Origin of the sequence: Aestuariivirga sp. (assembly GCF_037139295.1) — a bacterium.
Taxonomy (GTDB): Bacteria; Pseudomonadota; Alphaproteobacteria; order Rhizobiales; family Aestuariivirgaceae; genus Aestuariivirga.
The window spans coordinates 1-54,438 of record NZ_JBAXGR010000016.1 but is presented as its reverse complement, the minus strand read 5'-3'; the positions used below and the strand labels follow the sequence as shown (position 1 = coordinate 54,438).

The 54,438-nt window shown below is 63.9% G+C and carries 53 protein-coding genes and 1 other RNA gene; 12 read left to right on the top strand and 42 right to left on the bottom strand.

What is annotated here, in order from left to right; genetic code table 11:
* A partial coding sequence (locus WCJ41_RS06985; protein ID WP_336905123.1) for an MFS transporter occupies positions 1–783 on the bottom strand: 783 nt, incomplete at its 3' end.
* A gap of 246 nt (positions 784–1,029) precedes the next feature.
* Between WCJ41_RS06985 and WCJ41_RS06980 the strand changes: the two genes are divergently transcribed.
* The 3 genes from WCJ41_RS06980 (at position 1,030) to WCJ41_RS06970 (ending at position 4,607) form a co-directional block, all read left to right on the top strand.
* Positions 1,030–2,841, top strand: a complete 1,812-nt coding sequence (locus WCJ41_RS06980; RefSeq protein ID WP_336905125.1) for an ABC transporter ATP-binding protein — start codon at positions 1,030–1,032, stop codon at positions 2,839–2,841.
* A gap of 67 nt (positions 2,842–2,908) precedes the next feature.
* Positions 2,909–3,568 (top strand): OmpA family protein, encoded by a 660-nt coding sequence (locus WCJ41_RS06975; protein ID WP_336905122.1) that lies wholly within the window; start codon positions 2,909–2,911, stop codon positions 3,566–3,568.
* Positions 3,569–3,656: 88 nt separating this feature from the next.
* Entirely contained in the window at positions 3,657–4,607 is a 951-nt protein-coding gene (locus tag WCJ41_RS06970) for a 50S ribosomal protein L11 methyltransferase (RefSeq protein ID WP_336905121.1), read from the top strand.
* Positions 4,608–4,612: 5 nt separating this feature from the next.
* Here WCJ41_RS06970 and WCJ41_RS06965 read toward each other — a convergent pair whose 3' ends face one another.
* Complete coding sequence (locus tag WCJ41_RS06965) at positions 4,613–4,756, bottom strand: DUF1127 domain-containing protein (protein WP_336905124.1); 144 nt, start codon at positions 4,754–4,756, stop codon at positions 4,613–4,615.
* Between the two features lie 497 nt (positions 4,757–5,253).
* Entirely contained in the window at positions 5,254–5,463 is a 210-nt protein-coding gene (locus WCJ41_RS06960) for a cold-shock protein (protein WP_336905120.1), read from the bottom strand.
* A 272-nt stretch (positions 5,464–5,735) separates the two neighbouring features.
* Here WCJ41_RS06960 and WCJ41_RS06955 point away from each other — a divergent pair, with 272 nt between their 5' ends.
* Both WCJ41_RS06955 and WCJ41_RS06950 read left to right on the top strand, forming a co-directional pair.
* Positions 5,736–7,244: a bifunctional UDP-sugar hydrolase/5'-nucleotidase gene (locus WCJ41_RS06955; RefSeq protein ID WP_336905119.1), complete on the top strand. Its 1,509-nt coding sequence runs from the start codon at positions 5,736–5,738 to the stop codon at positions 7,242–7,244.
* 39 nt (positions 7,245–7,283) lie between these two features.
* Positions 7,284–9,065: an aminopeptidase P family protein gene (locus WCJ41_RS06950; protein ID WP_336905118.1), complete on the top strand. Its 1,782-nt coding sequence runs from the start codon at positions 7,284–7,286 to the stop codon at positions 9,063–9,065.
* A 3-nt stretch (positions 9,066–9,068) separates the two neighbouring features.
* Here the strand turns inward: WCJ41_RS06950 and WCJ41_RS06945 are convergent, their stop codons facing one another.
* The 24 genes from WCJ41_RS06945 to WCJ41_RS06830 form a co-directional block, all read right to left on the bottom strand.
* On the bottom strand, positions 9,069–9,368 hold the full coding sequence (locus tag WCJ41_RS06945) for an AzlD domain-containing protein (protein WP_336905117.1): 300 nt from the start codon (positions 9,366–9,368) through the stop codon (positions 9,069–9,071).
* A complete protein-coding gene (locus WCJ41_RS06940; RefSeq protein ID WP_336905116.1) occupies positions 9,365–10,057 on the bottom strand; it encodes an AzlC family ABC transporter permease in 693 nt (230 codons plus the stop codon). Before WCJ41_RS06940 ends, WCJ41_RS06945 begins: the two co-directional genes overlap by 4 nt.
* On the bottom strand, positions 10,054–12,162 hold the full coding sequence (gene ligA / locus WCJ41_RS06935) for an NAD-dependent DNA ligase LigA (protein WP_336905115.1): 2,109 nt from the start codon (positions 12,160–12,162) through the stop codon (positions 10,054–10,056). Before ligA ends, WCJ41_RS06940 begins: the two co-directional genes overlap by 4 nt.
* Positions 12,163–12,165: 3 nt before the next feature.
* Positions 12,166–13,836 carry a DNA repair protein RecN gene (recN, locus tag WCJ41_RS06930; protein WP_336905114.1) on the bottom strand — a complete coding sequence of 557 codons (1,671 nt, stop codon included), beginning with the start codon at positions 13,834–13,836 and terminating at the stop codon, positions 12,166–12,168.
* 44 nt (positions 13,837–13,880) lie between these two features.
* Positions 13,881–14,780 carry an outer membrane protein assembly factor BamD gene (locus tag WCJ41_RS06925; protein ID WP_336905113.1) on the bottom strand — a complete coding sequence of 300 codons (900 nt, stop codon included), beginning with the start codon at positions 14,778–14,780 and terminating at the stop codon, positions 13,881–13,883.
* A 135-nt stretch (positions 14,781–14,915) separates the two neighbouring features.
* Positions 14,916–16,505 carry a cell division protein FtsZ gene (gene ftsZ / locus WCJ41_RS06920; protein ID WP_336905112.1) on the bottom strand — a complete coding sequence of 530 codons (1,590 nt, stop codon included), beginning with the start codon at positions 16,503–16,505 and terminating at the stop codon, positions 14,916–14,918.
* Between the two features lie 138 nt (positions 16,506–16,643).
* Positions 16,644–17,960: a hemolysin family protein gene (locus WCJ41_RS06915; protein WP_336905111.1), complete on the bottom strand. Its 1,317-nt coding sequence runs from the start codon at positions 17,958–17,960 to the stop codon at positions 16,644–16,646.
* Between the two features lie 330 nt (positions 17,961–18,290).
* Positions 18,291–19,616, bottom strand: a complete 1,326-nt coding sequence (gene ftsA, locus WCJ41_RS06910; RefSeq protein WP_336905110.1) for a cell division protein FtsA — start codon at positions 19,614–19,616, stop codon at positions 18,291–18,293.
* 40 nt (positions 19,617–19,656) lie between these two features.
* Positions 19,657–20,511: a cell division protein FtsQ/DivIB gene (locus WCJ41_RS06905; protein ID WP_336905109.1), complete on the bottom strand. Its 855-nt coding sequence runs from the start codon at positions 20,509–20,511 to the stop codon at positions 19,657–19,659.
* Positions 20,508–21,440, bottom strand: coding sequence for a D-alanine--D-alanine ligase (locus WCJ41_RS06900; protein ID WP_336905108.1), 933 nt, complete (start codon positions 21,438–21,440; stop codon positions 20,508–20,510). Before WCJ41_RS06900 ends, WCJ41_RS06905 begins: the two co-directional genes overlap by 4 nt.
* Entirely contained in the window at positions 21,437–22,366 is a 930-nt protein-coding gene (murB, locus tag WCJ41_RS06895) for a UDP-N-acetylmuramate dehydrogenase (RefSeq protein WP_336905107.1), read from the bottom strand. Before murB ends, WCJ41_RS06900 begins: the two co-directional genes overlap by 4 nt.
* Positions 22,363–23,778, bottom strand: coding sequence for a UDP-N-acetylmuramate--L-alanine ligase (gene murC / locus WCJ41_RS06890; protein ID WP_336905106.1), 1,416 nt, complete (start codon positions 23,776–23,778; stop codon positions 22,363–22,365). The genes murB and murC overlap by 4 nt, the downstream gene beginning before the upstream one ends.
* Before the next feature lie 3 nt (positions 23,779–23,781).
* Positions 23,782–24,870, bottom strand: coding sequence for an undecaprenyldiphospho-muramoylpentapeptide beta-N-acetylglucosaminyltransferase (gene murG / locus WCJ41_RS06885; RefSeq protein WP_336905105.1), 1,089 nt, complete (start codon positions 24,868–24,870; stop codon positions 23,782–23,784).
* Positions 24,870–26,015, bottom strand: coding sequence for a putative lipid II flippase FtsW (gene ftsW, locus WCJ41_RS06880; RefSeq protein WP_336905104.1), 1,146 nt, complete (start codon positions 26,013–26,015; stop codon positions 24,870–24,872). The genes murG and ftsW overlap by 1 nt, the downstream gene beginning before the upstream one ends.
* Positions 25,999–27,420, bottom strand: a complete 1,422-nt coding sequence (murD, locus tag WCJ41_RS06875) for a UDP-N-acetylmuramoyl-L-alanine--D-glutamate ligase (RefSeq protein ID WP_336905103.1) — start codon at positions 27,418–27,420, stop codon at positions 25,999–26,001. Before murD ends, ftsW begins: the two co-directional genes overlap by 17 nt.
* A gap of 3 nt (positions 27,421–27,423) precedes the next feature.
* Positions 27,424–28,512 carry a phospho-N-acetylmuramoyl-pentapeptide-transferase gene (gene mraY, locus WCJ41_RS06870; RefSeq protein ID WP_336905102.1) on the bottom strand — a complete coding sequence of 363 codons (1,089 nt, stop codon included), beginning with the start codon at positions 28,510–28,512 and terminating at the stop codon, positions 27,424–27,426.
* Positions 28,512–29,936, bottom strand: a complete 1,425-nt coding sequence (locus WCJ41_RS06865; protein WP_336905101.1) for a UDP-N-acetylmuramoylalanyl-D-glutamyl-2,6-diaminopimelate--D-alanyl-D-alanine ligase — start codon at positions 29,934–29,936, stop codon at positions 28,512–28,514. The genes mraY and WCJ41_RS06865 overlap by 1 nt, the downstream gene beginning before the upstream one ends.
* Positions 29,929–31,389 carry a UDP-N-acetylmuramoyl-L-alanyl-D-glutamate--2,6-diaminopimelate ligase gene (locus WCJ41_RS06860; protein ID WP_336905100.1) on the bottom strand — a complete coding sequence of 487 codons (1,461 nt, stop codon included), beginning with the start codon at positions 31,387–31,389 and terminating at the stop codon, positions 29,929–29,931. Before WCJ41_RS06860 ends, WCJ41_RS06865 begins: the two co-directional genes overlap by 8 nt.
* Positions 31,389–33,098 (bottom strand): penicillin-binding protein 2, encoded by a 1,710-nt coding sequence (locus WCJ41_RS06855; RefSeq protein ID WP_336905099.1) that lies wholly within the window; start codon positions 33,096–33,098, stop codon positions 31,389–31,391. The genes WCJ41_RS06860 and WCJ41_RS06855 overlap by 1 nt, the downstream gene beginning before the upstream one ends.
* Positions 33,095–33,451, bottom strand: a complete 357-nt coding sequence (gene ftsL, locus WCJ41_RS06850; RefSeq protein WP_336905098.1) for a cell division protein FtsL — start codon at positions 33,449–33,451, stop codon at positions 33,095–33,097. The genes WCJ41_RS06855 and ftsL overlap by 4 nt, the downstream gene beginning before the upstream one ends.
* Positions 33,452–34,450, bottom strand: a complete 999-nt coding sequence (rsmH, locus tag WCJ41_RS06845; RefSeq protein WP_336905097.1) for a 16S rRNA (cytosine(1402)-N(4))-methyltransferase RsmH — start codon at positions 34,448–34,450, stop codon at positions 33,452–33,454.
* A 110-nt stretch (positions 34,451–34,560) separates the two neighbouring features.
* Positions 34,561–34,961, bottom strand: an RNA gene (gene rnpB, locus WCJ41_RS06840) — RNase P RNA component class A.
* A 48-nt stretch (positions 34,962–35,009) separates the two neighbouring features.
* Complete coding sequence (locus WCJ41_RS06835; RefSeq protein WP_336905096.1) at positions 35,010–36,674, bottom strand: amidohydrolase; 1,665 nt, start codon at positions 36,672–36,674, stop codon at positions 35,010–35,012.
* The gene (locus WCJ41_RS06830; RefSeq protein ID WP_336905095.1) at positions 36,671–37,351 is read right to left on the bottom strand and encodes a glutathione S-transferase family protein; all 681 of its coding nucleotides are present in this window, start codon (positions 37,349–37,351) and stop codon (positions 36,671–36,673) included. Before WCJ41_RS06830 ends, WCJ41_RS06835 begins: the two co-directional genes overlap by 4 nt.
* Here WCJ41_RS06830 and WCJ41_RS06825 point away from each other — a divergent pair.
* Positions 37,350–37,823: a hypothetical protein gene (locus WCJ41_RS06825; RefSeq protein WP_336905094.1), complete on the top strand. Its 474-nt coding sequence runs from the start codon at positions 37,350–37,352 to the stop codon at positions 37,821–37,823. The two genes, WCJ41_RS06830 and WCJ41_RS06825, sit on opposite strands and share 2 nt — an antisense overlap.
* Here WCJ41_RS06825 and WCJ41_RS06820 read toward each other — a convergent pair.
* Genes WCJ41_RS06820 through WCJ41_RS06805 form a run of 4 tightly spaced genes read right to left on the bottom strand, consistent with a single transcriptional unit; the run spans position 37,775 to position 40,275 of the window.
* Entirely contained in the window at positions 37,775–38,542 is a 768-nt protein-coding gene (locus WCJ41_RS06820) for an N-acetylmuramoyl-L-alanine amidase (protein ID WP_336905093.1), read from the bottom strand. The two genes, WCJ41_RS06825 and WCJ41_RS06820, sit on opposite strands and share 49 nt — an antisense overlap.
* Positions 38,539–39,222 (bottom strand): DnaJ family molecular chaperone, encoded by a 684-nt coding sequence (locus tag WCJ41_RS06815; protein WP_336905092.1) that lies wholly within the window; start codon positions 39,220–39,222, stop codon positions 38,539–38,541. Before WCJ41_RS06815 ends, WCJ41_RS06820 begins: the two co-directional genes overlap by 4 nt.
* A 16-nt stretch (positions 39,223–39,238) precedes the next feature.
* Entirely contained in the window at positions 39,239–39,571 is a 333-nt protein-coding gene (locus WCJ41_RS06810) for a hypothetical protein (protein WP_336905091.1), read from the bottom strand.
* Positions 39,572–39,618: 47 nt separating this feature from the next.
* Entirely contained in the window at positions 39,619–40,275 is a 657-nt protein-coding gene (locus WCJ41_RS06805; protein ID WP_336905090.1) for an extensin family protein, read from the bottom strand.
* A gap of 128 nt (positions 40,276–40,403) precedes the next feature.
* Here WCJ41_RS06805 and WCJ41_RS06800 point away from each other — a divergent pair, with 128 nt between their 5' ends.
* Complete coding sequence (locus WCJ41_RS06800) at positions 40,404–40,868, top strand: cytochrome c (RefSeq protein WP_336905089.1); 465 nt, start codon at positions 40,404–40,406, stop codon at positions 40,866–40,868.
* A gap of 10 nt (positions 40,869–40,878) precedes the next feature.
* Here WCJ41_RS06800 and WCJ41_RS06795 read toward each other — a convergent pair whose 3' ends face one another.
* Positions 40,879–41,469, bottom strand: coding sequence for an ABC transporter substrate-binding protein (locus tag WCJ41_RS06795; RefSeq protein ID WP_336905088.1), 591 nt, complete (start codon positions 41,467–41,469; stop codon positions 40,879–40,881).
* Between the two features lie 87 nt (positions 41,470–41,556).
* Positions 41,557–42,165: an ABC transporter substrate-binding protein gene (locus WCJ41_RS06790; protein WP_336905087.1), complete on the bottom strand. Its 609-nt coding sequence runs from the start codon at positions 42,163–42,165 to the stop codon at positions 41,557–41,559.
* Positions 42,166–42,356: 191 nt separating this feature from the next.
* Here WCJ41_RS06790 and WCJ41_RS06785 point away from each other — a divergent pair, with 191 nt between their 5' ends.
* Positions 42,357–43,343, top strand: a complete 987-nt coding sequence (locus WCJ41_RS06785; RefSeq protein WP_336905086.1) for a metalloregulator ArsR/SmtB family transcription factor — start codon at positions 42,357–42,359, stop codon at positions 43,341–43,343.
* Positions 43,340–44,221, top strand: a complete 882-nt coding sequence (gene metF, locus WCJ41_RS06780; RefSeq protein WP_336905085.1) for a methylenetetrahydrofolate reductase [NAD(P)H] — start codon at positions 43,340–43,342, stop codon at positions 44,219–44,221. The genes WCJ41_RS06785 and metF overlap by 4 nt, the downstream gene beginning before the upstream one ends.
* A 1-nt stretch (position 44,222) precedes the next feature.
* On the opposite strand, the gene WCJ41_RS06775 is transcribed toward metF, so the two are convergent.
* The gene (locus WCJ41_RS06775; RefSeq protein ID WP_336905084.1) at positions 44,223–44,843 is read right to left on the bottom strand and encodes a glutathione S-transferase family protein; all 621 of its coding nucleotides are present in this window, start codon (positions 44,841–44,843) and stop codon (positions 44,223–44,225) included.
* Positions 44,844–45,070: 227 nt separating this feature from the next.
* Between WCJ41_RS06775 and WCJ41_RS06770 the strand changes: the two genes are divergently transcribed.
* Positions 45,071–45,988, top strand: a complete 918-nt coding sequence (locus WCJ41_RS06770) for a lysophospholipid acyltransferase family protein (RefSeq protein ID WP_336905083.1) — start codon at positions 45,071–45,073, stop codon at positions 45,986–45,988.
* Between the two features lie 139 nt (positions 45,989–46,127).
* A complete protein-coding gene (locus tag WCJ41_RS06765) occupies positions 46,128–46,637 on the top strand; it encodes an ABC transporter substrate-binding protein (protein WP_336905082.1) in 510 nt (169 codons plus the stop codon).
* Positions 46,638–46,643: 6 nt separating this feature from the next.
* Here WCJ41_RS06765 and tam read toward each other — a convergent pair whose 3' ends face one another.
* Complete coding sequence (tam, locus tag WCJ41_RS06760) at positions 46,644–47,414, bottom strand: trans-aconitate 2-methyltransferase (protein WP_336905081.1); 771 nt, start codon at positions 47,412–47,414, stop codon at positions 46,644–46,646.
* A gap of 81 nt (positions 47,415–47,495) precedes the next feature.
* Between tam and WCJ41_RS06755 the strand changes: the two genes are divergently transcribed.
* Positions 47,496–48,380 (top strand): LysR substrate-binding domain-containing protein, encoded by an 885-nt coding sequence (locus WCJ41_RS06755; protein WP_336905080.1) that lies wholly within the window; start codon positions 47,496–47,498, stop codon positions 48,378–48,380.
* Here the strand turns inward: WCJ41_RS06755 and WCJ41_RS06750 are convergent.
* The 7 genes from WCJ41_RS06750 to WCJ41_RS06720 form a co-directional block, all read right to left on the bottom strand.
* Positions 48,377–49,003: a L,D-transpeptidase gene (locus WCJ41_RS06750; RefSeq protein WP_336905079.1), complete on the bottom strand. Its 627-nt coding sequence runs from the start codon at positions 49,001–49,003 to the stop codon at positions 48,377–48,379. The two genes, WCJ41_RS06755 and WCJ41_RS06750, sit on opposite strands and share 4 nt — an antisense overlap.
* 252 nt (positions 49,004–49,255) lie before the next feature.
* Entirely contained in the window at positions 49,256–50,911 is a 1,656-nt protein-coding gene (gene ettA / locus WCJ41_RS06745) for an energy-dependent translational throttle protein EttA (protein ID WP_336905078.1), read from the bottom strand.
* Positions 50,912–51,052: 141 nt separating this feature from the next.
* On the bottom strand, positions 51,053–51,811 hold the full coding sequence (locus tag WCJ41_RS06740) for a TerC family protein (RefSeq protein WP_336905077.1): 759 nt from the start codon (positions 51,809–51,811) through the stop codon (positions 51,053–51,055).
* Between the two features lie 62 nt (positions 51,812–51,873).
* Positions 51,874–52,248 carry a hypothetical protein gene (locus tag WCJ41_RS06735; protein WP_336905076.1) on the bottom strand — a complete coding sequence of 125 codons (375 nt, stop codon included), beginning with the start codon at positions 52,246–52,248 and terminating at the stop codon, positions 51,874–51,876.
* On the bottom strand, positions 52,245–53,657 hold the full coding sequence (locus tag WCJ41_RS06730; RefSeq protein WP_336905075.1) for a radical SAM protein: 1,413 nt from the start codon (positions 53,655–53,657) through the stop codon (positions 52,245–52,247). Before WCJ41_RS06730 ends, WCJ41_RS06735 begins: the two co-directional genes overlap by 4 nt.
* A complete protein-coding gene (locus WCJ41_RS06725) occupies positions 53,654–54,094 on the bottom strand; it encodes a hypothetical protein (RefSeq protein ID WP_336905074.1) in 441 nt (146 codons plus the stop codon). Before WCJ41_RS06725 ends, WCJ41_RS06730 begins: the two co-directional genes overlap by 4 nt.
* Positions 54,091–54,438, bottom strand: a 348-nt coding sequence (locus tag WCJ41_RS06720; RefSeq protein ID WP_336905073.1) for a prolipoprotein diacylglyceryl transferase family protein, incomplete at its 5' end; no start/stop codon positions are given. The genes WCJ41_RS06725 and WCJ41_RS06720, both read right to left, overlap by 4 nt.

The window sequence follows — 54,438 nt, the reverse complement described above, 5'->3', positions numbered from 1 at the left end:
CCGGAAGGTTTCGATCCTGAGCAGCGACAGATCGAGGATGGGATGCTCGGTACGCCGCGCATGGCGGACGTAGAGGCCCGTCATCACCGCGCCGAACAGCACCAGCAGCGTGGGCGTCCAGCCGGGCAGCAGGTCACGCCCCATGACGGTGAGGCCAAAGATGAAGGAGGACAGGCCGAGGCCGGAGAGCAGGAAGCCCACCGTGTCGAGCTTGGGCACCTTGTCGACATGGGTGTCCGGCATCAGCACGGTGGCCAGCACGAAGGCGAGGATGCCGAAGGGCAGGTTCATCCAGAACACCCAGCGCCAGCCCACCGTGTCGGTGATGAAGCCGCCGACCGGTGGCCCGACCAGCGGGCCGATGAGGGCGGGAATGGTGAGCCAGGCCAAGGCATCGACCAGTTCCGCCTTGGGCACGGTGCGCAGCAGGATGATGCGGCCCACCGGCACCATCATGGCCCCGCCCACGCCCTGCAGCGCCCGGGCTGCCACGAGGCCGCCTAGCGAATTGGCCATGCCGCAGGCCAGCGAGCCGAGCGTGAACACCGCAATCGCCACCCGGAACACGTTACGCGAGCCGAAACGGTCCGCCAGCCAGCCGCTGACCGGGATGAAGACGGTGAGGCTGAGCAGATAGGTGGTGAAGGCCAACTTCAGGACGATCGGGTCGGTTCCCAGCGACTTGGCGATAGCCGGCAGCGAAGTGGCGATCACCGTCGAATCCATGTTCTCCATGAACAGCGCGGAGGCGATGATGAGGGGGATCAGCCGGGAGGACGACATGGCGCCTCAATAACACGAGAGCCGACCGGGCTTTCATGCCGATATCGCAAAGGTGGCAAGGGGCTGGCAGGGCTCCCCGCCCCTTTCCGGCCCGAATTCCCGGGTTTATAAGGGACTTCACATTGAATCAGGCAGTCTTGGCGCGCTTCCTGCCGTCCGCGCGCGCCCCGGAGTATTTCGTTGATCGACCGTTTCTTCACCTGGCTCGAGTCGCTGGTTGACCCCTTCCCGTCCGAGCAGCCGGAAATGCCGCCGGAGGGTTTCCTCGCGTTCTGCTGGCATTACACCAAGCCGTTCTGGCCGCTGCTGCTGGTCTCCACCCTGCTCTCCGCCATCATCGCCCTCATCGAGGTCTATCTTTTCGCGTTCCTCGGCAAGCTCGTTGACGTGCTGACGGCCGCCAACCGCGCAACTTTCTGGCAGGACCACGGCATGCAGCTGCTGGGCATGGGCGCCCTTGCCCTGATCCTGCTGCCCATCCTCAACTTCTTCTCCGAGGCCGTGGCGCACCAGGGCCTGCGCGGCAACTATGCCATGCGCATCCGCTGGGTGGCGCACCGCTACGTGCTGCGCCAGTCGATGGACTTCTTCACCAACGATTTCGCGGGGCGCGTGGCCACCAAGGTGATGCAGACCGCACTCGGCGTGCGCGACGCGGTCATGAAGTTCACCGAGGTGCTGGTCTATGTGATCGTCTACTTCCTCGGCGCGCTGATCCTTGTCGCCACCGCCGACCGCTGGCTGATGATTCCGCTGCTGATCTGGCTGGCGGGCTATGCCGTTGCCTGCTGGTACTTCGTGCCGAAGCTCGGCAAGCTTTCCCAAGTGCAAGCCGAAATGCGCTCGCTGGTGACCGGCCGCGTGGTGGACAGCTACACCAACATCCCCACCGTCAAGCTCTTCGCCCACACCGACCGCGAGGACGGCTATGCCCGCGAAGGCATGGACTGGATGCTGAAGTCGGTGAACGACTCGATGCGCATGTCGACGCTGATGACGACGGCGCTGCAGGTGCTGTCGGGCGTGCTGATCTTCACCATGTCGGCAATGGCGATCTGGCTGTGGCACGCTGGCTCGATTTCAACGGGCGCCATCGCCTTCGCGGTGGGCCTCACGCTGCGCCTGAAGGCCATGTCGCAGTGGATCATCTGGGAAGTGGCCGGGCTGTTCGAGAGCGTCGGCGTCATCCAGGACGGCATCGAGACCATCGCCCGCGACCGCTCCATCAAGGACGTGCCGGACGCCAAGCCGCTCGTCGTGAAGGACGGCGCGATCCTGTTCGATCACGTGACCTTCAACTATGGCAAGCCGCTGAGCGGGCGTGACAGGCCGGTGCTCGATCAGCTGACGTTGTCCATCGCGCCGGGCGAGAAGGTGGGCCTCGTCGGGCGCTCGGGTGCGGGAAAGTCGACGCTGACCAACCTGCTGCTGCGCTTCTACGACATCGAGAAGGGCCGCATCCTGATCGACGGGCAGGACATTTCGCAAGTGGCGCAGGATTCGCTGCGCGCGTCAATCGGCGTCGTGACACAGGACACGTCCCTGCTGCACCGTTCGGTGATCGACAACATCCGCTACGGCATGCCCGATGCAAGCATGGCGGAGGTGGAGGCGGCGGCGCGCAAGGCCCATGCCGACGAGTTCATCGCCTCGCTGATGGACCCCAAGGGCCGGCGCGGCTACGAGGCGCATGTGGGCGAGCGCGGCGTCAAGCTTTCAGGCGGCCAGCGCCAGCGCATTGCCGTTGCCCGGGTGCTCTTGAAGAACGCCCCGATCCTGGTGCTCGACGAGGCGACGAGTGCCCTCGACTCCGAGGTCGAGCAGGCGATCCAGGAAAATCTCTACGCGCTCATGGAGGGAAAGACCGTGATCGCCGTCGCGCATCGCCTGTCCACCATCGCGGCGATGGACCGCCTCGTCATCATGGACAAGGGCGTCATCGTCGAGGACGGCACGCATCGCCAGCTCCTCGAGAAGGGCGGGCTCTATGCCTCGCTGTGGCAGCGCCAGTCGGGCGGCTTCCTCGTGGAGGACGAGGACCTCGAGGCGGCCGAATAAAATCTTTCTTTTGACTCATTGCCGCCATACCGACAGGCGATTGGCGATGTGTTGCAGTGGGGAAAACATGCTTCGCAAATTCGGGCTCGTGGCAATCGCGGCCACATTTCTCGCCGGCTGTTCCACCGATCCTTACACGGGTGAGCAGAAGATCTCGAACACCGCCGTGGGCGCCACGGCAGGCGCCCTGCTGGGCACCGCCACGGGCCTCGTCATCGGCAAGACGACATCGGCCTCAACCCGCAAGTCGATGCTGATTGGCGCGGGGCTCGGCGCACTCGCCGGTGGCGGCGTCGGCCTCTACATGGACAATCAGGAATCGAAGCTGCGGGCCAGGCTGCAGGGCACCGGCGTCTCCATCACCCGCGTGGGCGACGACATCATCCTCAACATGCCCTCCAACATCACCTTCGACACCGACCAGTCGGCGGTGAAACCGCAGTTCTACGACACGCTGAATTCGGTAGCGATCGTACTGCGCGAATTCAACCAGACGCTCATCGACGTGACCGGCCATACCGACTCGACGGGCTCGCCGCAGCACAACCAGCGCCTCTCCGAGGCGCGTGCCGGATCGGTGGCGGACTATCTCGTGGCGCAAGGCAATAACCCACAGCGCTTCCAGGTGATCGGCATGGGCCAGAACGATCCCATCGCCAGCAACACCACGCCCGAGGGCCGCGCCCAGAACCGGCGCGTGGAGATCAAGATCGTTCCACTGACCTGACGTTGATGGCCAGGTCGCGCCCGGTCATGATGAGGCATCATCATGCGCGGGCTTGACCCGCGCATCCTTTTCGGCCCAAACGGCCTCCATGACCGAAGCCCGTTTCACGCTCACCCTGCCCGCGCTTTCCCACGATGCCGCGAACGTCCTCGCTTCTTCCCTAGAGGAGAATTTCCGCATCGACCCGATGGCCATCACCATCAACGAGACAGACGAGGTGAAAAGGCTATGGGAAGTGGCACTCTATTTCGCCAGCGCGGACGAGGCGGAGGACGCCAAGACCCTGGATGAGCTGAAGGACGGCCTCATTGCCCCCATGCCGCAGCAGGACTGGGTGCGGCAGTCGCTGGAAGGACTTGCCCCCGTCACCGCCGGGCGCTTCTTCCTGCACGGCTCGCATGACAGGCACCGCCGTCGGCCGGGCGGCATTGCACTTGAGATTGATGCCGGCACCGCTTTCGGCACCGGCCACCACGGCACCACGGAAGGCTGTCTGCTGGCCCTCGACCGCATCCTGAAGCGGCGAATGCCTTCAAACATCCTCGACGTGGGCTGCGGCACCGGCGTGCTGGCCATTGCCGCCGCCAAGGCCACCGGGCGCCCCGCCTTGGCCAGCGACATCGACCCGGAAGCCGTGAAGGTGACGGTCGCCAATGCCGCGCTGAACGGGGTGAAGCCGCTGATCGGCAGCTTCGTTGCCGCCGGCCTCAGCCACCCGCGCATCGCAGGTGGCGGCCGCTATGACCTGATCTTCGCAAACATCCTGGCGCGGCCGCTTGTGGCACTCTCGACGGGCCTCGCGCGGGCGCTGGCTCCCGGGGGCGACCTCATTCTCTCCGGCCTGACGCTGGAGCAGATGCGCTGGATCGAGGCGACTTATGAGTCACGCGACCTGGTCCTTGCCGGGCGCATCACGCGCGGCAACTGGGCCACCCTCGTGTTCACCCGCGCGCAAAAGCAAAAGTGCCCGGGCGGGAGGACACCCGGGCGCTTGCTTGTAGCTGGCTCCAGAGGAGCCGGCTGGGAGTTCGATTGCTGAGGCGCTTAGGCGCCCCAGACCATCTTGGAAATTTCCGAACGCTTCATTCCGATGTCGGCCAGAAGCCGGTCATCGAGCTGGGCCAGCTGGCGCTCAGCGCGCCTGCGGGCCAGGTAGGTCTTGACCCGGCCGAACAGACCGGAACCCATGTTGTAGCCTTCGTTGCGGACCGTCTCGCGGCCGTAGGTGATCGTGGTCATCGTCATTCTCCTGCTCATCTCTCAAAATCCGGGCCATTTGGGCCGTCGGCGATTTTTCGAGGGTTGATTGTGCATTGCACTGTTGGTTGCTCATATAGAGAGCAGTTGCAGCACAAACCAGATGCAGCTTTGCGGTTCAGTCATGCGTAAAACATATGACGTGAATGTCGCTCAAGCTTCCCCGAATGCATCCGTCTACGCCGCTGTTCTAGAGTTGGATTACGTCGGTTTTATTGCAGTAAGTGACTTATTTCGGCTCAAGAACTTAATGTCCGTTAACCAGTCTCGTTTGCGCTAAAGAGTGTCGTTTTTAGGCAATTTACATGCTTTCAACGCATGAACCGAGAACACTTCATGCTGCATTGCAATATCACTCGCTGGGCGCGACGGAAACGAAAATGCCCGGCCTCTCGGCCGGGCATGAAGCTTGAAATCTGGAAACCGGTTCAGGCGGCGACGAGATTGCCGGCTGAAGCGCGACCCGTGCGCTTGTCCGTCACCACCTCGAATGAGACCTTCTGGCCTTCATTGAGGGTGCGAAGACCGGCGCGCTCAACGGCGGAGATGTGCACGAAAATGTCCTTCTGGCCGTTGTCGGGCTGAATGAAGCCATAGCCCTTCTGCTCGTTGAACCACTTCACAGTACCCGTATCCATGGGCGTCTTCCTTACATTGGGTTGTCCTCAGCCCTGACGTGATCCGATGAGGCGCGCCAGGACACTGGTCGAGAATTGGAGGAGTCTTGCGTGCGCGGCCCAGCGGGGAAGCGAAGCGGCCAATCTTCCGGCCCAGTTTTCGATAAAGGAATTTATGTCGTAGTTCATTCTCAGGTGCAAGATCAATTGCAGGTGTTTGTTTGCACGATCTGCCAGGCTGGATCGAAGCCAATTTTCGGGTAAGTTCTGAACCCGGATTTAGGGAGAGCTCCATGCACCTTCGCCGCACCATTCTGCTGGCCACCCTGCTCGCAACGGCAACCTTCCTCACACCGGCCAGCGCCGAGACGGTGAACCTCACCTTTCTGCTGACCAACGATATCTACAATATGGAGAATGACACGGGCCGCGGCGGATTCGCCCGCTTGAACGCCGTTGTGAAGGCCGAGCGCGCCAAGGGTGGCAACGTGATCTACGCCCATGCCGGCGACTTGATCTCGCCCGCCCTGCTCTCGGGCCTCGACCAGGGCGAACACACGATCGCCCTCACCAACTTGGCGCCCCCCGACATCTTTACCCCCGGCAATCATGAATTCGACTTCGGCGAGCAGGTGTTCCGCAAACGGATGAGCGAGGCGAAGTTCCCGCTCTTCGCCGCCAACATGCGTGACCGGAACGACCAACCGCTGCAAGGCTTCAAGGATTCCGAGATCCGTGACTTCGCTGGACTGAAGGTTGGCATCGTAGGCCTCACGGCGGACGATAGTCCGGTAAAGTCGGGGCCCGGCGACAACCTCGTCTTCGCCCCCACCTTCGAGACCGCGCTGGCCAAGGCAAAGGAGCTGAAGGCTGCAGGTGCGGACCTGATCGTCGCCGTCGCCCATGCCAAGCGGGAGCTTGATCTCAGGCTCTACGAAAGCGGTGTCTTCGACATCATCCTGTCGGGTGACGACCATGACCTCGCCCTGCTCTACGACGGCCACACCGTGCTGGCGGAATCAATGACCGAGGCCAACTACGTCACCGCCATCGACGTGAGAGCGGATGTCACCGAGAAGGATGGAAAGCGCAGCGTCACCTGGTGGCCAGACTTCCGGGTGATCGACACGGCGGAGGTGACACCCGATCCCGAGACCCAGGCCCGCATCGACGCCTACAAGAAGGAACTGGATGAAGACCTCAGTGTCGTCATCGGCACCAGCTCGGAGCCACTCGACAGCCGCAAGGCCATCCTGCGAACGCAGGAGGCGGCCATTGGCAACCTCGTTGCCGACGCGCTCCGCGCCCAGACGCAGGCCGACATCGCCATCGTCAACGGTGGTGGAATCCGCGGCAACAAGCAATATCCGGCAGGCACGCAGCTCACGCGGCGTGACATCCTGTCCGAGCTTCCCTTCGGCAACCGCACCGTCAAGCTCACCGTGACCGGCGACATGATCAAGGCTGCCCTGGAGAACGGCGTCAGCGACGTTGCCAATGCCGCCGGCCGCTTCCCGCAGGTTTCCGGCCTCAGCTTCACCGCAGACCTCATGCGGCCCGTGGGTCAGCGCGTCGACAACGTGATGATCGCCGGCAAACCCCTTGACCCCGCGGCCACCTACACGCTCGCCACCAACGACTACATGGCCGGCGGCGGTGACGGCTACACGGCGCTTGAAGCCGGAACTTCCCTGCTCGGCGCCCGCGACGGCAGGCTTATGGCAAACGATGTGATGGCTTACATCACCGCGCAGAAGACGGTGGCCCCGAAGGTCGAAGGCCGTATTGGCCTCAGGATGTAGGCGTTGCACGACGCGAGGAACGCAGGCTAAGTTTTGGTCATGACTGACACCCACAAGACTCGCGTCGCCCTGCTACGCGCCGAACTGAAGCGGCAGAAGCTCACAGGTTTCTTCGTCCCCCGTGCCGATGAATTCCAGGGCGAATATGTGCCCGCCTATGCCGAGCGGTTGCTCTGGCTCACCAATTTCCGCGGCAGTGCCGGCATTGCCATCGTGACGCTGAAGAAGGCGGCGATCTTCGTAGACGGGCGCTACGTGATCCAGGTACGTCAGCAAGTGGACGAGAAGATATTTGCGCCCTTCCACCTGATGGAGGAGCCGCCTGCCCAATGGATAGCCAAGAACCTGAAGAAGGGTGATCGCCTGGGCTTTGACCCGTGGCTCGTGACCGCCGACCAGGCGAAGCGCTTCCACGAGGCCTGCGCAAGCGTTGGCGCGAGCTTCGTGGCCGTCGACAGCAATCCCATTGACGCGGTATGGAAGGACCAGCCGCCGCGTCCTTCCGCTGAACTCGCTACCCAGCCCACGCAGTTTGCGGGCAAGACGGCGGCGGAGAAGATCAAGGACCTGCGCGCGGGTCTCGCGAATGTCGACGCGGTGGTGCTGACACAGCCGGACTCGGTGTCGTGGCTGTTCAACCTGCGCGGCTTCGACGTGCCGCACACGCCGGTGGTGGCGGCCTATGCGATCCTGCCCGCCAAGGGCAAGGCGCAGGTCTTTATTGCGCGGCAGAAGCTTACCGAGGAGGTGAAGCAGCATCTCAGGGCCATCGCCACCACGCATGAGCCCAAGGACATCGGCGCGGCGCTGAAGGCGCTCGGCAAGGCCCGGACCCGCGTGCTGATCGACCCCGCCTGGACGCCGGAGCGCATCCGCGAGCTGCTGGTGAAGGCCAAGGCCACTGTGGTGACGGGCGCCGACCCGGTGTCGCTGCCCAAGGCGCGCAAGAACGCGACGGAACAGGAGGGCGCGCGGGCCGCGCAGAAGCGCGACGGCGTAGCCGTGAGCCGCTTCCTCCACTGGCTGGAGGGTGAGGCGCCGAGGGGTGACCTCACCGAACTCGACGTGGCGGCGAAGCTCGAGGCCTTCCGCGCCGAAACCGACGAATTGAAGGACTTGTCATTCGAGACCATCCCTGCCTCTGGCCCGCATGCGGCGATCCCGCACTACCACGCGACGGAGGAGTCAAACCGCAAGCTCGGCCGCAACGAGATTTTCCTCATCGATTCAGGCGCGCAATATATCGACGGCACGACGGACATCACCCGCACGGTCATCGTCGGCACGCCCAGCCCCGAGATGAAGGACCGCTTCACCCGCGTGCTGAAGGGCATGATCGGCCTCAGCATGGCGCGCTTCCCGAAGGGCACCACAGGTTCGCAGCTCGACATACTCGCGCGCCAGCACCTGTGGAATGCCGGCCTCGACTTCGACCACGGAACCGGTCATGGCGTGGGCGCCTATCTCTCGGTGCATGAAGGCCCGGCGCGCATCAACAAGTCGGACCGCACGCCTTTGGAACCCGGCATGATCCTCTCCAACGAGCCGGGCTTTTACAAGCAGGGCGACTATGGCATCCGCATCGAGAACCTCGTGATGGTGCATGAGGCGAAACCCGTCACCGGCGGCGAGCGTCCCATGCTCGGCTTCGAAACACTGACGCTGGCGCCGATCGACCGGCGGCTGATCAATGTGGCGTTGCTCTCAAAGGAAGAATGCCAGTGGCTCGACGCCTATCACGCGCGGGTGCTGAAGGAGGTGGGTGACCATCTGGAGGGCGACAAGCTGGTGTGGCTGACGAAGGCCTGCGCGCCGCTTTAGCGGTCAGTTAAGTGCCGCTCGCAGGACCACCACGCTGACGATCCCGACGATGATGGTCACCGTCAGTGGCAGGCGGAAGAACGCGACGGCGGCCGTGATGGCGGCGGCGATCGACTCCGCCAAGCCCGTGGTCAGGATCACCGGTGCGATCACGGCCATCAGCACTGCCGGTGGCAGCGCATCGAGTGCGGCCTTCATCGGGCCGGAGAGGTTGAGGTCGCGCAGCAGGTAGAAGCCCGAGAGACGGGTGAGATAAGTCGCAACACCCATCCCGACAATGGCGAGGAGCGCGGTGCTGCTCATGGCTCTTCCCCCGCGCGCCACGTGACATAGGCATAGAGCGCGCCCGCGAGGCCACCTGCCACGATGTACCATGGACCATCGAATGCGAGGTGCGTGCCGGCCGCCACTGCACCACTCGCCGCCAGAACGCCCGCCGTGCCCGGCCCTTTCCAGAAGCCCATGAGTATGGCGATGAACATCGCCGAGAATGCGAAGTCGAGGCCGATTGCAGAAGGATCGCCCAGCGCACGGCCCAGCATGGCGCCGGTGCCGGTGGCAATCCACCATGTCGCTGCCAGCGGCAGGGAGACGCCGAGGTAGAAGGCGAGCGTCAGCGGCTCCTGCAGCGCGCGGCGCTCGGCCAGTGCCCAGCTTTCATCCGTCAGGAAATAGGCGACGATCGGGTGCAATGCGCGCGGGATGGCGTCGATGTGGCGCGACAGCGAGGCCGACATCAGCACGTGACGCACATTGACGATCAGCACGGTGAAGGTGAGCAACAGCACAGGAATGGGATCGCGCCACATGTCCACCGCCACGAACTGGGCAGAGCCGGCGAAGACGATGACGCTCATCATCAACGCCTCAAGTGGCGAGAGTCCCTTGGCGGCAGCAAGCGTGCCCCACAGCAGTCCGATGGGAATGTAGGCCACAACCACCGGCGCCACCTCGGCCGCGCCGGTCAGGAAGTCACGTTTCGCCGAACTCACAATTCGCCCACCCGCTCGAACCAGGTGTTCTCATCGATCACCTCGACGCCATGTTTTTCGGCATCCTTGAGCTTGGAGCCCGCGCCGGGACCCGCGACGAGCAGATCGGTCTTTTTGGACACGCTGCCTGCTACCTTGGCGCCCAGCCGCTCCGCCATGGCCTTGGCCTCCTCGCGCGTCATGCGCTCCAGCGCGCCGGTGAAGACCACGGTCTTGCCGGCAACGGGCGAGGTTGTGCTGCGCGCTTCAAGTTCGGTAACGGTGACGTGCTTCAGCAATTCGTCCACCACGTCCCTGTTGTGCGGCTCGCCGAAGAACTGAACCAGAGCCTCCGCGACAACCTCACCGATGCCGTCGATGGCATTGAGTTCGCTCCAGGCATCACCCTCCATGGAGCCCGCGGCGATCATCTGTTCGCGGAAATGGTCCGCCGTGCCATAGGCGCGGGCCAGCGCGCGGGCTGTCGTTTCACCCACGTGGCGAATGCCGAGCGCAAAGATGAAGCGGTCAAGGGCGATGGTGCGGCGGGCATCGATCGCGTCGAATAGCTTGCGAACGCTCGCCTCACCCCAGCCTTCTCGGTTCTTGAGGCGTTTGAGATCCTTCTTGTCGCGTTCTTCCAGCGTGAACACGTCATGCGGCCAGGCGATGAGCCCGTCGGCATAGAATTCCTCGATGATCTTGTCGCCCAGCCCCTCGATATCGAAGGCATTGCGGGAAGCGAAGTGCTTCAACCGTTCGACGCGTTGCGCGGCACAGATGAGGCCGCCGGTGCAGCGGCGCACGGCATCAACCTTGCCGGACGCGCGTTCCTCTCGCACGGCATGCGAGTGGCAGACGGGGCATTCCTGCGGGAAGTGATAGGGCTCGGCATCGGCCGGGCGCTTCTCGGGCACGAAGCCCAAGATCTGCGGGATCACGTCGCCGGCGCGCTGCACGGTGACCGTATCGCCCTCGCGGACGTCCTTGCGTGCGATCTCATCCTCGTTGTGGAGCGTGGCGTTGGTGACGACGACGCCACCGACGGTCACAGGCTTCAGCCGCGCCACCGGGGTAAGCGCGCCGGTGCGGCCCACCTGGATGTCGATCTTCTCCAGTATCGTCATCGCCTTCTCGGCGGAGAACTTGTGGGCAAGGCCCCAGCGCGGGGATCGCGAGACGAACCCCAGCCGGTGCTGCCAGTCAAGGCGGTTCACCTTGTAGACGACGCCGTCAATGTCATAACCGAGATCAGCGCGCTCAGACTCGATCAGGTGATACTGTGCAAGCAGCTCTTCGACCGAGGTACAGAGCTTCGTCAGCGGATTGGTCGGCAGGCCCCAGCTCCTGAAGGCCTCAATGACGCCCATCTGGGTCTTGGCCGGAAGTTCAGGCGCCTCGCCCCAGGCATAGGCGAAGAACTTCAGCGCACGCGACGCGGTGATCGATGCATCCAACTGCCGCAGCGAGCCTGCAGCGGCGTTGCGCGGGTTGGCGAAGGCCTTGTCGTTTGCCGCCGCCTGCCTTTCGTTGAGCGCCGCGAAATCCTTGTGGCTCATGTAGATCTCGCCACGGATCTCGATCAGTTCCGGAGCTGACGCGTGCAGTCGCTTCGGAACATCAGCAATGGTCATCACGTTGGCCGTGACGTTCTCGCCCTCATAGCCATCGCCGCGGGTTGCCGCCTGCACGAGCTTGCGATTCTCGTAGCGAAGCGAGATGGACAGTCCGTCGATCTTCGGCTCGGCAGTGATCGCCACCTCCTCTCCCTCGGGCAAGTCGAGAAAGCGGCGGATCCGCCCCACGAAATCTCGTGCATCCTCCTCCGAGAAACCATTGGAGAGCGACAGCATGGGAACCGCATGTCGCACCTTGCCGAACCTCTCCGCAGCACCGGCACCCACGCGGCGCGCAGGAGAATCCTCGCGGATCAGGTCAGGAAACCGCGCCTCGATGGCCTCGTTGCGCAGGCGCAGTGCGTCATAATCAGCATCGGAGATCAGCGGCGCGTCCTGCTCGTGATAGGCACGGTCGTGCTTCGTGATCTCGGTGGCAAGTGCGGCCAATTCGGCGGATGCCTCGAGGAGCGTCAGGTCCTCGACGGGTGTGGGAGTCTTCTTCGGCATAGGTTATCCCTTGGCCCCCAGCAGCTCGTCAGCCTGGGCGCGGGCGGCCTCGGTGACCTTGGCACCCGACAGCATGCGCGCCACCTCTTCTCGACGGCTCTTGTCCGAGAGTGGCTGGACGCGCGTGACCATGCGCTTCGAAGCCACTTCTTCCATCTTGGAAATCAGCATGTGTTGCGAGGCGCGCGCGGCGACCTGCGGGCTATGCGTCACGGCCAGCACCTGAAGGTTCTCGGCCAGCCGCGAAAGCCGCGCGCCAATGGCATCGGCCACCGCGCCGCCGACGCCGGTGTCGATCTCGTCGAAGACCAGCGTGGGCGCCGAACCCTTCGAAGCGAGGATGACCTTCAGCGCCAACATGAAGCGTGCCAACTCGCCGCCCGAGGCCACCTTCATCAGTGGCGCCAGCGGCGTGCCGGGGTTGGCGGCCACCATGAATTCGATGCGGTCGATGCCCTGCGGGCCGGGCCTTCCCGCATCAGTTTCGATGGAGGCCTCGAAACGGGCCCGTTCCAGCTTCAACGGCGGAAGTTCAGCCATCACCGCCTTGTCGAGGGCCTTCGCCGTCTTGCGACGCTTGTTGGAGAGCTTCTCGGCAGCGGCATCGAAGGCTTCGCGCGCCGCCTTGAATTCCTGTTCGAGTTTCCGCAGGCGGCCGCCACCATCGGTCAGCGCTTTCAGCTCATCGTCGAAGCGCTCACGCACACCAGCGAGCGTATCAACCGTACACTTGAACTTGCGCGCCGCGGCTCGCAGCGCAAAAAGCCGCTCCTCGGATTTCTCCAGCTCCTTCGGATCGAAGACGAAGGCACGTTGCGCCTCTGCAATGGCGCGCTCCGCCTCGCTCACTTCGGTCAGCACGCGGTCGAGCGCCTGGCACACATGGTCGAGACGACCACCTGCGCTCTCACGGCGGCGTTCGAGCTTGCGCAGTGCCGCATTGAGGCGCGCGACCGATGTGCCGTCACCTGCCAGCGCCTCCTCGGCATCAGTCAGGGCCTCGGCATATTGCTCGGAGGACATCATCATCTGGCGAGCTTCGGCGAGCATCGCCTCCTCGCCGGGAATCGGGTTCAGCGCGCGGAGTTCCTCGGCTGCGTGTTCGAGATAGTCACGCTCGGCCTCCGCCCGCTCCATCAGCGCGCGATGTTCGTTCAGAGCCTCCTCGGCCACGGATGATTTCGCCCACAGCACCGCAACGTCACTCACCTCCGCTTCATGGCCGCCGAAGGCATCGAGAAGGCGGCGGTGGGCTGAGACGTCGACAAGTGCGCGGTCGGCATGCTGGCCGTGGATCTCGGCCAGCGCCAAGGCAATCTGGCGCAGCAGGTTCAGGCTCACCGGCTGGTCGTTTATGGCGGCCCGGCTTGGGCCATCGGCATTCTGGATGCGGCGGATGACCAGTTCACCGTCTGCGTCCACCCCCTGCTCCTTCAGGATCGCAAAGGCGGGGTGGTTGCGCGGCAGGGCGAAGGCGGCCGTCACCACGCCGCGCTCGGCACCCGTGCGCACCAGAGAACTGTCGCCGCGTGCGCCAAGCGCCAGGCCCAGCGCGTCGAGCAGGATGGACTTGCCGGCACCGGTTTCGCCGGTGAGCACGGTCAGCCCCTTGTCGAGAGCGATGTCGAGCTTCTCGATCAGGACGATGTCACGAATGGAGAGAGCGGTCAGCATGGTCCGCATTTATAGCGGAGTCGGGGCCCGGCGCGACAGTCGAATTACAGTGGATTCACCGCGTCGAAGGCCCGCGAAATCCAGGATTCCTTGTTGGCCTCGGGCATCACGCCGTCATTGGACACCAGCTGGTAGGCATCCTTGTACCAGGTCGACTGCGGATAGTTGGTGCCAAGGACGGCGGCTGCCGTCTGGGCCTCGGAAACCACGCCCAGCGCCATGTAGCCTTCGGTCAGGCGGTACAGCGCTTCCGGGGTCTGGCTGGTGTTGCGGTATTCGGTGACCACGGTCTTGAAGCGGTTGATACCGGCCAGATAGGCGCCCTGCCGGTAGTAGTAGCGACCAACCTCCATCTCCTTGCCGGCGAGGTGGTCACGCGCCACAAGCACCTTCTTTTCGGCATCCGCAGCATAGGATGTGCCGGGGAAGCGCTGGGCGACTTCCTGAAGCGCGTCGAGCGCCTTCTTGGTGGATGACTGGTCGTGCTTGGTGTTGGCGATCTGGTCGTAATTGCAAACGGCTGCGAGATAATAGGCGTAGCCGACATCCTTGCCGCCGGGATGCAACGTGATGTAGCGGTTGGCGGCGTTGATCGCATCGTCCCATTTGCCAAGCTTGTAGCCGATATAGGCCTGCATCAGGATGGCCTGCGTGGCATAGCTTGAATAGGGGTACTGCCGTTCGACTTCGCCGAACTGCTTCAGCGCCGACTTCAGCGAATTGTCGTTGAGGTCGGCGAGCGCTGCATTGTAGAGCTTGGCGACCTCGGCACTGTCCGATGCCTGGCCCAAGTTGGGCGCCAGCGCAGCGGAGGAGGACCCTGCAGCGGACGAGCTTGAATCATCGCCCCAGATACCGTCCATCAGGCTGGTCGCGCAGCCAGACAGCAGCACTGCGACTGCCGCCGCTGCAATGCCCTGCGAAATCCGTCTCGAAACCTGCACCGAAAACCCCACCTGCACCCGCGAACCGACACATAAACCGATGGCGTGCCGGACGCCAAGCAATGATGCGTTAAAAGCACCAAACCCGGCGGAAGTGTGACCCGCCGGGCTCAGGCTATTCTCTTGCTAGATCAATCAGTTGGCCTGGCGGCGCAGGAAGGCGGGAATCTCCAGCTGGTCATCGTCGAGGTGCTGCTCGTGATGCTGCGTCTGGGGAGCCGGGGAATGGGTGCGAACCGGCATGGGCGGGCGCTGCGGCGCGGACTGCATGGCGATCGACGGCTCACGCTGTGCAGGAGCTGCCGGCGGATCGTCCTTGCGGCCGAGACCGACCGAGGCCAGGCGCTGGAACAGGCCGGGCTTCTTCTTCTCGGCATGGTTGGCGATGGTCTCAATGCGGGTTTGCTGAGCCTCGATCTGCTTCTTCACCTGCGGCGGGAAATCGTCGATGGCGGGCATGCGCACGCGGACAGCAGACGGAGCGGGTGTGCGCTCCGGAATGACGGCGGCCGGGATCGGCGGTGCCACCACGGCATGGTCTTCCTCGATGCGCGCGATGGGCGCGGGGGCTACAGCGGGATGCAATAATGGCGCAGGCGCCGCCACGCGGGCAACGGTGGGAGCAGACACGGGCGCCGCAGCGGCGGCCGGAAGCGGCTTCTTCGTGGGAACAGCCTGCCCCTTGCCATTCCAGCCGAAGACGGAGGGCTTCTCAGGAACTTCTTCAACTTCGGTGACGGACTTGCCGCCCTTGAGCGCTTCGGCAGCGAGACCGGTGGCAACCACCGACACGCGCATGATGCCTTCCAGCGATTCATCGAAGGTGGCACCCAGGATGATGTTGGCCTCAGGATCCACTTCTTCGCGGATGCGGGTGGCCGCTTCGTCGACTTCGTAAAGCGTCAGGTCCGGGCCGCCAGTGATGGAGATCAGCAGACCGCGGGCGCCGCGCATCGACACGTCATCGAGAAGCGGGTTAGAAATGGCGGCTTCGGCTGCCTCGATGGCGCGCTTGTCGCCCGAAGCCTCGCCGGTGCCCATCATGGCGCGGCCCATCTCACTCATGATCGCCCGGACGTCAGCGAAGTCGAGGTTGATGAGGCCTTCCTTGGTCATCAGCTCGGTGATCGAGGCGACGCCGGAGTAGAGCACCTGGTCAGCCATGGCGAAGGCCGCTGCGAAGGTGGTCTTCTCGTTGGCGACGCGGAAGAGGTTCTGGTTGGGAATGACGATCAGTGTGTCGACGTGCTTGGCAAGTTGCTCGATGCCGCGCTCCGCCGTCTGCTGGCGACGGACGCCCTCAAACTGGAACGGCTTGGTGACGACACCGACTGTCAGGATTCCCTGCTCTTTCGCCGCCCGCGCGATGACGGGAGCAGCACCCGTACCGGTGCCACCGCCCATGCCGGCGGTGATGAAGGCCATGTGGGCGCCTGCGAGATGGTCGAGGATTTCGGGCAACGCCTCCTCGGCAGCGGCGGCACCGATCTGCGGCTGAGATCCGGCACCCAACCCCTGCGTCAGGGCTGTACCCATTTGAATGCGGCGCTGCGCGGCGTTCTGCATCAGGGCCTGCGCATCGGTGTTGGCGACGACGAACTCGACCCCCTCCAACCGGCTCTCGATCATGTTGTTGACGGCGTTGCCGCCGGCACCTCCGACGCCGAAAACGGCGATGCGGGGCTTGAGATCGGAAAGGTTCGGAACGGTGAGATTAATGGTCATTTTGCGTGGCGCCCGGAATTGATTTGCCCACTTACCTATTTCTTACCAAATCCATAACAAATGGTTAATACGCGCTAACCATTGGCCTTTCCGGTCTCAAAATATGCCCAGCAATGGACCGCCGGGGTAACGCCCGGTTTAGCCTGCGCTGACCCGGCGGGCCGGGCGGTGCGTTTCCGGGGCTCGGCTGGCCAGCACCTTGTCCACCCGCCTCCCGTCTAGGTCCACAACCTCGAACCGCCAGCTGCCCATCTTCACGGTCTGGCCGAGTGCCGGCAGGTGCTTGATGGCATCGATCACGAGGCCCGCTACCGTCTCGTAGCGGCGCTTGGGCGGCAGAACAAAACCAATGAGTTCCGCCATTTCATCGACGGCCATGTCGCCGGGAAGCAACCATGAGCCATCGTCGCGCTGCACCGCCCGTTCATCCCCCTCGCCCACCGGTTCAAGGCTCCCGGCAATGGCGCTCAGCAGGTCCGCTGCTGTGACAAGGCCGAGCGTGCGACCATATTCATCCTGCACAAAGGCCACGTGAATGGACGAACCGCGGAACAGTTCCATCGCCTCAAGTGCCGGCATTGATTCGGGAATCACCGGCACCTTCTGCACCAGCTTGTCGATCTCGAGCTTGCGCCGCTCGAGCAGCGCATCGGCGACGTCCTTGATGACGACGATGCCAATCACCTCTTCCGGGTCCTCGCCATGGACGGGGATGCGCGAGTGCGGCGTGGCGACGATCTTCTTGCGCAGATCGGCCAGGTCGTCGTCGATGGCGATCATGTCGATGTCCGTCATCGGCGTCATCAGGGCGCGCACCGGGCGGTCGCCCAGACGCATCACGCCGGCGATCATGTCACGCTCGCCACTCTCGATAACGCCCGCCGACTCGGCCTCCTCGATCAGCGACTTGATTTCCTCGTCGGTGACGCCAGCCTCGCTTGACTCCTTGAGGCCCAGCAGTCGGATCAGCGCCTTGCCAGAGCCATCCAACAGCCAGACGAAAGGCCCTGCGATACGCGACAGCACGTCCATGGGATAGGCGACGCGGCAGGCGATGGCCTCCGGATGCTTCAGCGCCAGTTGCTTCGGCACCAGCTCGCCGATGATGACCGAAATATAGGTGATGATGGTGACGACGATGGTGAAGCCAACGGGGCCGGCATATTTCTGCGGCATGCCAAGATCCGCCAGCATGACGGCCAGCCGGTCGCCCAACGCTGCCCCGGAGAACGCGCCAGCCAGAATGCCGACGAGGCTGATGCCGACCTGTACGGTGGAGAGAAAGCGACCCGGGTTCTCGGCCAGGGCAAGCGCCGCGCGCGCACCCTTGACGCCACGGTCACGCATGGACCTGAGCCGCCCGGCGCGGGAGGAGACGATAGCCAGCTCCGACATGGCAAGGACGCCATTCAGGGCCACCAAGGTAAGGACCAGCAGGATTTCAAGCGCGAACATTGAGGCCACGCATATAGGGCCTCACGGCGTCCTGTGCAAATCAGCCCACGACAACGCTTTCCCGGTTGCCACGCCATCATGGCGAACATGCATGAGGTCGGAACGGTGCTCGACCGACTTTCCCCTCAATGACCACGCGATCGCGGCTTCATGGCCATGAGTGGCCGCACCATATCCGGTGAGCCAGTCTGCCACACTTTTCATGAAAACCCTTCACTTCACAGTCCAAAGCCTTGCTTTAAAACAGCTAAAGTGTTGATTGGCGTCATGATGACAGCCGCGTCTCCCCGGAAAACTCTCCGGTTAGGGTCTTCAAGACGTGATGGGAGATCAGAAACTCTCGGCGATCCAGCGACCGACGCGGGTCACGTAGTTCTGCTGTGCGCGCTCCACCTGCTTTGCCTTGTGCTTGGGGAGCTCGTAGTGCGCGTCGGGCTTCAGCGCATAGTTGAGGAGCCCGGCGCAGACCGAGAAGGCCGGGGCGTGAGCGCTCTCGGGCATGCCCGGCACATGGGCCGGGAAACCCATCCGAACCTGACGTCCGGTCCACTGGCTGGCCACTTCCTGCACGCCGTTCAATTGACTGGCACCGCCGGTGATCACCATGCGGCAGCCGCCGAAATGGCCAAGGCCGGAACCGTCGAGGCGATTCCGCAGCATCTCGAATGTCTCCTCGAGGCGCGGGCGGATGATGCCGGTGAGCATCGACTTCGGAACCTGCTGCACCGTGTCCACGCCACGCTCGCCCAGCAGCGGCACCGAGATCATCTCGCGCTCGTCGACAGTGCTGGAGAGAGCCGAGCCCCACAGTGTCTTCATGCGCTCTGCATGGGCAATGGTGGTGGAAAGGCCGCGGGCAATGTCATTGGTGATGTGCTGGCCGCCAATCGGCAGCACGTCGGCCATCACCAGATGGTTCTCGTGGAACACCGCGAATGACGTGGTGGAGCCGCCCATGTCGACGACGGTGACACCCAGCGACTTCTCATCCTCCGCCAGCACGGCGCGGGCCGCGGCATAGGGCGCAATCACGAAGCCCGCGACAGTCAGGTGCGCGCGCTCGACGGCCATGATCAGGTTTTTGAGATGAGGCGCCTCGACGGTGACGACGCTCAGGTCGAGTGCCAGGTTGTCGCCGAACAGGCCAACGGGTTGCTTGATTCCGCTCGCATCGTCAAGGTGATATTGCAGCGGCGTGATGTGCATGATGGACCTGCGACCGGGGTCGACCTGGTCGAGGGCCGCATCGAGCGCACGATCCATGTCGCGCTGCGAGACCTGGCCCATCTGGGTGGGAACCGAACCGATATAGCGCTGCGACAGCGGGCGACCGCCCGACACGTTCACGTAGATTTCGCTGATGGTCCGCTGTGCCATCCGCTCGGCCGCATCAACCGTGAGGCGAATGGCGCGCTCGGCCTCGTCCATATTGACGATGGATCCGCCACGGATGCCACGTGAGAGCTGATAGCCGGTACCGAGAACCTTGAGTGTATATTTGTCGTCGGAGTCCGCGGTGCGGTGCTTGGCGGGAACGGCTTCGGCGATGAGGCAGCTGATCTTGGTGGAACCAATGTCGAGCGCGGCGACTAGGCCGCCCTTGGGAACAACCGTTCCCTTCGTCGTGCCCTTGCCCTGGAACTGAACTACCGTCATCTACGCCAACCCCTCGGAACTCACGCCTGCCCGGCCGGCATCAATTGGTTCCGGCCACCGTCTTCTTGTCTCCGGCCTTCGTGTCGGTTGCGGCGAACTCCGCCACCTCAACCGTCACCCGGCCTTGAAGGCGCAGGTCCAGCGAGCGGATGCCGCGCGCCAGGATGTTCTGCGTCTTGTTCAACTGGTCCGCCATGGCGATTGCCTGCTGCCAGTCCCTTTCCGGCAACTGCACCGTGATGCCGTTGTCGAGATAGAGGGTCCAGCGCCGGCTGCCGACACGGGCCGCTGCCTTCACCTGCAACATTATGTCGGGATAGGCTGCAACTTGGTTAATGAGTTCCGCCGCGGCGACATTTGCGCCCTCGCCTGTAACCAGAGGCAGGCGCACCATGTGCGTGGCCTCGAGGCCACTCATCGCAGCGCCCGACTTGTCGATCACGTAGTAGGCTGTCCCGCGTTGCCAGATGGCGAAGGGCTCGCGCTCCTTCACCTCGACGACAAGCTGGTTGGGAAACAGGCGCTGCACCTTGGCCGTCTCGACCCAGTCGAGATTCTGCAGGATATTGCGCGCCTGTACCGCATCGAAGCCCATCAGCGAACCGCCGGGCTGCACGCCAACAGCGGAAAGCAGTGTCTCCGGCTCATGGTGCTCGAGGCCGGTGATGGTGATTTCCTGCGCCGCCATGCCAACGATGCTGGCCGCCTTGCCCGGAAGCAGCATCCACGGACTGCCCTCGTAATCGAGGTAGCCGCCGTTGAAGAGGCCCGTCATGATCACGCCGCCCAGCAGCAGAAGCGCCGAGGCGCGCGCCGCGAGGCGCACCCGGAGCGTATTGCCCTGGTCAAGCCAGGACTGGCTACGGCGCTGATAGACGGAGAAGTCGTCGGTCATCTGTCCACCGATGCATCGTTGACCATCCAGGTCACGAGTTCCTCATAGCTCTGGCCCGCATGCGCGGCCAGTTCCGGCACCAGCGATGTGCCGGTCATGCCGGGCTGGGTGTTCACTTCCAGCACGATCAGGTCGCCCGTATTGTCGTCATAGCGGAAATCGGTGCGCGACACGCCGCGGCAACCAAGGGTATTGTGAGCTGCCAGCGCATAGTCCTGGCACTTGGCATAGACGTCCGCCGGAATTTGTGCCGGAAGAATATGCTGCGAACCGCCCGGCGCATATTTGGCCTCGTAGTCGTACCAGCCGGAGCCTTTCGACACGATGTCGATGACGCCCAGCGCCCTGTCACCGATCACGGCACAGGTGAGCTCGCGGCCCGGCACGAAACGCTCGACCATGGCATGGCTGCCGAAGGTGGCGCGCTCATCCAGAACGGCCTTCACAGGCGTGTTTGCACCTTCGAGCACGATATGGACGCCGACGCTGGATCCTTCCGCTACCGGCTTCACGACATAGGGCGGCTTCATCGGATGACCGGCCGCAACGTCTTCGAGCGGCACCAGCAGGCTTTCTGCCACCGGCACGCCAGCGGCACGGAACACGATCTTGGACTTTTCCTTGTGCATGGCCAGCGATGAGGCCAGCACGCCGGAATGCGTATAGGGAATCTGCAGCGTCTCGAGGATGGCGGCACAGCAGCCGTCTTCACCCCACTTGCCGTGCAGCGCATTGAAGGCTACGTCCGGCTTCACGCGTTGCAATTCAGCAACGACTGTCTCGCGCTTCACATCGATCGGCACGGTCTTGAAGCCAGCACGCTCCAGCGCGGCTGTGCAGGCCTTGCCAGAACTGAGGCTCACCTCGCGTTCGGCGGACCAGCCGCCAAGCAGCACGGCAACCGTCGTCTGTGACGGCACTCGGCTCATGCCGCACCCTCAAGCTTGAGACCAATGCGCTTGATCTCCCAGTCGAGTTCGATGCCGGACGTCGCCTTGACCTTGGCGCGAACGGTTTCACCAAGCTCCTCGATCTGGGCGGCGGTGGCCCCGCCCTCGTTGATCAGGAAATTGCAGTGGAGTTCGGACACCTTGGCAGGGCCGACCGCAAGACCGCGCATGCCGGCCTTGTCGATCAGCTGCCAGGACTTGTTGCCCGGCGGGTTCTTGAAGGTGGAGCCGCCCGTGCGGCTCTTGACCGGCTGGGTGGCCTCTCGGCTTTCCGTGATCTTGTCCATGGCAGCGGAAATTTCGGCGGGATCGCCCGCGCGGCCCTGGAACAGCGCCTGCGTGAACACGAGGTCCTCGGGCGCGCCGCAGTGGCGATAGGCGTATTTCATGTCCGCGTTGGTAAGCACGTGGATATTCCCCGACCGGTCGACAGCGCGCGCCTCGATCAAAATGTCCTTGGTCTCGCCCCCATAGGCCCCGGCATTCATGCGCAACGCACCACCGATCGTGCCCGGTATACCTCTCAGAAAGGTTAACGAGTCGATACTTTTCTCCAGCGCGAAGCGGGCGACGCGCACGTCCAGCGCCGCCGTCCCTGCCCGCACGCGATGGCCAGGCTCCTCAGTGATCTCGGCAAAGCCCTTGCCCAAACGGATCACCACGCCCGGCACGCCGCCATCGCGCACCAGAAGGTTGGAGCCGACGCCGATCACATAGATTGGCACGTCCTTCGGGGTATCCTTCAGGAACGCCGCAAGGTCCACCTCGTCGGCAGGCGTGAACAGCACTTCAGCCGGGCCACCAGCGCGAAACCAGGTGAGGTCGGCGAGCGGCGCATTGGCCTCGAGCCGCCCACGCATCTGCGGCAGGCGCTTCAGCAGCGCGTCACCGTCGAGCTTCGTCATGACGGTGCCTTGTCAAAGGCCTCCAACTGGCCCGGCAGTGCATAGGCCCACTGGGTGATGGTGCCCGCCCCGAGACACATCACGATGTCGCCGGGCTTCGCAATGCCGCGCACCAGCGGAGCCAGCTGCTCGGGCTTCTCGATCGTATGGACCGAGCGGTGGCCGCGAGACTTGAGACCTTCGGCCAGAGAAGTGTGCGACACGCCGTCGATGGGCTGCTCGCCCGCCGCATAGACGGGTGCCACGACAACCGTGTCGGCATCGTTGAAGCAGGTGCAGAACTCGTTGAACAACGACGAAAGCCGCGTGTAGCGGTGCGGCTGCATCACCGCGATCACCTTGCCCTTGGCAACGCCACGCGCCGCCTTCAGCACCGCGGCAATCTCCACCGGGTGGTGGCCATAGTCATCATAGACGGTGATGCCGTTGTGCTCGCCAGTGCGCGTGAAGCGGCGCTTGACGCCGGTGAAGCTCTTGAAGCCCTTGCGAATGTCATCGTCCGATATGCCAAGTTCCTTGGCGACCACGATCGCCGCCGTGGAGTTCAGCGCGTTGTGGTCGCCTGGAATGGCGAGGCTGAGATTTTCGATATCATGGGTTTCACCCGTGCGGCGGTTGGTCAGGCGTACCGAGAAGCGTGTCTCGCCATCTTCGTATCGCACGTCAGTCAGGCGCACGTCGGCTTGCGGGCTGCGGCCATAGGTGATGACGCGGCGGTCACGCACCTTGCCGATCATCTCCTGCACCACCGGATGGTCGATGCACATCACGGCGAAGCCATAAAAGGGAATGTTCTCGACGAAGGCGAGGAAAGCCTCCTTGGCCTTGTCGAAGGTTCCGTAGTGGTCAAGGTGCTCCGGATCAATGTTGGTGACGATCACGATATCGGCCGGAAGCTTGACGAAGGTGCCGTCAGATTCATCCGACTCCACCACCATCCAATCGCCCTTGCCGAGGCGCGCATTGGTGCCATAGGCATTGATGATGCCGCCGTTGATCACCGTCGGGTCGAGGTTGCCAGCATCAAGCAGTGCCGCCACCAGCGATGTGGTGGTGGTCTTGCCATGCGTGCCGCCAACGGCAACACAGGATTTGAAGCGCATCAGCTCTGCCAGCATTTCGGCGCGGCGCACGATGGGCAGGTAGCGGTTGCGGGCTTCGACGAGCTCCGGATTGTCTTCCTTCACGGCGGAGGAGACGACCACGACTTGTGAATCGCCCAGGTTCTCCGCCTTGTGGCCCACGTGGACGTCGATGCCGTTCTTGCGCAGCCGGGCGACATTATAATTGTCGGTGAGGTCGGACCCCTGCACCTTGTAGCCCAGCGTGGCCATGACCTCGGCAATGCCGCTCATGCCGATGCCGCCGATGCCGATGAAGTGGATGGGGCCGACATTGCCCGGGAGTTTCATGGCTTATTTCCCTGCGAGTTTGACCGCGAGATCCGCAAGCCGCTGGGCTGCATCGGGTTTACCGTGCCCCAGGGCCGCCGCCGCCGCCTGTTGAAGTTGGCCCTGTTGAGAGCGGAGAGATGTCAGAAATTGGGCAAAGGTCTCAGGTGCCAGAGAGGCCTGTGGATGGACCCATCCGGCCCCTGCCGTTGCAAAGCTTTCGGCGTTCCGCAACTGGTCATTGTCCAGCGCATGCGGCAGCGGCACCATGACGGCCGGGCGGCCGATGACGCCTAGCTCGGCAATGGTCGAGGCGCCCGAGCGACAAACAACGAGATGGGACGCCGCGATGCGCTTCGGCATGTCCATGAAGAACGGAGCGAGGTCGCAGTCGAGGCCCAGCGCCTTGTAGGCGGTTGAGACCACATCCATGTTTTCGGCCCTCACCTGCTGGGTGAGCCTGATCCCTGCCCGCTGCCCGGGCGTCATCGCCCCGAAGACCTTGGGCATGAATTCGCCGAAGAACTGCGCGCCCTGGCTGCCGCCGAAGACGAGGAGGTTGAAGGTATCGAAGGCCGGGTAAGGTGCCGCCTTCTCCTTCAACGCGATGTCGCGCACCGGATTGCCGGTAAAGGTGAGCTTGTCCTTCGCTTCGGGCGGCAGGCCCAGCAGCGTTGGGAACGACGAGGCCACGGCGTCGGCCCATTTCGCCAGCACACGATTGGCGCGCCCCATCACCGCATTCTGGTCATGCACGCAGGACGGTATCTTCAGCCGCGCCGCCGCCATGATGGGCGGAAAGGACGGGTATCCACCGAAGCCGATCACCGCGAGCGGCTTCACACGCTTCAGGATGGCGCGTGCTGCGCGATAGCCGCCATAGAGCCGCAAAGCGCGCCCCGGCACCAGCCATGGCTTCGACAGCGACAGCGTGGCGGACGGAACGACATGGGTCTCCACAGCAGGGAAGGACTTGCCATAGTCCCGCACCCGCTCGTCGGTCATCAGGTGAATGGTGTAGCCACGCCGATTGAGCTCCTCGGCCAGCGCCTGGGCGGGAAACAGATGCCCGCCAGTTCCACCAGCTGCGAGGACGAAGGTACCCTTGCTCATCAGGCGTAGGACACGTTGAGTTGAGGCACGCTCGAACGCACGCCAAAGCGCTTGCGGCCCAGCGCCAGGACAAGGCCCATGCCGAAGGCCATGCCCAGCAGTGAAGAGCCGCCGTAGGAGATGAAAGGCAGCGTCATGCCCTTGGCCGGCAGCAGTGCCACGTTCACGCCCATGTTGATGACCGCCTGAAAGCCGAAGATCAGGCCGAGGCCGGAGAGCGCCAGCGCCGCGAAGGGATCGGGCTCCTGCTTGGCACGCACCAGGATCTTCAGCACCACGAAGGCAAAGAGCGACATTAGGATGATGCAGGCGATGAGACCGAACTCCTCGCCAACGACTGCGAAGGTGAAGTCGGTGTGGGCGTCGGGCAGCACGAGCTTGGCCTGGCCGCCGCCCGGTCCGGTGCCCATCAGGCCGCCATTCTTGAACGCCTCGAGTGCTGTATCTACCTGGAAGGTGTCGCCCTTGTCCGGGCTCATGAAGCGGTCGATGCGCGAGCGCACATGGTCGACAAGCTCATAGGCAGCGAACACGCCTGCAACGCCCAGCGCACCAAGGCCCAGCACGGTGAACCACGAGATGCCGTAGATCAGCAGCATCGAGCCGAAGGTGAGGATGACGAGCGCCGTCTGCCCGAAGTCAGGCTGGATGATGAGCAAACCGATGAAGGCCGCCGCGAAGATCAGCGCGATCACCTGACCCGGCATCTCCGGCCGGCGCGTGTGTTCGGCAAGGAACCACGCAGCGACAATGACGAAGGCGGGCTTGGCGAACTCAGAGGGCTGCAGGTTGATCGGCCCGATGTTGATCCAGCGGTGCGCCCCCTTGATCTCGGGTCCGTAAAACAACGCGGCAGCCATCAGGCCCAGGGCCACGAAGAATACCAGAAGCCCGGCACGGCGGGCATAGCGCGGCGGAAAGAACGAGAGCGTCACCAGCACCGGCACGGCGAGACTGAGGTAGAAGAGCTGGCTCTTGATGAAGTGGAAGGTGTCAGCACCGATGCGCTCGGCCACCGGCGGGCTTGCCGCCATGGAGACGAGCACGCCTGAGGCCATGAGCAGGAGCACGGCAAACATCAGGCCGCGGTCCACCGTGAACCACCAGCGCGCGAGCAGGCCGCGGTCGCTACGTCCGAGCAGCATGGGCATCTCCTGGAATTGTCATCTCGCTACCGGGAAGCAGGGATACGGCCTTGACGAAGGCATCTCCCCGCACTTCGAAATTTGGATATTGGTCGAAGCTCGCGCAGGCGGGCGACAACAGGATAACCGCGCCGGGCTTGGTCTCCCTCTGCGCATCGCGAAGTGCCGCGACAACTGCATGCTCCAGCGTGCCGCAGTCCTCATAGGGCAATGCGGCGCCGATGGTATTTGCAAAGTCCTTCGCCGCCTGGCCGATGAGATAGGCACGCGCCACGTGGCCGAACAGCGGCTGCAGCGGTTCGATGCCACCCGCCTTGGCAATGCCGCCAGCAATCCAGTAGATGTTCTCGAACGACGCCAGCGCCTTCTCCGCCGCATCGGCATTGGTGGCCTTGGAGTCGTTGATGAAGGCAATGGCACCGACGCGGCCAACCTGCTGCATGCGGTGCGCGAGGCCGGGAAAGCTCATCATCGCCGCAGCGATGGTTTCGGTGTCAACGCCCAATGCGATGGCTGCGCCATAGGCCATGCAGGCGTTCTGCCAATTGTGGCGACCCTTGAGGGCCGGCATGGCGCGAAGGTCGATCTCGGCCTTCACCGCGCCGCTGCGCTTGTCGCGCAGCACGCCGTCATGCGCGGTGATGCCGTCACTCAGGTCCTTCACCACCGAGACGCGGCGCAGGTCGGAACCGGTCGCCACGGTCCTCTCCGCAATCGCCGAACACCAGTCGTCATCAACACCGCACAGTGCAGTGTCGCCCTTGTGCTGGCTGGCGAAGATGCGTGACTTCACGGCGGCATAGTTTTCCATGGTGCCATGGCGGTCGAGATGGTCGGGCGTGATGTTGGTGAGGATGCCGACATGCGGGTCGAGGCGGGGCATCAGGTCGATCTGGAAGGACGAGAGTTCCAGGACATAGACGCGGCCCTTCACCGGCTGGCGCAGCAGGAACACCGCCTTGCCGATATTGCCGCCCACGTCCACGTCGAGCCCTGCCTGGGCCAGCACGTGGCCCGTCAGCGCCGTGGTGGTCGACTTGCCATTGGTGCCGGTGATGGCGACGATACGCGAGCCTGCCGCAGCCGCCTCGCGTGCGAAGATTTCAGTATCGCCGATCACCTCGATCCCGGCATGGCGGGCCTTGAGAACGGTCCAGTGCGGCTCGGGGTGGGTGAGCGGAACGCCAGGGCTCAGCACAAGCGCATCGAGCGTGGCGAAGTCCAGCTGGTGCAGATTGCTGATTGGCAGTCCGGCCGCCCTGCCCTTCTCCACGGAAGGCGCAGAATCATCCCAGGCATGAACCGTCGCGCCGCCCAGCTGCAGCGCTTCGATGGTGGCGGTGCCGGAACGCGCGAGGCCGAAAACGGCGACGGTCTTGCCCTTGAATGTGGTGGCGGGGAACAAGAACTACCTCAGCTTCAGCGTGGAAAGCCCGATCAGCGCCAGAACGATGGCGATGATCCAGAAGCGGATGACGATGGTGGGTTCCTTCCAGCCCTTCTGCTCGAAGTGGTGGTGCAACGGCGCCATGGCGAAGACGCGCTTGCCGGTCATCTTGAACGAGGCCACCTGGATGATGACGGAGAGCGTCTCCAGCACGAAGAGGCCGCCGATGATGCCCAGCACGATCTCGTGCTTGGCAGCGACAGCGATGGCGCCCAGCGCGCCACCGAGTGAGAGCGAACCCGTGTCACCCATGAAGATCATGGCAGGCGGGGCATTGAACCACAGGAAGCCAAGCCCAGCGCCCACGATGGCACCGCAGATGATGGCGAGTTCGCCCGCCCCCTTCACGAAGTGAAGTTCGAGATAGCTCGAGAAATTGTAGTTGCCCACGAGGTACACGATGAGACCGAGGCTGGCGGCCGCTATCATCACCGGAACGATTGCGAGACCATCAAGCCCATCCGTCATGTTCACCGCATTGCCGGCGCCCACCACCACGAACATGCCGACGAAGATGAAAAACACGCCGAAGGGAATGAGCAGGTCCTTGAAGAAGGGAACGGCGAGCGAGGTGGCCAGCGGCTTGTCGCCGATCCACATGAACATGGCCACGGCCAAGCCCGCGATCGCGAACTCGGCCAGCAAGCGCACCTTGCCGGAGAAGCCCTTGGTTGTCGCCTTAGTGACCTTGAGGTAGTCGTCGTAGAAGCCGATTGCGCCGAAGCCGAGCGTCACGAACAACACGGCCCACACATAGAGGTTGCGCAGGTCCGCCCACAGCAGCGTGCCGACGAAGATGCCCGACAGGATCATCAGGCCGCCCATGGTGGGCGTTCCCTGCTTCTCGACAATGTGGCGCTGCGGCCCGTCGGAACGGATCGGCTGGCCCCGGCCCTGCTTGACCTTGAGGAGCGAGATGATGCGTGGCCCGAACAGGAACACGAAGATCAGCGCGGTGATGATGGCAAGCCCCGTGCGTGACGTCTGGTAGCGGAAGACGTTGAAGGGGGACACCTCATCCGCGAGGCCGCTGAACAAAAGAAATAACATCAGGTCTCCTTGGCAAGCGGCGGGTGGGCCGCCCTGATCTTCTCTACCAGCGGCCCCATGCGGCTGCCGAGCGAACCCTTGATCATCACCACGTCGCCGGGCCTGAGGCCCTTGAGCAACGCATCACGCAGTCCTTCGGACGTTTCCGCATGGGCGCCGCGCCTGTGTGGGGCCACGCACGCCCAGAGATTCGCCATCAAGGGACCTACGGCATATAAGACATCGACTTTGGCGGCGTCCATCGGTTCGAGAAGGCCGGCGTGAAGTGCCGGGCTCTGCTCGCCCAGTTCGAGCATGTCGCCCAGAACCGCGATGCGACGTCCGCCGCGCGGCGGCTGGGCGGCGCCCAGCAGGCCAAGCGCTGCCGCAACGGAAGCCGGGTTGGCATTGTAACTTTCATCGATCAGCAACAACTCGCCATCGGCGATCGACAGCCGCTCACGCACGCCGCGGCCCTTGGCGGGCGCGGCATGGGCCAGCGCCAGCGCAGCGCGGGCAAGGTCTGCGCCGGTCAGTTTCGCGGTCGCGAGAACAGCGAGGCTGTTCACCGCCATGTGCTCGCCAGGCAAGCCCAGCTTGTAGGATACGGTCTCGCCCATCACATCGGCGGTGATGCAGCAGCAGTCGGGAAGCAGCGCAACCCGCTCCATGCGCACATCCGCTGCCGGGTGCTTGCCGAAGGAAACGACGCTGCGCACGCCGCAGGCCCAGGCAGCGGCGGAGAGTCGCTCAAAGTAGGGCGTGTCGCGGCTGATCACGGCACTGCCGCCCGGCACGATGCCGGAGAATATTTCAGCCTTGGCATCGGCAATCTCGTCGAGCGAGTTGAAATTGCCGAGATGGCTCGCAGCGATGGTGGTGATGATCCCCACATGCGGGCGCACCATGGCGACGAGCGGCGTGATTTCTCCCGAATGGTTCATGCCAACCTCGAAGATACCGAAGGCGGCACTCCGCGGCATGCGGGCCAGCGTGAGCGGCACACCCCAGTGATTGTTGAAGGATGCGGCGGAGGCATGCGTCTCGCCCGAGGCCGAGAGCGCCGTGCGCATCATCTCTTTGGTCGAGGTCTTGCCGACGCTGCCGGTGATGGCGACGATCTGTGCTTCTGAGCGAGCCCGCGCCGCGATGCCCATCTGCTCCAATCCGCGCAGCGGATCGTCCGCCACTTCCAGCACAGGCCCCTCCGCCAGCATGTCCGGCGTGACGCGTGAAACGAGGCCGAGGCCCGCACCGGCCTTCAGCGCATTGGCAACGAAGTCGTGTCCATCATGCTTGTCGCCCTTGATGGAAACGAAAATGTCGCCCTGCCCCACCGCGCGGGAATCGATGGTGACTGCAGTGAGCGGCTTCGTCACCGTGCCGTGCAGCTTGCCACCCGTCGCGGCGAGAAGCTCTTCGATGGTCCACAACGCCTCAGCCATGATAGTCGCGGCCTTCAATGGCAGCCATCACGGCCTCGTGGTCGCTGAACGGGAGAACCTGCTTGCCGATCTTCTGGCCCTCCTCGTGGCCCTTGCCGGCGACGATCAGCAAATCGCCTGCCTGCAATTCATCGACCGCCGCACGGATTGCCGCAGCGCGGCTTCCAACTTCGGTGGCACCCGGTGCCGCAGCCATGATGGCGGCGCGGATGGACGCGGGCTCCTCGGTGCGCGGATTGTCGTCCGTGACATAAACCTTGTCGGCAAGGCGCGTGGCAATCTCGCCCATGATCGGACGCTTTGCACGATCGCGGTCACCACCGCAGCCGAAGACCACAAAGAGGCGGCCCCTGGTATAGAGCCTCAGAGAAGCCAGCGCATTCTCCAGCGCATCCGGCTTGTGGGCATAGTCGACGAAGACGGGTGCCCCCTTTGCAGAGCGGCCCACCAGTTCGAGCCGGCCCTTGGCGCCCTTCAGCGACTGCAGTGAATGCATCACCTGCGCCTCGTCGCCACCCGTGGCGAGCACGAGGCCGGCGGCGATCAGCGCGTTTGACACCTGGAAATCGCCAGCAAGTGGCAAGTCGACTTCATAGGAGCGGCCATGGACAGACACCGTCACATGCTGGCTCCCCGCTTCGCGGCGAACATTGACGATGCGGATGGCCTCGCCCTTCAGGCCCACGCTCCACACCTTGAGGCCATATGCCGCAGCGCGGCGGGCCGCCTCTTCGCCACGCGGCGTATCGACGTTGATGACGGCGGCACCACCAGGCGCCACGAGTTCTTCGAACAGGCGCATCTTGGCGTTGAAATAATCCTCCACCGTCGGGTGGTAATCGAGGTGGTCGTGCGACAGGTTGGTGAAACCCGCCGCGGCGAGGCGCAACCCGTCGAGACGGTACTGATCGAGGCCATGGCTCGAAGCTTCGATTGCGAGATGTTCGACCTTCTCCTCAGCCAGCCTGGCAGCCAGTTCCTGAAGCTTCATGGCATCAGGGGTCGTATGCTCGAGCTCGATGGTGCCCGAGGGTGACACGACGCCCACCGTGCCGAGGCTGGCGGCGGGAAAGCCCATCGCAGTCCAGATCTCGCGCACGAAGGTGGCGACCGACGTCTTGCCACTGGTCCCGGTGACCGCGACAATGGTGTCAGGTTGCCGGCCATAGAAGCGCGCAGCCATGCGCGCGAACAGCTGGCGCGGATTCGTTGAAGCGATCAGTGCCGCGCCCGGGGCCTGCGCGCCCTCACCCGCGATCACCGCGATGGCACCGGCTGCAATGGCCTGCGGAATGAACTTCGCGCCATCGACATGCGTGCCCGGCAGCGCCGCAAACACGAAGCCCGGCTTCACCGCGCGGCTGTCGGCAGTGAGGCCCGCAACGGACAAGGCCTCCGCATCCTTGGGGAGCGGGGCCTCGCTGCCGACGAGAGACCTAAGACGAATGGTCATCAGTTCTGCTTCTTCTTCTTTTCCGTCTCCTCGAGCTTGGCCAGCTTCTGGAGGTCTTCTTGGGAGAACACCGGCTCGACGCCGAGCATGGGTGCGATGCGTTCGACGATGTTGGCTGCGGTGGGCACGGCATTCCAGCCGGCCGTGGCGAAGCCATAAGTGCCGGGAATGGCCTTCGGTTCGTCGAGCATCACCATCACGAGGTACTTGGGGTTATCCATCGGGAAGGCCCCGATAAAGGAGGACAGGCGCCTGTTCTTGTCATAGCGGCCGTTCACCACCTTCTCGGCGGTGCCGGTCTTGCCACCCACCCGATAGCCGATCACGTCGGCCTTGGAGGCGGACCCGACTTCAGCATTGCGCCGGAACAGGTAGCGCAGGGTATCGCTGGTCGACTCCTTGATCACCGTGGTGGCCATGGCCATGGCCTCCTCCTCGTTCTGGCGAAGGAAGGTGGGCGTGATGAGATGACCGCCGTTGAGAAGACCTGCAACCACCGCAGCACCCTGCAACGGCTGCACGGCAAAACCGTGGCCGAAGGCGGTGGTGGCGGTGACGAGCCTGCTCCAGCGCTTGGGCAGCAGCGGCCGCGCAGCCTCTGGAAGTTCGGTCTGCAGCTTGTCGAACAGGCCGACCTTGCGCAGGAAGGCCTGGTGCTCTTCGAGCCCCACTTCCAGCGCCATCTTGGCCGTGCCGATGTTGGAGGATTCGCAGAACACTTCCTCGGTGGTCAGCGGGCGGTGCTGGGGGTGGAAGTCATGAATGCGCGCACTGCCGATGACCAGCGGGTAGCGCGTGTCGAACACGCTCTGCAGCGTCACCTTGCCGGAATCGAGCGCCATGGCGAAGGTCACGGCCTTGATGACTGAACCCAGCTCATAAACGCCGCTGGTCATGCGGTTCTGCTGGTCCTTGGAGAAGTTCTTGTTCTCCTGGTTCGGATTGAAGTCGGGGAGAGACACCATGGACAGCACTTCGCCCGTGTCGATGTCCATGACGATGCCGCCGCCGGCGATGGCATGGAACTTTTCGATGGCCCTGCCCACCTCGTCGAGCACTGCCGCCTGGACGCGGATGTCGAGCGAAAGCTGCGCGGGCTCGGTGCGGTGCTCGGTGGGCTCCGCCAGCGACGCGGTGTAAAGTGCGCCACGGTCGTCGAGGTACTTCTCGACACCGGCAATGCCCTTGGTGTCGAGGTCGACATAACCCACAACATGCGAGGAGAGGCGCCCCTGCGGATAGACGCGGCGGCGCTCGTTGACGTAGCTCACGCCGGGAATGCCGAGATTGTAGACGGCGTCACGTTCTTCCGGAGACACCTGCCGCTTGATCCAGGCGAAACGCTTGGCGGTCGTCAGCTTGCGTCGCAGGTCCTTGGCATTGAGGTCCGGCATGGTGGCGGTCAGCGCCTCCACGGCCTCGTCGATGTCAATGATCTTGGATGGGTCGGCAAAAATCGAGGCCACTGCCACGTCGGTCGCCAGCAGCACGCCATTGCGATCGATGATGTCGGGGCGCGGCAGCGGGCCTTCAACGATCGGGCGCACCGGATCATCCGGCTTCGGGAAGATGGTGAGGTGCGTCAGCTGCCCGCCAATCGTCAGGAAGGCCGCCGCAAAACAGATGCCGATGAGCCGCAGCCGGTTCTGCCCAGCCAGCCGGGGCGGTGTTTCATCCGTAGACTGATGGTCGGAGATCAGTTCGGTCATGGCTGTTTCATATCGTCGATGATGGCGCCGATCGGATCGCTTCCCTCCGCCTGGAGGTTCATCACGGGTTCGGCGGGAACGTGGTTGGAAATGTCGTCGAGCTTGACGATCTGCTGCGCCTTCAGCGTCGACAGGCCAAGGAAACGCTCGGCCAGCGTGCGGATGCGGTCAGGCCGGATGAGGCTCGACCACTCGGCGTTGAGCAGGCGCATGTTCTCGGTCTCGGCCTCGATGCCACGCTGCAACTTCGCGGCCTCGCGCTCGAAGCCACGCGTCTCGTGCTCCAGCGAATAGAGGATGAAGCCGGACACCAGCACCGCCGTGACAAGCAAGAGGTTGAGGAGCTTGTGCATCTAGTGTCGCGTTCCCTGAACGCTGAGGCCGATCTCGTCGGCGATGACGGGCATGGGCGGAGCCGCGGTGCGAATGCCGGCGCGCAGCTTGGCCGAGCGCGCGCGCGGGTTCAGCCGCGCTTCGGCATGGCTGGCGCCGAGGTGACCCTTGAAGGGAAGCTCGAAGCTGGGCTCCGGCCCCTTCACCGCACCCGGCAGGTGGCGCGAGCCCGAAGGCAGCTTGCCGGCGCGCGAGGCGAAGAAGCGCTTCACGATCCGGTCTTCCAGCGAATGGAAGGTGACGACCACGAGGCGGCCACCCTGCGGCAGCAGGCGCTCGGCGGCATGCAGCGCCTCGACGAGCTCATCGAGCTCGCCGTTCACGTGGATGCGCAGCGCCTGGAAGGTGCGCGTGGCGGGATGAATCTTGTCCGGGCGCGGTCGCCCGGTCACGCGCTCGATGGCCTTGACCAGGCCATGCGTGGTGGTGATCGGCGCTTCCTTGCGCGCCTCGATAATGGCGCGGGCGATGGCGCGCGAGCGCGGCTCCTCGCCGAAAACATAGATGATGTTGGAGAGCGTCTCCTGCGGCAACGAGTTCACCGCATCCGCCGCCGAGGTTCCGGACTGTGCCATGCGCATGTCCAGCGGCCCGTCGCGCAGGAAGGAGAAGCCACGCTCGGCTTCGTCGATCTGCATGGAGGATACGCCGATGTCGAGAACGATGCCGTTGATGCGCTCCGCCCCGACGAGGGTTTCCATGTCGGCGAAGCGGCCCTCGCGCAGGCTGAGGCGCGGCGCAAATTCCGAAACCAGCGACTGCCCCGCCCGGATGGCCGAGGGGTCGCGGTCGATGGCGATGACCTTGCAGTCCGCCGCACCGAGGATGGCGCGGGTGTAGCCACCGGCCCCGAAGGTGCCATCCACGTAAACGCCCCCGTCACGCGGCGCGAGTGCGCTCAGCACTTCGGGCAGCATCACGGGAACATGCGGCGGGTGGGTATTTTCCTGGGCGGCCATGGCAAGCCTAAATCACGGTGAAAAAGGCGTTAATCTTCAGTCCGACATTGCAATCGGCCTGCTTAACAATTGGTTTCGATTCACGCGTTGCGGAGCATTTGGCGGGGGATAATGCCAGCCGGCCTGTAAGCCGGGTTTTGTCCCTGCGGGTTGCCCCGCAATGGATGACCATTCATCTGGAACGCCCGTTGCCGGACGCTTCACGCAACCTACCCGGGCAGCTGGAACGGAAACGTCCCTGGCGGACTTGCGTCCGCCGCGCCACCCCTATTCGGTCTTGCTCCCGGTGGGGTTTGCCATGCCGTCCTCATTGCTGAGGCCGCGGTGCGCTCTTGCCGCACCTTTTCACCCTTGCGTCAGGCCGAAGCCCGGATCCGCGGTATCTTTTCTGTGGCACTTTCCCTGGGGTCGCCCCCGCCGGGCGTTACCCGGCACCGTGTTTCCATGGAGCCCGGACTTTCCTCCCCCGCACCCTTTCGAGCATAGCGGCAGCGGTCATCCAGCCAGCTGGCAGGTGGGCAAGTAGGCGATTGCACCGGGAATAGCAACCGCCATGGCCTCAGCCCTCGAACACCACCCGGCCGTCGCACACTGTCATGCGCGGCTTGATGCCATTGTAGGTCGCGGGGTCGGTCTTGGCCAAATCCACCGGCAGCACGCAAAGGTCAGCGAGCAGGCCCTCCTTCAGCACGCCTGTCTTGCCCTCCATGAAGCCGGCATAGGCGCCGTCGGCGGTGTAGGAGTGGACGGCCTGGTGCAGGCTCTGGCGGTTGTCAGGCATCTGGTCGTTCCAGCGGCACCGCGTCATGGCAGACTGCAGCGACCAGAGCGGGTCGATGTCTGAGACCGGCCAGTCGGTGCCGAACACGAGGCGCGCGCCCGCCTCGCGCAGCGCCTTCCAGGCGAAGGCCCATTGCCAGCGCGCCTCACCAATGTTCGAGAGATAGGGCTCGAGCGGCAGGCCATGGTTGCCGGGCGCGTGCGGCGGCTGCATCGAGGCGATGACGCCCAGCTCCGCAAAGCGCGCAATGTCGTCAGGGTGAATGACCTCCACATGCTCCACCCGGTGGCGCGAGTCACGCCGCCCATTGGTCTTCAGCGCAGCCGCGTAACCATCGAGCACGATCCTGACCGCGCCATCGCCGATGGCGTGGACGGCGACCTGCAGGCCCCGCCGGTCAGCTTCGGTCGCAATGGCGGCGAAGCGCTCGGGTTCGAACAGCGGGTCGCCCCTCCAGCCGGGGCGGCTGGCATAGTCCTCCACCATCACGGCGGTGGCGCTGTCGGCCACGCCGTCCATGAACAGCTTCACGAAGCCGGACGACAGCATCTCGCCCTGCCAGCGCGCGGCCATCTGCGAGGCCTTTTCCAGCATCGCGATATCCATGAAGTTCTTGAAGTGGAACGGCACCCTGACCCTCGCCGTAAGCTCTCCCCGGCGCTGCAGTTCCTCCAGCAGTTCAAGGGTATAGATGTTGCCGTCCATGTTCTGCACGAAGGTGATGCCATGCGCCGCCGCATGGCGCAGGCCCACCCGCATGGTCTCGAGGTCGGTCTCGAACTCCGCCTTGGTCGGATAGGGCTCGGGCTCACCACCGGTGGCGAGGCCCAGCCTGTCTCGCATGCCCTTCTTCGACAGGGCGCGGACGGGGTCGATGGCCTCGCCTTCGCGCAATTCGCCTTGGGCCAGCCCGTCCGCCCCCATGACGATCTCGTTGCCGGGCCCAAGCTTGCGGCCTTTCAGGATGCCTGCCATCTCGAGCGCCAGCGTGTTGGCCCAGGCGGTGTGATGGTCGGGCGAGAAGACGATGATCGGCCGGTCCTTGATGATCCGGTCAAGGTGATGGCGCGACAGTGGCTCGTGCTCGCCGATGATGACGTAATCCGCCTGCTCGCCGATGATCAGGTCATCGCCGGGGTTCTGTTGCAGGTAAGCCTCGGTGCGCGCCTTCAGCTCTTCGAAGCCGCGCGTACCGAACAGCTGGAGGTGCGAGAGTTCGGCCGCACCTGCGAACAGGTGCATGTGGCCTTCGACGAATCCGGGGATCACCGTGCCACCGCAGGCATCAACCACGCGGGTATCGGCGCCCTTCTCGCGCATCACCTCAGCATGAGTTCCCAAGCGCATGATTCGATTCCCGGAAATGGCAATCGCTTCCGCCGTGGGGCGAGCCGCATCCATAGTGAGAATGGCGGCATTGGTGATGATCAGTGAGGCAGTCATGATGCGAGGGGTCCGTTCCAGTCGATGCCTTCGGCCAGCATCATCGCAACCCATGCAGGGCGTGCGGTGACAAGGCCGATGAGGCGGTTGAGGTTGGGGTAGGAAGTGGCAGGATGCGCCATGGCCCTGGTCCAGCGGCAGAGCATGACGAGAAAGATGTCGAGTGCCGAAAAGCGCTCGCCCAGCATGTAGGGGCCGCCCCGTCCCAAATCTGAATCAAGTTGCGAGAACATGCGGCCAAGCCTTCGTTCTGCAACGACTTTCAAGTCATGCCGCGCGGCTTCCGTGTCGAGGTAATTGTCGGCGTGCCACCAGTGCTGCAGGTCTTCCTGCAGCGTGTTGGTCAGCCAGAACAGCCATTGCAGGAAGGCGCCCCGGTCAGGGTCGCCCGGCAGCGGCAAGAGGCGGGCCTCCGGATGGGCCTCGCACAGATACATCAGGATGGCCGCGGATTCGTAGATCACCCGGTCGCCATGGGCGAGCGTCGGCACCCGGGCATTGGGGTTGAGGGCCACATAGGCCGGAGCCCGGTTTTCGGCCTTCGAGATATCCACACGTATCAGCTCGAAGGCGCAGCCGATTTCCCGGAGCACGGCGTGGGGCGCCATATTGGCACTTCCCCGATCCCAGAAGAGCCGATAGACAGGCGCCTCATTTCCGGGTTCCTCACGCACCATGCACCGCTCCACTGCCCTTCTTTTCGCTCTTGTCGCTCTTGGCCTCGTCACTGGCCAGGCCCTCGCACAGGAGCGCGAATGGACGCTCGATGCAAGCGAGCAGGAGTCATATCTGATCTTCGGTGTGGCCGATAGCGATGACGTGGGCCTCAGCCTGTGGTGCCCGAACCGGAAGGGCATCGTGAACCTCTATGTCCCCCGGCCCACGGCGGAACTGCAGAAGCTGGCGCGCCGCAAGGTGCCGATGACGGTCACCGCAGGCAGCGAAACCGCCACCTTCGGCGGCAAGATCGACATCAACCCCGATGCCGCCTCCTCCAGCGTCGAGGTGGAAATGCCGGTGGACAGCGCGTTGCTCAAGGCCCTGGAGAAGGCCGACCGCCTGACCGTGAAGGTCGACTCCCAGGAAGTGGTGTTCCCGCTTTATGATGCGGACGTCTCCGGCCTGCTCGCGCTCTGCCGCAAGGGCTGATCAGACAGCAGTCGCACTGCCGTGCGCAGCGCTGAAAGGTCAGGCAGGCCATTGACCAGTGCCGGCCGGAAGTGCCGCTGGAAGGCATCCGTCACCTTGCGCGTCACCTCGTCCAACGCGCCCGTCACGTCGATCCCGTAGCCATAGGCCTGCAACAGCCGCTGGAAATCCGCAAGGTCGTCGCCCGCCAGCTCGCGGTCATCCAGTTCGGCAGGCGGCACCCAGTGGCCGATCCCTTCCCGATGCAGCAGCGGCCAGTCGAAGCGCTCGCCGGGGTCCAGCTTGCGGCCCGGTGCCACGTCGGAATGGGCCAGCACGTTCTGCGGCGCAATGGCGTGGCGCGAGAGAATGTCCCGGCACAGCGCCACGACGGAGTGCATCTGCACGGCCGGAAAGTCGCGGTAGTCGGCGCCGTGGCCCGGATTGTGGATCTCGATGCCGATCGAGCGCGAGTTGGTGTCCGTCTCGCCCTGCCACGAGGAAACGCCCGCGTGCCAGGCGCGCTCATCCTCCCCCACCATCAGGGTGATCGTGCCGTCCTCGTCGACGAGATAGTGGCACGACACGCCGGACTCCGCACTGCACAGCAAATCGCAGGCGGCGGCCGCACTCTTCATGCCCGTGTAGTGGAGAAGCAGCATGTCCACCGCGCGGTTGTTGCGCCGCGGCTCGCGGTTGGCGGCAGCCACATAGCGGTGTGCCAGAGGCGACAGGATCACGCCGCCATCTCCATGATGCGGTCGTAGGCCTCGTTGATCTTCTGCAAGCGCTGGGTCGCGAGCTCGACCATCTCCTCTGGCACGCCCGCTGCGATATGGCGGTCCGGGTGGTGCTCGCGCACCAGGTCGCGATAGCGCTTGCGGACTTCGTCTGAGCTTGCTCCCGGAGCCAGCCCAAGGATCAGGAAGGGATCATCCGGCACATCCACATGGCGCGCCCGGATGCGCGCGAAGTCGGCCTCGGAGAAACCGAAGATCTCCGCCACGCGCCTCAGGAAGCCATGTTCTCCGGGGTGGAAGGCATTGTCGGCCTTGGCGATGTGGAACAGCCCGTCGAGCACGTCCTCCAGCACCTCGGCGCGCGCCGCGAACAGCTTGGCGATCTGCTTCGCATAGGTCTCGTAGCCAGCCACGTCCTGCTTGGCGAGGTTGAAAACCCGCGCCACGGTCGCAAGCTCACCATCCGGAATGTGGAAGACCTGCTTGAAGGCCTTGATCTCGTCCTCGGTGACGACGCCATCGGCCTTCGCCATCTTGGCGCCGAGCCCGATCATGCCAATGGTGAAGGCCACCGACTTCTCGGGCGGCGTCGGGTTGCGAGCCACGATCGACTGAAGGAATGCGCCGACCGACTCGCCGATGGAAGCGAGGGTGTCGGCGATGCGGGTCCAGATGGACATGGGAAGGTTGGCTGGCTCAGCCGTTCTTGAAGTAATAGGTCAGGTTGAACACCGGAACGTCGATGTCCTTGTGCTGGGCAAGCAGCTTCTCGACATGCCAGGCACGACCGGCGGTCCAGATGGTGATCCACAGCACCGGCAGCACACCCACCGCCATCAGCCCATACATCAGCATGTCCGGCAGGCCGATGAGCTTCGAGACAGCCCAAACGGTCGCCACCATGGACGCGCCCGAAAAGCACAGCATCAGCAAGGTGGCGCCGAAGGCGGCCATCAGGCTGCCCGTGCGGCTGAAGGCCTGGCTACCTGCCTTTGGGGCAGCTTCAGGCTTGAGAATTTCCTGTTCCATGGCGGCTCATATGCGCCGGATGGGCGGAAAATGCAATAATCCCCGCCTCACCGGCAGTAGACTGAGCCGTTTTCGCGGTTCTGCAGGTCGAGGTGCAGGTGGTCACGGTGCGAGCGGCCTGAATCGGGGCCGAGTACGGTGTGGAATTCTCCGCAGGCTCGGTCATGCACGGTGTGCAGGAAGCGGCGTTCGTCGGAACTCCCCCACCAGCCCTGCTCCACCGTCACCTTGCGGCCGCTTTCGAGCGTGAAGGCGGCGATGTCGATGGCATTGCCGAAGCCATGTTCGCTCATCTTGGCGCCACTCTTGTTGTTGCGCGGGCGGCAGGCATAGGACGCAGCCACGTCGATGCTGACGATGCTCTCGCCGAAGCTCCGCTGCGCGGTGGGCTGCACCACGTCCTCGAGCCAGGTGTGCAGCGGGTCCGCCATGCCGCAATTCATGACGGCGGGCTGGCTGAAGGCGACCGAGCCCAGCTGCTCCACCTTCCAGGCATTGGGAACCTGGCAGCCGTTGTGCTCGTTGATGTTGCTGATCTTCTCGGCAAGCCCGATGCGCGAGGGCTTCACCTGGCAGGAGCCTTCCGGCGGGCGCAGGCCCTTGGTGGTGAAGTTGCCGCTCTTCTTCGAGGAGCTGCAGGCCGTCAGCACGGCGGCGACGGCCACTGCCACCATCAACTTGCGCAGGAACGAGATCGAAGACACTGGAACGCCACTCACCAATAAACAGGCATCGAAGTTAAGGCGATCAGGGTTAACGTTCCCTCAATTGACCGACATCAAGGCTGCACCGCCACCATGGCGCGATGCTGAAAACTGACGTGGAGGATTGGATGATGAAGCGCAAATATCTCATGCTGGCACTGGCGGTAGGCAGCCTCATGGTGATCGGCGCGCGAGCCGCCCTTGCCGAAGGCAGCGTGGCCGGCACCCCGCTGGCGAGCGAAGGCATCAGCCTTGAGCTTGGCCATCGCGATTACATGAACTACTGCGCGGCCTGCCACGGTGTCGATGCGAAGGGCGACGGCACGCTGGGCGAGTTCCTCACCCTCGCCGTTCCGGACCTGACCACACTCTCGAAGCTCAATGCCGGCACGTTTCCCGAAGAGCAGGTGATGGACGTGATCGACGGCCGCGTCGACGTGAAGGTGCATGGCATGCGCGACATGCCGGTGTGGGGCGACTGGTTCAACCGCGAGGCGGCAAGTTCCGACACCAGCAAGGAAGCGCGCGAAATAATCGTCAACGACCGCATCGCGTCGCTGATCAACTACATCAAGAGCATTCAGGTGAAGTGAGGCGCTTGCCTCAGCGGTTCAGCGCTGCCACCAGCTGCGCCACGTCGCCATCGCGCTTCGACAGGAACGACGTGAAGATGCCACGCTGCAGGTAGGTGAGCGAGAAGCCCAATACCTTGGCGTCTTCCACCTTGAACCCGGAGCCTCGTTTGCCGAGCCGCCACACCACCGTGTAGGACTGGCCGTTCATCAGATAGACCTTGGTGTCGACGTTGATGTCCTTGCCATTCGTGTCGGCGTCACCGACCTCGTACTTGGACACGACGTAATCACGTGACTGGTCGGCGAAGTAGCGCGCCATGAAGGTGGCGGTGCCGCTGTAATAGGCCTGCTTCTGGGCTGGAGAGAGCTTGCTCTTGTACTGGCCCAGCGAATAGTCGGCGATTGAGGGCACGTCGGCGTGGCGCTGGATGGCGCGCTTGAAGCTCGCCACCGTGCCCTGGCGGTGCGCCGCCAGCATGTCTTTCGCGACCTTCTTCATGTAGGCGACTGCGGCATCCTCGCCGGCCGCGAAGGCCGGAGCCGCGAAAGCGGCGGCAAGCCCGGCAAGGGCGGCGCGGCGCGTCAGTGCGGCAGAGAATGGCGGACGGCTCTTCGACATGATTCGCTTTCTTTGAAGCTGTCCATTCCGCCATAAAGGACAGTCCGAGGCCGCGTCAACAACGCGGCCCCGCAGGTCACAGCAGGCTCACCAGGTGTTGGCTTCCTTAAGTTCCGCGAACAGCTGGTCAAAGTCGCCCTTGGAAGCCTTCAGCACTTTCGAGAAGCGGTCCTTCATCGAAATCGTCAGCCACACGCCCTTCACGTTGACGTCGGCCACGCGGAAACCGCCGCCCGACGGCACCAGCCTCCACTTCACCTGCTCGCGGCCGCCGCTGCCGGTGATGAAGGACTGGATGACGGTGAACTTGCCCTGCTTGGTCGTGGAGACGATGTCCAGCTTGGTGCCGCGGAAGTCAGCCACGTAATAGTTGAACAGCGCCGCCGCATAATTGTTCACGAGCGCGTAGAACTCGCTCCTCCGCCCGGCAGGCAGCTGCTTCACATAGGGCCCGAGCGCGTAATCTGCGATGCCCTTGAGGTTGATGTAGCGGTTCAGCAGCGAAGCGAACTGCGATTTCAGCGCCGGCCCCTTCTGGCCGTTGTTGGCAAGCCGCATCACCTGGTCGGCAATTCCCGTAACGTAATCCTCGGCCGCCGTGCTGGCCGAAGCCGGGGTTGCAAGGCCGAACAGGGCCGCAACCGCCAGTCCACAGAGTTCCCGCCGCGACAGCGGCCCGTTACCCCGGTCCATCATCAAACCTCCACACTCGGACCGCCGATGCGGCCCCCTACATCACTGTAATACGCCGCGAAATCGTGACGAATGCAAGACTGAGCCGTCGCCGCGCACAAGACTCTGCAATCGAACTTACGCGATCCCAAACACAATGGACCGCCTTGCGAACGATATAAAGATATGTTTATGTAGTTATGGAGGTGTTCGATATGGATGAATTGCTCTCCGGGCTGCGCGCTGCAGCGGAATCGACCCGCGTGCGCATCCTGTTCATTCTCGCCCATGGCGAGGCCAACGTCAGCGAACTGACCCAGATCCTGGGGCAGAGCCAGCCGCGCGTCAGCCGCCACCTCAAGCTCATGGCCGAAGCGGGCCTCATCAGCCGCCACAAGGAGGGCAACTGGGTGCTGTTCCGCCTGCGCGAGGAGGACATGGGGGGCGCACTGGCCCGCTCCATCGTCGACCTTTTGCCCGGCTCCGACCCCGTGCTGGCGGGCGACCTGGCCCGCCTCGAGGAGATCCGCAGCCGCCGCGCCGAGGCGGCATCGCGATATTTCGCCGAGAATGCCGCCCACTGGGAGCAGCTCCGCTCACTCCATGTGCGCGAGGAAGATGTCGAGCAGGCCATGGTGAAGCTGGCAGGTGGAGCGCCCATCCGTCAGCACGTCGACCTTGGCACCGGCACCGGCGCCGTGCTGCGGCGCTTTGCTCCGCAAGCGCAGCAGTCGATCGGCATCGATTCGAGCCGCGACATGCTGGCGATTGCGCGGGTCAACCTCGATGCCGCGAATGTGCGCAATGCGCAGGTGCGCCATGGCGAGATCTATGCGCTCCCCTTCCCCGACGGCTTCGCCGACTTCGTCACCATTCACCAGGTGCTGCACTTCCTTGAAGATCCGGTGCGTGCGCTGACCGAGGCTGCACGCATCCTCCAGCCCGGCGGCCGCCTGCTCATCGTCGACTTTGCACCGCATGATCTTGATGATCTTCGCACCGACCACGCCCACCGCCGTCTCGGCATCGCTGCCGAGCACATGGCACAGTGGCTGTCGCGCGCCGGGCTGACGCTCGCACAGCATGACGTGCTGTCCCCGCCGTGGCGGCCGCAAGGCAAGGGCCTCACCGTGTCGCTGTGGCTGGCCACACAGCCACGTTCACCCGCCATGACCCCAGCCCTGAAGGACCACGCCACATGATCGCCTTCGCGGAAGACGTTTCCGGCATCACTGTCTCCTTCGAGTTCTTTCCGCCCAAGGCGGATGCCCAGGAGAGCTTCTGGAAAACCATCCGCAAACTTGAAACGGTGAACCCCAGCTTCGTCTCCGTCACCTATGGCGCAGGCGGCACCACGCGTGACCGGACACTCGACACGGTTCGCCGCATCGTCAACGAGACGACGCTGCGGCCCGCAGCCCACCTCACCTGCGTCGGTGCCTCGAAGTCCGAGGTCAACGCAGTGGTGCAGGATTTCGCAGCTGCCGGCGTGCGCCACATCGTGGCCCTGCGCGGTGATCCGCCGGGCGGCGTCGGCACCCGCTTCACCCCGCGCCCTGATGGCTATCGCAACGCCGCCGACCTGGTGCGCGGCATCAAGGAACTGGGCGACTTCGATGTCTCCGTGTCTGCTTATCCCGAGCGCCATCCGGAATCGGTGTCGATCGAGGAAGATCTGGCCTTCATGGCCGACAAGGCAGAGCATGGCGCAACGCGCGCCATTTCGCAGTTTTTCTTCCACAACCCCTTCTTCCTCAGGCTGCGTGACCGCATCGCGGCGCGCGGCATCGACATCGAGCTGGTGCCGGGCATCCTCCCCATCACATCATTCGCGCGAGTCAGTGAATTCGCGGCAAAGTGCGGCGCCCATGTTCCGCCCGCACTGGCCACGCGCTTCGCAGGCCTCGACGATGAGCCCGAAACACGCAACCTCGTCGCCGCCATGGTCGCCGCCGAACAGGTGGACGCGCTCCGCCGCGAGGGCGTGAAGCACTTCCACTTCTACACGCTGAACCGCGCTGACCTCGTCTATGCCATCTGCCGCGTGCTGGGTCTGGGAGCGGAAAAGCAGGCCGCCTAGATCACATCTCGTTGCGCGCCCACACCTTCTGTACTGCTTCGTTCTGCAGTACCGCATCATACATGCGCTTCAGGTTCGGATGCTTGGCGAACAGCGCGCCCATGTCCGGCGCCCAGCTGCACAACATGGCCGCATAGATGTCAAGTGCCGTAAGACGATCCAGCATGAATGTCCGCTCACCCAGCACATCGGCATAGATCGAGAATTCCTGCATCATCGTCTCCCCGGCCCTGGCCTTCACGCCCTCCGCGCCATTGGCATCGGTGGTGAAGCGCTGCGGATAGAACAGGCGAAGGTCGCTGCCATAGAGTGCCGCCGCAAGATAGACCTGCCAGCGCAGGAACTCGGCGCGGCCCTTCTCCCCCGGCTGGGGGGCGAGGCCCGCCTCGGGGTATTGCTCCGCGATGTGGATCATCATGGCGGCACTTTCCGTCATCACGGAACCGTCCGGCAGCACCAGGGTCGGGACCTCGGCCTTGGGGTTGATGGCGTGGAAGAAGTCCTCGAAGGCACCATCCGGCTTGCGGTTCAGGACGATGACCTTGTAGTCGGCGCCACAGGCGGCGAGCAGTGCCTCGACGGCCATCGAGCCGGCCTGGTTGCGGGCATAAAGCGTGTACATGCGGGAAATTTCCTCCGTGATTGCCCCTCCTTCATCCCCCGGACCGGGCCTCGGGGGCAAGGGGAAGCTGCCGTCACACGCCCGTCACAGGGCGGGCGAAAGCATGTCACATCACTTCTCGGCGAGAATCGACAATTTCCATGACCGAACTCCCCTTCTTTGACGTGTCTCCATTGCATGAACTGCCGCGAAATGCGATTGGTGGGTGGATTTATGACAGCCGGTCCATGGCGAAAACCTTCGCGACACTCGTCCCCAAGAAAGTCCGCTTCAGCTATTCCACCGCTGACCAGCCGGTGCTGCAACGCGCTGTCATCCAGGCCATCGAGAAGATGGGCGGGCAGCGCAAGCTCAAGAAGCTCTATGTCCAGCACCAGAAGAACCTGAAGGACGGCCAGAACTTCTTCGATTCGGCCATTCGCCTGCTGCGCATGCATCTCGAATATGACGAGGCGGCGCTGGCCCGCACGCCAAAGACAGGCCCCGTCATCTTCATTTCCAACCATCCCTATGGCGTGCTCGACGGCATCACCCTCACCTGGCTTGCCACCAGAGTGCGTCCTGATACCAAGGTGCTGGCGAACGACGTGCTGTGCCAGGCGCCGGAGGCGGCCGAGAACCTGCTGCCCGTGGCCTTCGCCCCCACCCGCGAGGCGCGTGAAACCAATGTCCGCTCCCGCATCGAGGCCCAGTCCTGGTTGCGCCAGGGCCATGCCATCGGAATCTTCCCCGGCGGCGGCGTCTCGACTTCCGAAAAGCCGCTGAAGGGCCCCGCCGTCGACCTGCCCTGGGCGCCCTTCACCGCCAAGCTGCTGCGCTCCTCCAAGGCCACCGTGGTGCCGGTGTTCTTCGTCGGCCAGAATTCCCGTCTGTTCCAGCTGGCAAGCCACCTCAGCCTCACATTGCGCCTGTCGCTGGTGTTCCGCGAAACGGCCCGCCGCATCGGTTCGCGGCTGAAGATCCGGGTGGGCGAGCCCATCCCCTTCGAGGAGATCGCCCATATCGAGGACCGTGCAGAACTGGTGATGGAGTTGCGCAAGCGCACATTCGCACTTGCTCGTCCCGAGGACATCAAGGGCTCCAACCTGAACCTCCATCTGCGCGAGGCGAAGATCGCCGGAACCAAGTCCCGGTCGGAAGAGTGACACAGGTCACAGCACGATTGAATTGCACAACTTAAACCTTCCTAAATCGTGCTATGGTCGAGTTTCTTCCGAAGCTGATGGTTTATCGATGGTGATTCCCGTGCGCCGACTGTTCGCTGCCCTGACAACAATCGCTTTCATGGCTCTCGGGACGATGGCCGTTGCCGAGGCTGGCACCTGCCCGGCTGAAGGCTTCGTCAAGAGCGCCGGCCAGGCCTATGACCGCGCGGCGGCGGCAGGGTCCGCCTCGGCCTTCGCCAATGCTGCCGACCGCTTTTCCGACCTCCGCTCGCTGAGCTTCTTTGCCCTGGGCCAGTACCGCAAGGACCTGCCCAAGTCGCGCGAGTCGGAATATCTGAAACTCACCCGCAAGTTCATCGGCGATACGCTGCAGAAGCATGGCAGCGGCCTGCGCGGCGGCAACCTGCAGGTTCTCGACTGCGCCCCTTCAGGTGGCGGCCTCGTCGTCTCAACGCGCTCGGCCACGGGCAAGAAGATCGTGTTCCGGCTGTCCAAGGCGGGCGGCGGCTACACCGTGAAGGACGTCAACATGCAGGGCATCTGGCTGGCCCAGCAGATGCGTTCCAAGTTCACCGGCACGGTATCGCGCAAGGGCATTGACGGGCTCTTCGCCTATCTCGCCGACTGAACTTGCTCACCGCACCCCGACAATGAACAGGCGCGGAAAGCGCAGCAGCACCGTGCCATCCGCCTGCAGCGGATAGGCACCAGCCAGAAGCCTGCTGTACTGCCCAACAAATCCCTTGCGCTCGTCATCGGAAAGCGGCGCGAGAAAGGGCCTCAGGCCGGTGGACCCGAGCCAGGCGACGATCCCCTCCACGCCGTCGAGCGGGTGATTGTAGATCGTGTGCCAGATGTCGAGGCGGCGGAACAACGGCTTGAGGCGACGGTAATAGCTGTCGACGGGCGGCAGCACGTCGCGCGCCGTTGCCGCCATGCGGAGCTTTTCTGACCACGGCCCATGCTCTGCCGCTGCCTGCATCAACCGGTGGCTCGGCTCACCCAGATTGTCCGGCATCTGCACCGCCAGCGCGCCATCTTCGGGAAGGCAGCTTGCCAGCCGCTCCAGCACCCCCAGGTGATCCGGCACCCACTGGAAGGCAGCATTCGAGAACAGCAGGTCCGGCACGTCCGGCGGCAGCCAGATGGAGAGGTCGCCGAAGGCGAAGTCCGCGCCGGGGCAGTCCGCCCGTGCCGCCTCCAGCATGGCCGGTGAATTGTCGACACCTGTCACATGCGCCTGGCGGAAGCGCGCTACCAGCAGTCCCGTGGAGTTGCCCGGCCCGCAGCCCAGGTCATAGGCCCGCCGCACCGCAGCCAGCGGCACATGCGCCAGAAGGTCTCGCGCCGGCCGCGTGCGCTCATCCGCAAAGGTCAGGTATTGCGAGGGATTCCAGTCCGTCATGGCCCGAGATTAACACATGCTGGCGGCGCTGGCCCGCCCTTCCTCTGGCTGCAGCCATCGAACGGCCTTATATCTGGCTCCATGCATGACCTGCCGCCCCTCAGCACCATCCGCGTCTTCGACGCAGCCGCGCGCCATCAGAACCTCTCCCGCGCGGCGGAGGAGCTGAACATGACGCAGTCGGCAGTCAGCTACCAGATCAAGCAGATCGAGGCCTTCGTCGGGGCGCCCCTCTTCGTGCGCGAGGCGCGCGGCGTGCGCCTCACCCAGCGTGGCGAACAGCTGGCCCCCATGGTGCAGGCCGCCCTCTCCGGCCTGTCGCGGGCGTTTCGCGCGGTCAGCGACAAGGCCCATTCGGTGCTGACGATCTCCACCATGCAGACCATCGCCGGCAACTGGCTCGCCCCGCGCATCGGCTCCTTCCAGATGCTGCATCCGGAATTCGCGGTCAGGCTCGACATCTCATCGACACTGGCCGACTTCGCGGCCGATGGCATCGACGTGGCGGTCCGCTCCGGCCGTGGCGACTGGCCGGGCCTCGAGCAGCATCTTCTCTTCGAGCAGACCTTCACGGCGGTGGCGAGCCCCACCTATCTCGCCCGCGAGGGTCGCCCCAAGACACCGAAGGACATGCTGGGCCACGTGCTCATCGCGCCTTCGAATGAATGGTGGGACATCTGGTTCCGCGCGGCGGGTGTTGCCACGCCCATCACCTTCACCAGGCCCGGCATCGACGTTGAAACCCAGCAGATGGCCGCAAGCGTCGCCCTCGCCGGCCACGGCATCGCCTTGATCACGCCCCGCTTCGAGGCGCAGAGCTTTGCCGCCGGACGGCTGGTGCCATTGTTCGACATCACCGCAAGCTCGGGCGACGGCTACTACCTCGCCTACCCGCGCGACCAGCGCAGGAGCCGCAAGATCAGGCTGTTCAGGGACTGGGTTCTGAAGGAGGTGGCGTCCGCCTAGTACTCCAGCACCACCACCTTGGTGCCCATCTGGACGCGGTTGTAGAGGTCGATGATGTCCACGTTCAGCAGGCTCACGCAGCCCGCCGTCTTCTTGCGGCCGATGAGCGAGGGGTCATGCGAGCCGTGGATACGATAGATGGTGTCGACGTCGCCCTGATAGAGATAGAGGGCGCGCGCGCCCATCGGGTTCTCCGGGCCGCCCGGCATGCCACCCTCCTGCCACTTCACCAGCTTGGGGAATTCCGCAATGTGCTCCGGCGTCGGCGTCCAGGTCGGCCACTTCTCCATGCGGCCAATGGTGGCGGAGCCTGACCAGGTGCGGCCCGCCTTGCCCACCGAGGCGCCATAGCGGATGGCCTTGCCATTGCCGAGCACGAGATAGAGATAGCGCTTCTTGGGGTCGACCACGATGGTGCCCGGCGCCTCGGAACTGTCGAAGTCCACCTCCTTGCGGCGGTACTTGTATTCGATCTTGTTTTCCTCGTCCTTGACGGGGAACGGCTCCTGGCTCAAGTCGACGGCCTCCTGGGCGAAGGCCGAGGTGGCCGGGGTGGCCGCTGCGGCGGCAAGCGAAGCGAGGAACAGGCGGCGGGTGAGGGTCATGGTTTTCTGGTCGCTCAAGTTGAGATTTCGCGCTTCCTAGCACGCTCGGCGAACGGCGTCATCCACCCCAATTTAAACTTGCCGGGGCTTGTCCCTCAAAAGTCTTCTCCCGCTTCTTCAGCGGGAGAAGAAGGGCCCCGTTGCGGCACGCAACGGGTAGATGAGGGGACGTGGGTCCCGGGATATCCAGATTGGACTTCCCCTCACCTTCCCCAACTGCGTTGGGGCCCCCTCCTCTCCCGCCCTGCGGGAGAGGACGAAGGAGGCATGCTACCTCGCGAACTGCTTGTACTTGATGCGCTTCGGCATCACGCTGTCTTCGCCGAGGCGGCGCTTCTTGTCTTCCTCGTAGTCCTGGAAGTTGCCCTCGAACCATTCCACATGGCTGTCGCCCTCGAAGGCGAGGATGTGGGTGGCAAGGCGGTCGAGGAACATGCGGTCATGGCTGATGACCACCGCGCAGCCGGCGAAATCCTCCAGCGCCTCTTCGAGTGCGGCCAGCGTTTCGGTGTCCAGGTCGTTGGTCGGTTCGTCGAGGAGCAGCACGTTGGCGCCCGACTTCAGCATCTTGGCCAGATGCACGCGGTTGCGCTGGCCGCCCGAGAGGTTCCCCACCTTCTGCTGCTGGTCGGCACCCTTGAAGTTGAACGCGCCCGTATAGGCGCGCGAGTTCATCTCGCGCTTGCCGAGATAGATGATGTCGTTGCCGCCGGAAATTTCCTGCCACACCGTCTTGTCGGGGTCGAGCGAGTCACGAGACTGGTCGACGTAGCCCATCTGCACGCTTTCGCCGATGGTGATGGCGCCGCTGTCGGGCTTCTCCTGGCCGGTGATCATGCGGAACAGCGTGGTCTTGCCAGCACCATTCGGACCGATGATCCCGACGATGCCACCCGGCGGCAGCTTGAAGGTGAGATTGTCGATCAGCAGACGGTCGCCATAGGCCTTCGACACGCCTTCGAGGTTGATCACCGTGTTGCCCAGCCGCTCGCCCGGCGGAATGATGATCTGCGCAGTCGTCGACTTGAGGCGGTCCTCGTTCACTTTCAGCAATTCGTCATAGGCCTTGATGCGGGCCTTGGACTTGGCCTGCCGCGCCTTGGGAGAGGCGGAAATCCATTCGGACTCACGCGCCAGCGCGCGCTCGCGGGCCTGGTCCTCGCGCGATTCCTGCGCGAAGCGCTTGGCCTTCTGGCCGAGATAGGCGGAATAGTTGCCCTCATACGGAATGCCACGGCCACGGTCGAGCTCGAGGATCCAGCCCGTCACGTTGTCGAGGAAGTAACGGTCATGGGTGACGATCATGATGGCACCCGGATAGTCGCGCAGGTGATGCTCCAGCCAGTTCACCGACTCGGCATCGAGGTGGTTGGTCGGCTCGTCGAGCAGCAGCAGGTCGGGCTTCCTGAGCAGCAGCTGCGTCAGTGCCACGCGGCGCTTTTCACCGCCCGAGAGGTTGTCGATCTGCGCGTCACCCGGTGGGCAGCGCAGCGCGTCCATCGCCTGCTCCACCTGGGATTCGAGGTCCCACAGGTTCTGGGCATCGATCACGTCCTGAAGCTTGCCTGCCTTCTCGGCGTTCTCGTCATTGTAGTCGGTCATCAGCGCATTGTATTCGTCGAGGATCGCCTTCTTGTGGGCGACACCCTCCATCACGTTGCCCATCACGTCGAGTGCGGGGTCAAGCTCGGGTTCCTGCCGCAGGTAGCCGACCGTGGCGCCTTCAGCCAGCCACGCCTCGCCATTCCACTCGGTGTCGGTGCCCGCCATGATGCGGAGAAGTGTGGACTTGCCCGAGCCGTTGGGGCCGAGGATGCCGATCTTGGCATCCGGGTAGAAGGACAGGTGGATGTTCTCCAGCACCTTCTTGCCGCCGGCATAGGCCTTGGTGAGACCCTGCATGTGATAGATGAACTGACGAGCCATCGCGAATGCGTCTTTCCTGCGAAGTGAGGGGAATGCTGGGGCTTCTAGCCGATCAACGTCCTCTCCCGCAAGGCGGGAGAGGAAGGGGCCCCAACGAAGTTGGGGGAGGTGAGGGGACGCGGGCTCCAGCGGTGCAGCGCCTCAATGCCCCGCCTCGCCCTTCTTCCTTCTCGCCCGCCTTGCCAGCAGGTTCAGCACCTCGACGAGCGTCGAGAAGCCCATGGCAGCATAGACATAGCCGCGCGGCACGTGGAACTGGAACGCATCCGCGATCAACGTCATGCCGATCATCAGAAGAAAGCCAAGCGCCAGCATGACGATCGAGGGATTGGCGGCAATGAAGCGGCCCAGCGGATCGGCCGCGAACAGCATCACCGCCATGGCCACGATCACCGCGATGTACATGATGGCAAGGTGGTCGGTCATGCCCACCGCCGTGATGATCGAGTCGACCGAGAACACGAGGTCGAGCAGCAGGATCTGGAATATGGCGCCGCCCACGGTGAGGGTGGCCTGCCCCACCATATTCTCCTTGCCGTCGTCGGGGTCCACCGAGTGGTGAATTTCCTTGGTGGCCTTCCACACGAGGAACAACCCGCCCGCCAGCAGGATCATGTCACGCCAGGAAAAGGTCTGGTCGAAGGCGGTGAACAGCGGCTGGGTGAGCTCGGCGATGTAGGCGACGGTCGCCAGCAGCAGCAGGCGCATGACCAGCGCGCCGCCGATGCCCAGCCGCCGCGCGCGGGACCGGTCGGCCTCGGGCAGCTTGTTCGACAGGATCGAGATGAAGATCAGGTTGTCGATGCCGAGCACGATTTCCATGGCAACCAGCGTCACCAGCGCCACCCAGCCTTCTGCCGTGGTGATGAAGGAAAAATGTTCCGCCCAGAAAGACTCCATGATTCTTCCGCTTCCCCTGAAAATGCCTTGGACGGGCTATATGGCCCAGTCGGGCAATGGGTTCAACCCTGAGGCGGAGACGGCAGTTTCTGCGCCACCAGCACGGTGAGAACCGCCTTCAGCAGCAGCACCGCGATGGCGGGCGCAGCGATGGCCCAGAAGTCACTGACCTGGTCAGAGATCGACGACCAGAAGATGGCCATGATGATCGCCGCCACCACGTCCAGCACCGCCAGCACATAGAAGGCCCAGCGCTGCGGCTGCGACTTGCCGAACAGCGCCATCAGCACCAGCACGTTCAAAGCCGCGATGCCCCCGGGGATCAGCGCCAGCGCTGCGGCCCCGGTGTCACTGAACTCGGCGAACACCAGCATCAGGGCGCAGCCACCGGCGAACAGCACCACCAGCCCGCAGATGATGCCGAGAATGATCTTCATGAAGTCCCCCTGCTCCGCGCCATGCGGGCACGCGCCGCATCGTCACGATAGAACATGTTGTAGGTTTCGAATGGAATGATCTGCCCGGCGGGCGTCACGAAATGGATGCAACTGCGCTTCACCCGGCCCACGCAGAAATTATGGTGGTCCATGAATTCGACGATGGCGATGCGGAAGATGTTCTCGTAGCCGAAGCCTTCCGGCACCGGCACCTCGGGGAGGCAGCACAGCAGCGCGTTCAGCTTCTCCGGGTTGTTGCACTCGGCAGTGGACAGCGAGAAGAAGTTCAGCACCTGCGCGTGAAGGTCCGGGTACTTCTCGAAGGTGATGGCATTGGGCAATGCCTCCACCAGCATGTCGCGCGGGAAGAAGGATGTGATGGGCGCAATCTTGTCGCCCTTCCGCAACGCATAACCGATGGCGATGGACTCCGGGTTGCACGGCAGCGGAATGATGTCGCCCGCACCGAAAGGCGTCTGGGCCGCGATGATGCGGTTGCGAATGTCAGACAGCACGATGCGGTCACGGCCCGCGTCGAAGCCCTCGTTGCGGCCTGCATCCTGCACCGGCTGGAAGGTAATGCCGCGCACGCACTTCCATTTGAGTGCGAAGTCGATGATCTCGCCAAGCTCGTCGTCGTTTTGCCCGGCCTTCACGACAACCACCAGCGTGGTGGAGATGTTCGCGGCCTCGAGCGCCTCAAGTGCCTCGCGGCGGATGCGGGTGAGGTCGGCGCCGCGCAGGTTCTTCAGCACCGCTGGCCTGAGCGAGTCGAACTGCAGGTACACCTCGAAGCCCGGCTTGAACTGCGCCAGCGCCTGCACGAACGCCGGCTCCTGCGCGATGCGGATGCCGTTGGTGTTCAGCATGACATGGCGGATCGGCCGTCGCTTCGCCGCCTGGATGATCTCGATGATTTGCGGGTGGATGGTGGGTTCGCCGCCCGAAATCTGGAGGAGGTCGGGCTCGCCCTCGGAGGCGACCAGCGCATCCATCATGCGCTCGATCTCGGCCAGCGGACGATGCGCCGTCTTCGCCGTGGAGGAATCCGCAAAGCACACGGGGCACGTCAGGTTGCAGGCCTCGTTCACCTCGATGAGCGCAAGGCAGGAATGCTGCTCATGGTCCGGGCACAACCCGCAGTCATAGGGGCAGCCCAGCTCGGTGCGCGTCTGCGGATTGAGCGGCCGGTCTCCCGGCTTCAGGTAGTCGTGGCAGAGCTTGTAATAATGCGCGTCGGTGGAGACGAGCGCCTTCTGCACGCCGTGTTCGCGGCAGCGCTTGAGGTAATAGACGTGATTGTCCTCGATGATGATCTTGGCCGGCACCAGCGCCATGCAGTCGTCACACATCGACGTGGTCTGGCCGTAGAAAACGTAAGGCGCCACCTTGCGGATGGGCGCGTTCATGCTGGTCCCCTGCGCGGGGCAAAAAGATCTGCCGTCCAGTCGGCTCCCATGACGGCGATGATCGCTGTGGCGATCCCCAGAAGCGAGAAGAAGCCCACCGGCGGCAGGTGCAGCCCCACGAAGCCGACGACGCCCGCCGACCACAACCCGGCAAGAGCCGTCACCACGCGCAGGAATACGTGCTGTTCGTCGCGCATGCCAAGCCGTGCCCGTTGCACCCGCTCGGCAAAGATGTAGGCGAGCACACCGGAGAGAAGGGGCGGGAATGCGAAGGTGACGATCACGATCCACTTTGCGACGGTGAGGAAGCCGGCATCCTCGATGACGATCCAGCCGAAGATCAGCGTCCACAGCACATAGATCGCGCCAGCCACCAAGGCGGCGCCGGCCACCTGCAGCCATCCCAACACGCGGCACCAGAACTCCGCCCGGTTCATGACGTTCGTCCCTCAGCCATCATGGCAATCGAGTAAATCACGAGTCCCGCGCAAATCAAATGGAACAGATTGAACGGCCCCACAACCGTTCCATAGGGCTTGAGGAACTCCCACACGCAGCGCTGGCCTGCATAGACCAGCACCAGCAGGTAGAAGCCATTGCGCATGAAGAAATCATTGCGCCTGCCGATCAGCACCAGCGCCACCATGAGGAAAGCCGCCATCGTGAAGGACTCATAGAGCTGCACCGGGTGCCGCAACACGCCATCGCCAAAATCATGCGCCCACGGCAGCGTGCTGGGCGTACCGAAGGTTTCGTCCTCCAGCCCCGCGAAATAGCACCC

Excerpts from the sequence above, each read along its gene's own strand:
- WCJ41_RS06975 (WP_336905122.1), top strand. The coding sequence starts at position 2,909 with ATGCTTCGCAAATTCGGGCTCGTGGCAATCGCGGCCACATTTCTCGCC.
- WCJ41_RS06730 (WP_336905075.1), bottom strand. The coding sequence starts at position 53,657 with ATGAACGCGCCCATCCGCAAGGTGGCGCCTTACGTTTTCTACGGCCAG.
- WCJ41_RS06905 (WP_336905109.1), bottom strand. The coding sequence starts at position 20,511 with ATGACCGACGACTTCTCCGTCTATCAGCGCCGTAGCCAGTCCTGGCTT.
- WCJ41_RS06735 (WP_336905076.1), bottom strand. The coding sequence starts at position 52,248 with ATGAAGATCATTCTCGGCATCATCTGCGGGCTGGTGGTGCTGTTCGCC.
- murG (WP_336905105.1), bottom strand. The coding sequence starts at position 24,870 with ATGAGCAAGGGTACCTTCGTCCTCGCAGCTGGTGGAACTGGCGGGCAT.
- murB (WP_336905107.1), bottom strand. The coding sequence starts at position 22,366 with ATGACGAAGCTCGACGGTGACGCGCTGCTGAAGCGCCTGCCGCAGATG.
- WCJ41_RS06755 (WP_336905080.1), top strand. The coding sequence starts at position 47,496 with ATGCATGACCTGCCGCCCCTCAGCACCATCCGCGTCTTCGACGCAGCC.
- WCJ41_RS06950 (WP_336905118.1), top strand. The coding sequence starts at position 7,284 with ATGACTGACACCCACAAGACTCGCGTCGCCCTGCTACGCGCCGAACTG.
- WCJ41_RS06830 (WP_336905095.1), bottom strand. The coding sequence starts at position 37,351 with ATGGTGCGTGAGGAACCCGGAAATGAGGCGCCTGTCTATCGGCTCTTC.
- WCJ41_RS06795 (WP_336905088.1), bottom strand. The coding sequence starts at position 41,469 with ATGTCGAAGAGCCGTCCGCCATTCTCTGCCGCACTGACGCGCCGCGCC.
- ftsA (WP_336905110.1), bottom strand. The coding sequence starts at position 19,616 with ATGACGGTAGTTCAGTTCCAGGGCAAGGGCACGACGAAGGGAACGGTT.
- WCJ41_RS06765 (WP_336905082.1), top strand. The coding sequence starts at position 46,128 with ATGGCTCTCGGGACGATGGCCGTTGCCGAGGCTGGCACCTGCCCGGCT.
- WCJ41_RS06865 (WP_336905101.1), bottom strand. The coding sequence starts at position 29,936 with ATGGCTGAGGCGTTGTGGACCATCGAAGAGCTTCTCGCCGCGACGGGT.
- mraY (WP_336905102.1), bottom strand. The coding sequence starts at position 28,512 with ATGTTATTTCTTTTGTTCAGCGGCCTCGCGGATGAGGTGTCCCCCTTC.
- WCJ41_RS06960 (WP_336905120.1), bottom strand. The coding sequence starts at position 5,463 with ATGGATACGGGTACTGTGAAGTGGTTCAACGAGCAGAAGGGCTATGGC.
- WCJ41_RS06770 (WP_336905083.1), top strand. The coding sequence starts at position 45,071 with ATGGCGAAAACCTTCGCGACACTCGTCCCCAAGAAAGTCCGCTTCAGC.
- WCJ41_RS06980 (WP_336905125.1), top strand. The coding sequence starts at position 1,030 with ATGCCGCCGGAGGGTTTCCTCGCGTTCTGCTGGCATTACACCAAGCCG.
- WCJ41_RS06800 (WP_336905089.1), top strand. The coding sequence starts at position 40,404 with ATGATGAAGCGCAAATATCTCATGCTGGCACTGGCGGTAGGCAGCCTC.
- WCJ41_RS06860 (WP_336905100.1), bottom strand. The coding sequence starts at position 31,389 with ATGACCATTCGTCTTAGGTCTCTCGTCGGCAGCGAGGCCCCGCTCCCC.
- ligA (WP_336905115.1), bottom strand. The coding sequence starts at position 12,162 with ATGCCGAAGAAGACTCCCACACCCGTCGAGGACCTGACGCTCCTCGAG.
- ftsL (WP_336905098.1), bottom strand. The coding sequence starts at position 33,451 with ATGCACAAGCTCCTCAACCTCTTGCTTGTCACGGCGGTGCTGGTGTCC.
- ftsW (WP_336905104.1), bottom strand. The coding sequence starts at position 26,015 with ATGCTGCTCGGACGTAGCGACCGCGGCCTGCTCGCGCGCTGGTGGTTC.
- WCJ41_RS06915 (WP_336905111.1), bottom strand. The coding sequence starts at position 17,960 with ATGTTCGCGCTTGAAATCCTGCTGGTCCTTACCTTGGTGGCCCTGAAT.
- WCJ41_RS06810 (WP_336905091.1), bottom strand. The coding sequence starts at position 39,571 with ATGGAACAGGAAATTCTCAAGCCTGAAGCTGCCCCAAAGGCAGGTAGC.
- WCJ41_RS06945 (WP_336905117.1), bottom strand. The coding sequence starts at position 9,368 with ATGAGCAGCACCGCGCTCCTCGCCATTGTCGGGATGGGTGTTGCGACT.
- WCJ41_RS06900 (WP_336905108.1), bottom strand. The coding sequence starts at position 21,440 with ATGAGCCGAGTGCCGTCACAGACGACGGTTGCCGTGCTGCTTGGCGGC.
- WCJ41_RS06785 (WP_336905086.1), top strand. The coding sequence starts at position 42,357 with ATGGATGAATTGCTCTCCGGGCTGCGCGCTGCAGCGGAATCGACCCGC.
- WCJ41_RS06725 (WP_336905074.1), bottom strand. The coding sequence starts at position 54,094 with ATGAACCGGGCGGAGTTCTGGTGCCGCGTGTTGGGATGGCTGCAGGTG.
- metF (WP_336905085.1), top strand. The coding sequence starts at position 43,340 with ATGATCGCCTTCGCGGAAGACGTTTCCGGCATCACTGTCTCCTTCGAG.
- murC (WP_336905106.1), bottom strand. The coding sequence starts at position 23,778 with ATGAAACTCCCGGGCAATGTCGGCCCCATCCACTTCATCGGCATCGGC.
- recN (WP_336905114.1), bottom strand. The coding sequence starts at position 13,836 with ATGCTGACCGCTCTCTCCATTCGTGACATCGTCCTGATCGAGAAGCTC.
- WCJ41_RS06740 (WP_336905077.1), bottom strand. The coding sequence starts at position 51,811 with ATGGAGTCTTTCTGGGCGGAACATTTTTCCTTCATCACCACGGCAGAA.
- tam (WP_336905081.1), bottom strand. The coding sequence starts at position 47,414 with ATGACGGACTGGAATCCCTCGCAATACCTGACCTTTGCGGATGAGCGC.
- ftsZ (WP_336905112.1), bottom strand. The coding sequence starts at position 16,505 with ATGACCATTAATCTCACCGTTCCGAACCTTTCCGATCTCAAGCCCCGC.
- WCJ41_RS06825 (WP_336905094.1), top strand. The coding sequence starts at position 37,350 with ATGCACCGCTCCACTGCCCTTCTTTTCGCTCTTGTCGCTCTTGGCCTC.
- WCJ41_RS06775 (WP_336905084.1), bottom strand. The coding sequence starts at position 44,843 with ATGTACACGCTTTATGCCCGCAACCAGGCCGGCTCGATGGCCGTCGAG.
- rsmH (WP_336905097.1), bottom strand. The coding sequence starts at position 34,450 with ATGGCCGCCCAGGAAAATACCCACCCGCCGCATGTTCCCGTGATGCTG.
- WCJ41_RS06965 (WP_336905124.1), bottom strand. The coding sequence starts at position 4,756 with ATGGGTTCCGGTCTGTTCGGCCGGGTCAAGACCTACCTGGCCCGCAGG.
- WCJ41_RS06855 (WP_336905099.1), bottom strand. The coding sequence starts at position 33,098 with ATGACCGAACTGATCTCCGACCATCAGTCTACGGATGAAACACCGCCC.
- WCJ41_RS06835 (WP_336905096.1), bottom strand. The coding sequence starts at position 36,674 with ATGACTGCCTCACTGATCATCACCAATGCCGCCATTCTCACTATGGAT.
- WCJ41_RS06815 (WP_336905092.1), bottom strand. The coding sequence starts at position 39,222 with ATGTCCATCTGGACCCGCATCGCCGACACCCTCGCTTCCATCGGCGAG.
- WCJ41_RS06970 (WP_336905121.1), top strand. The coding sequence starts at position 3,657 with ATGACCGAAGCCCGTTTCACGCTCACCCTGCCCGCGCTTTCCCACGAT.
- ettA (WP_336905078.1), bottom strand. The coding sequence starts at position 50,911 with ATGGCTCGTCAGTTCATCTATCACATGCAGGGTCTCACCAAGGCCTAT.
- WCJ41_RS06955 (WP_336905119.1), top strand. The coding sequence starts at position 5,736 with ATGCACCTTCGCCGCACCATTCTGCTGGCCACCCTGCTCGCAACGGCA.
- WCJ41_RS06790 (WP_336905087.1), bottom strand. The coding sequence starts at position 42,165 with ATGATGGACCGGGGTAACGGGCCGCTGTCGCGGCGGGAACTCTGTGGA.